Here is a 57,671-nt window from a genome sequence, read left to right on the forward strand (position 1 = left end):
TTCGCTGACGGCTGACGGCTACAGACCATGCTGTTATTTCTGTACAACTCCTAAGAGAAACCGGGTTTCTAGACCCAATCTGGAGGTTCAACGGCATCGTCTGATAGAGAAACCCGGTTTCTGTCCAGGCGATTCAATTCCTCCAAACGAAGGATCTCAAGGTAGAGACGACAGTCCTACAATTTGAGGAAATAACTTAGGCAAGTAACGAGGTATATCGATGAGTACTGGGGTTTCGACCAACGACGTTAAAAGTCGTCTAAATGGGTCGATCGTGGTTGGCGTGCTGCTGATCTTATTAGGAATCGCCGCGATCGCCTTTCCTTTTTTCAGCACACTCGCTGCCGAAAGCTGGATTGCGTGGATTATTCTCTTTAGCGGTGTTTCCAAACTGGTTTACACCTTTCAAACGCGACAGGAAGGCGGCTTCGTGTGGCAGCTTTTATTGAGCCTTCTCTACATTGGCACTGCTGTACTACTGCTGGTGTATCCACTGCAAGGCATCCTGACGCTCACACTGGCACTGGGTGCGTTTTTGCTGACAGAAGGTGTGTTTGAAATTGTGTATGCGTTTCAACGGCGCTCTCAACCAAACTGGATCTGGTCGCTGGCTAACGGCATCACGACGCTTGTTCTGGGCGGTTTAATCTGGTTTGAGTGGCCCTTCAATGGTCCTTTTGCGATCGGGCTGCTGGTTGGCATCAGCATTATCTTTACAGGTGTTTCCAGAATCTTTTTGGCGATCGCTGCCCGTTCTTCGCTCAATGCATCACAACCTGGTTAGTGATGGATGGCTAATACGCCTGTCTAAGTCTCAAGGAGCGCGTCTTTAAGAACCTGAGCCTCTCCCTCTGTAGGATGCTGAATAGCCGTTCCGTCGTCTAGGAAACGAGTGGTGTAATGCATCGACTCCCCTGCTTTAATGTGTTACGGCTAATGGCTAACACTGGTTACAGAGTTCTTATCGAATCCTCATTCCTAAGTCAGGCGATCGCTAAGGGTCAATGACGCAAACGTTAAGCCTGCACGGTGCCATCCGGCATAGTAGCCTCTTTCAGGTAAGCTCCGGCAAGATTTGTTTCCCGTAGGTTAGCACCTGCCAGGTTTGCCCGATGTAAATTGGCATCCTGAAAATTTGCCAGGGTCAAATTCGCCTTGCTCAAGTTCGCTCCCTGAAGGTTTGCCATGGTCAAATTTGCACCGTGCAGGCTGGCATGACTCAGGTCGCTCATGCTGAGGGTAGACTCTCGCAAGTCGGCTTCTCGTAAGTTTGCGCCGATTAGTTTTGCCTTGTAGAGGTTCACTCCGATGAGGGTGGCACCGACTAAATTGGCTTTCTCCAGTGTGGCACCGATGAGATTTGCCATGCAGAGGTTTGCCAGGCTCAGGTTTGCTTGCCGCAGGTTTCCCTCGTAAAGAGTTGCCCCAACTAAATTAGTCATGCTCAAGTTAGCCATACTCAGGTTGGTCATACTGAGGTTAGCCTCGCGCAAATTTGCCATACTAAAGTCCGCCTCGCGCAGGTCGGCTTTGTAGAGGCTTGCCTCGCGCAGGTTGGCTTTGTAGAGGAGCGCCGTGTAAAGCGTTGCGCCTTCCAGAATTGCTGTGCTCAGGTTTGCCTCACGCAGGTTTGCCATGCTCAAGTCAACATGGCTCAAATCGGCTTCGCGCAGGTCAGCTTTGTAAAGGTTCGCTTCGCGCAGGTTGGCTTTGTAAAGGATTGCCGTGTAAAAGGTCGCTCCTTCAAGCATCGCAACCCCAAGATCTGCCCCTTCCAGGTTTGCCATGCTCAGATCAACTTGCTGGAAGGCGACTTCTCTAAGGTCAGCCCTATAAAAATTGGCTTCTCGCAGGTTGGTGCCCTGTAGGTTTGCACCTTCAAGATTAGGAATCGTCTTCGGATTGTGCGACCACCACTCATTCCAGGTTGTTACACCCTGCTTGAGCAAAGCAAGGTGCCCCTCGTTTGCCATTTAGTTGATCCTCTAGGTGTGGCTTAAAGCGAATAGTCATAACCTCTACTTGCTTAGTGTGCCCAGTTACCTAGAGGTCAGTAGCAGTTTGGCAGTGCCGCTTAAAGCAACAAACGAGCAGCATCGCAATCTGCCTGAATCTGGGCTTTGAGAGCATCCAGAGAGGGAAACTTTTGTTCCGATCGCAAGAACGCTTCCAGGCTGACCGTGAGGGTCTGGTCGTATAAATCACCTGACCAATCAAATAGATGCACCTCGATCGTCTGCGTCGTACCGTTCACCGTGGGACGATAGCCAATATTCATCACGCCAGGTAGCTTAGGCACTACTGACAAATCGACCTCACTCCCTTGATCACAACAGTGAACGTGAACAGCGTAAGTGCCGGAACAAGGCAAAAATTTGTCTGGAGGAAGGTGCAAGTTTGCTGTTGGAAACCCGATCGTCCGCCCAAGCTGCTGCCCTTGAACGACTGTGCCAATCAGCCTATACGATCGCCCCAAGAGCTGGTTGGCACGCTGCATATCTCCTTGCTGTAGCGCCTGACGAATCGCAGAACTGCTAATGCGATCGGCTCCCAAATTTTTCAGCGGGGCGATGCTAACAGCAATGCCGTGTTTAGCCGCGATCGCCTGCAAGGTTTCTGCGGTGCCCGATCGCTGCCGCCCAAAACAAAAATCGGAGCCAATGCTCACTTTCGTTGCCCTGAGTTGCTTTAGAAGAACATTTTCAACAAATTGCTCTGGACTTAAGCTGGCAAGCGTTTGGTCAAAGGGCAATAAAACAAGCTGCTCTACTCCGATCGCGCTAAGCTGTGCCGCCTTTTCAGGTAAAGGTGTCAGCAAAAGGCGCGTTTGTCCGGTAAAAAACTCTTGCGGGTGAGGGTGAAACGTTACCACCGTTGCATGGCTGCGATCGTCTCGCCCGGTGTCTGAGTCCAAAAGAACAGGTGCAATGACCTGTCGATGCCCTTGATGCACACCATCAAAGTTTCCCAGGGCAACGGCAGTTGGAGTCAGAATAGTAGTTGGCGACGAAGTAACCCACACGCTTTACATCTTGACACACAAAGGGACGGCGAGATTAGTGGATGGAGAGATGGGTGAGAAGAGAGGAGGAGTGGGGGAAGCAGGGGGAGTGGGGGAAGCAGAGGAGCGGAGGAAGCAGAGGAAGTCTTACTCTCGCTGAGTCGAACTGAAGGGCGGTTTAAGTGTTGTATTGCTCCCGCTGCCTCCCAGTCTCCCCAGCACCTTATCTACACCGATACCCCAACTTCAGCCTCGATCGACATCGGGTCTAACCTGGCGGCTGGCGGCGAAATTTGGATCACTAAACCCTCCCGCGCCATCACGCTGTTAGGAAAAGCGGCGGCAACTTCAGCTCCTACTTGATCGAGAAAGTCGTCGCTGTGCAAGGGGTCGTGATGAAAGATCACCAGCGTTTTCACGTTAGCGGCTTTGGCAATCTTGACGGCTTCTTGCCAGGTCGAGTGCCCCCAACCGACTTTACTAGATTGCTTGGAGTAATATTCTTCGTCGGTATACGTCGCATCATAGATCAGCAGATCAGCCTGGTCAGCCAAGAACAAGACGTTCTCATCCAAATGGTCTGGAAAATGTTCTGTATCGGTCACATAAGCGGCTGCATGACCTCGCCAGCTAACCCGGTAGCCGACTGCCTGCCCTGGGTGATTCAGCAGGGCATTTTCGACCAGAACGTCGTTGATTTGCACCGATTGTCCGACTTCAATATCGTTAAATTTCAGGTCTGCGCCCATGATCTGTAGCGGCACCGGAAAATTTGGATGCAGCATTTGATCATTCAGACGCTGCTCCATCGTGGAACCATTGGGCGCGATCGCCCCATAAATATTAAAGCGATTACCCTTCGCAAACGCTGGCACAAAAAACGGAAAGCCCTGAATGTGATCCCAGTGGGAGTGCGTAAAAAACATGTGCGCTTCGAGTGGCATCTGGGACAACAGGGACTGACCCAACACTCGAATGCCCGTGCCGCCGTCAAAAATCAGGCGATCGCCCCCTACTCGCATTTCTACGCAAGGAGTGTTGCCCCCATAGCGAACCGTGGCGGAGCCTGGACTAGCAATACTTCCCCGAACGCCCCAGAAGGTGGCTGTGAACTGATTTTCTGTATTGGACATGGGTATTTCTTGCAAGATTCGATCGAGTTTCCAGAAACAGCGCTCTCGGTAACCAGAAAGCTAAACCTGGACGAATACAATGTTAAAAACGATACCTAATTTGCCCCTTCCAGGCAGCTTTATAAAAATCGTCGTCTATGTCAGTGATCGCGATCGCATTACTCAGTGATCTCTTCATCAAGGTTGTAGCGTTTGATCATCCCAAACGGTGCAACAGTAACAAATATCCTCTGTCTTTCATAGGGCTTTGAGTTACAGTACCCATTCAGCAACACATACGCACAGAATGGCTGGAAGTTTTTACCATACTGTGTCCTCGTAGTGAGCGCGGTCAAGCCTCCTTGCTGAATCACTGATGCGATGTCACACTCTGCTCCATTGCTTGTGAACTGCTAACGTTCTGCGTCTACTCAGCATACTCAACGGGAAGATCAAATTTCCAGTTCTTCAAGCTTGCCAGCCCAGAAGCAGCCGTCAAGTTGTACTGCAAGGGAGTCAGTGTGATGTAGTTTTGGCGAATCGCCTGGACATCCGTTAGGGTTTGCTCGGTTAGCTCAGAAGCATCATCTACCTCTTCTAGCAATTCACCAGCCAGCCAATAGTAGGTTTTGCCGCGTGGGTCAAGTCGCTTTTCAAACACGTCGATGTAGCGGCGAATGCCCTGACGAGTGGCTTTTACACCCGCGATCGCCCCTGCTTTCACTGCTGGTACATTCACGTTTAATAACAGCAGTTCTGGCAGCGGTTGTTTAGCTAATTGCGCCACCAGCGAGGCAGCAAACGCGGCGGCTGGCTGAAACTCGGATGACGCAGAACTGGCAAGACTAAACGCAATACCAGGAATGCCCTCAATGACACCCTCCATCGCGGCTGATACTGTGCCTGAGTAAAGCACGTCCGTACCGAGGTTAGACCCATGATTGATGCCAGAAAGCACCAGATCTGGAGGACTATCCAACAACGCCCACAGCGCTAGTTTAACGCAATCTGAAGGGGTGCCAGAGCAAGCCCAGGCTTTCACGCTGGGATGAAAGACAGACTCGACGATGTCAGCGCGAATCGGCTGATGCAGCGTGAGTCCGTGCCCGGTCGCCGATCGCTCTCGATCGGGGCACACAACTGTTACGTGATGTCCTGCTTCTGCTAAACGGTTCGCAAGAGAGCGAATACCCAGAGCGAAAATGCCGTCATCGTTGCTGATGAGTAGTTTCATTGGTCGGTTAGGGAGTGGGGAGTAGGGAGTGGGGAGTGGCTTCGACGTGAGCTCAGCCGAACGGGAGTGGGAAATTTTGGCAAGCGATCGCACATCTATACCCATTCAGCCTTTAAACTGAAGAGCAAAGACGGTCGCTTGAGCGCGGTTATTTGAGTCTCATCAAAACTAGCAATTCCACTTCAGATTCTTGCCAAACTGTAGGGTCTAGTGAGCTAACAGCCAGTGGTTATGAGCCTAACTAGACCAACAACTAAAACCTAACAACTAATAACTTCATCAGTATGACTGTTCAGCTTCAAGAACTTGCAGCACAATTAGAATCCATTCGGCAGGAAGCACAACAGGCTCTGGCAGCGACGGACTCGCTGGAGCAACTGGAGCAGCTTCGGGTGAAGTATTTGGGCAAGAAAGGACCGATTCCTCAAGTGCTAGGTGGGATGGGCAAGCTTGATGCCAGCGATCGCCCCCGCATTGGGGCATTGGCAAATGAGGTGAAAGAGGCAATTCAGAACGATCTCGATCGTCGTCGTACCACCTTGCAAACTGCCCAGATTCAAGCACAGCTTGAGGCGGAAACCCTGGATATTACCATGTCCGGTGTGTATCGTCCCCAGGGGCGCATTCACCCAATCAACGGCATGATGGATCGCGTCAATGACATCTTTGTCGGTTTGGGCTACACCATCGCCGAAGGTCCAGAAATGGAGACGGACTATTACAACTTTGAGGCGTTGAACTTTTTGCCCGATCATCCCGCGCGCGACATGCAGGACACGCTGTATTTGCCCGATGGCAACATCATGCGAACGCACACGTCTTCTGTACAGATTCGCTACATGGAAACCAACGATCCACCTGTGCGGATTGTGATGCCGGGGCGCTGCTATCGACGCGATACGGTGGATGCAACCCATTCTGCGGTCTTTCACCAGGTTGAGATCCTGGCAGTCGATGAAGGGCTGACCTTCACTGACTTAAAGGGCACCATCAAAGTATTTTTAGAGCAACTGTTTGGCGAAGTGCCGATCCGCTTTCGTCCCAGCTTCTTTCCGTTTACAGAGCCATCCGCCGAGGTGGATGTGCAATGGAAAGGACGCTGGCTAGAGATTATGGGCTGCGGTATGGTAGACCCCAATGTCTTAAAAGCCGTTGGTTATGACCCTGAAGTTTATACAGGCTTTGCGGCTGGTATGGGCGTTGAACGTCTGGCAATGGTGCTGCACCAAATTGATGACATTCGCCGCCTCTACACCAGCGATTTGCGCTTTTTGCAACAATTCTAGCTAGCTGCTTTAGGACGTATCTGCATCCGATCGATCATGGCTCGCAGCCGTTCTAACGGATAGTCAGACACGAAGCTATCCCACGGTCTTTTTTGCCCAGCGGCATTGTAGACATACAAGACCCCATTAATCATGCGGCTCGACACAATTAAATCTAGCGTTTTAGCCAAATGCAGGCACTGCGTCAATTCAAGCTGGGTCATAGTGTTTGATTAGGAAGCAACAGTGGCTCAGGAAACGTTTAATTACTGAGATCATCCTAAGCAGGTGTGATGCTAAATACCTGTGATTTCACACCAGACGATACGAAATTTATTAAAGGTCAGGAAATGTCAGGGCTGACGCAGAAACCGGGTTGCTTTACGAGACAGGTTACCAGCACCTCAGTTGCCTGCGAACGCGTTTTTCTCGGCGTTTCGTGAGGTGGCTGAGTTTAACTCAAGGAGCGATCGGTTTGGTTCACCTCTTGCCAAAGGGTTTCAACGTTAAAGAGTTCTATACAGTAGTAGGGTAGACATTGCCCACCCTACTATTTGTGGTCTGCTCAAGTGAAAGAAAGCCGCTGTAAGCAGCGTAGATGACCTCTCTAACCAGTTTTTGCCGCGCATGAGCCGCCGTCAGCAAACCTAAGCATCTCAAGCAAACGCTGGATCAACAGGCTGCTGCTGTGCCAACTCGGTTAAGCGTCGAATGCGTTCTTCTGTCGTCGGGTGAGTCCGAAAGAGTGCCTGTAGTCCTTGCGCTGACAGTGGATTCACAATCAGCAGCGGCGACATCGCTGGGTTGCCGTGCATGGGAATTTCATGACCGACGGCTTCCAGTTTTTCAAGGGCATGAGCCAGCGCGATCGGGTTGCCTGTAATGGTGGCAGAACCCTGATCAGCCGAAAATTCACGTGTCCGAGAAATGGCAAGCTGAATCAACATCGCAGACAGGGGAGCCAGAACGATGAGAAACAATAGCCCAAAGGGATTTGCGCCCCGACGATCGTCACGGGTGACGGGTCCATACAGCGCCCCCAAACTTAGCAACCGTCCCAGGTAGGTAATAGCTCCGGCAACCGTGCCAGCAACTGCCTGAGTCAATGTATCGCGGTTTTTGACATGGGTGAGTTCGTGAGCGATGACCCCTTCTAGCTCCTCACGATTTAGCAATTCAGTAATGCCTTCTGTCACCGCGATCGCGGCGTGTTGAGGGTCGCGCCCTGTGGCAAATGCATTGGGAGATTTGGTCGGCACCACAAAGAGCTTGGGCATGGGAATGCCAGCGCGATCGCTGAGACGAGCCACCATATCGTAGAGTTCGGGAGACTGTTCACGGGCGATCGGTTGCGCTTGATAGGCGGCTAAGGCGGCTTTGTCTGAATAGAACCAGGAACCAAAGCTAGTGATCGCCGCAATGCCTAGCCCCAGCAGCAGACCCGATTCATCACCGACGAGATAGTACCCAGCAAGGACAAAAATTCCACTCAGTAAACCCAGCAATCCAACCGTTTTAATTTCATTGATGCCAACCATACGCTTTCCTATCAAGAACGAATCGCTAACCAAAACATCAGCGCTCCATTAGCGTCTCAAATTCAGAGTTGCCTCGTCTCTATCTCGTGAATGAATTTTGCTCTGCGGTGAGTTTGAGTCTGTAATACCGTGATTCGCTAAACTTGAGGCTTCAGATCATTTGCCAACGATAGTAAGCTTTAGCTTAAGACGGTGAAGTAGCGGCTCACAATGAGTCACTGTTATACTACACATATACTACAAATAGCTTTGGCTCAACGAAGCCGATCGTTGATTCCTTAAGTTTCGTGCATCGCTCCCTAACCCTTAGTGCCCAACTCCATGACTGTGACAGAACCCGGCTCCTACAAAGACACTGTTAATCTTCCCAAAACCAACTTTGATATGCGTGCCAACGCCGTCAAACGAGAGCCGGAGCTACAGGCATTTTGGGAAGCAGAAAAGCTCTATGAGCATCTCTCGCAGGAAAACCCAGGCGACGTGTTTGTGCTGCACGACGGTCCGCCCTATGCCAACGGTTCGCTGCACATGGGGCACGCCCTCAACAAAGTGTTGAAAGATGTCATCAACAAGTACCACCTGCTGCGAGGACGGAAGGTGCGCTACGTGCCGGGATGGGATTGCCACGGGTTGCCGATCGAGCTAAAAGTGCTGCAAACCCTGAAAGCCGACGAGCGTAAAGCGCTCACACCGTTGAAACTGCGGCAAAAAGCGAAAGAGTTTGCCCTTAAAACCATTGACCAGCAGCGTCAAGACTGCAAGCGCTACGGTGTCTGGGGCGATTGGGAGCATCCCTACCTGACCCTGAAGCCGGAGTATGAAGCGGCTCAGATCGGTGTGTTTGGTCAGATGGTGCTGAAAGGCTACATCTATCGCGGTTTGAAGCCTGTCTACTGGAGTCCCAGTTCTAAGACGGCACTGGCAGAGGCAGAACTGGAGTATCCCGAAGGGCATACCTCGCGCAGCCTTTACGCCGCCTTTGAAGTCAAACAGCTATCGCCAGCCTTGATGATGGCGCTCGATTCCTTTATGGGTACGGGCGAATTGGGCGTTGCGATCTGGACGACGACTCCCTGGACGATTCCTGCCAACTTAGCCGTCAGCGTCAACCCAGAGCTGATCTATGCCGTGGTAGAAGTGGGAGAAAACGCGCCGGGTCGGTTCAAGTATCTCATCGTGGCGAAAGATCTGGTCGATCGCCTCTCCGAAGTGCTGGGCACCACGCTGACCGTACAGGCAACATTAGTCGGTAAAACGCTGGAGCACACAACCTATCAGCATCCTCTCTTTGACCGTCGCAGCGAAATCGTGATCGGTGGCGATTACGTCACGACAGAAGCAGGTACAGGGTTAGTCCACACGGCTCCCGGTCACGGTCAGGATGACTACCTGGTAGGACAACGTTACGGCTTGCCCATCCTGGCGCCGGTGGATGATGACGGCAACTTCACTGAAGAAGCGGGACAGTTTGCTGGTTTGAACGTTTTAGGTGACGGCAATACAGCGGTAATTGATGCGCTCCGAGAGGCACAATCCTTGCTGAAAGAAGAACCCTACGTCCACAAATATCCTTACGACTGGCGCACCAAAAAACCAACTATCTTTCGAGCCACCGAACAGTGGTTTGCCTCCGTTGAAGGGTTCCGCGATCGTGCCTTAGACGCGATCGCCGACGTGCGCTGGATTCCTGCCCAGGGCGAAAACCGCATCACACCAATGGTGGCAGAGCGATCAGACTGGTGTATCTCCCGTCAGCGCAGTTGGGGTGTACCCATCCCTGTGTTCTACGACGAAGCCACTGGAGAGCCGTTGCTTAATCAGGACACGATCGCGTTTGTGCAGGCGATCGTTGCCGAGAAAGGTTCCGATGCCTGGTGGGAGTTACCCGTCGAGGAACTATTGCCTGAAGCGTATCGCAACAACGGACACAGCTATCGCAAAGGCACCGATACGATGGACGTGTGGTTCGACTCCGGCTCCTCTTGGGCAGCAGTCCTAGAAGGCAGAGGGCAGGAGGCAGAAGGCAGAGGGCAGGAGGCTACACCCCTCTCTCTACCGCAAAGCGGAAGCAAGCTACAACCCTCTCACCTTTTCTACCCCGCCGATCTGTACCTGGAAGGTTCCGACCAACATCGCGGTTGGTTCCAATCGAGTTTGCTGACCAGTGTGGCAGTGAACGGGTGTGCACCTTATAAGACCGTTCTGACTCACGGCTTTGTGCTGGATGAGCAGGGTTACAAGATGAGTAAGTCTCTTGGTAACGTGGTTGATCCGATGATTGTGATCAACGGCGGCAAAAACCAGAAGGAAGAACCGCCCTATGGTGCCGATGTGCTGCGACTGTGGGTGTCGTCTGTGGATTACTCCTCAGATATGCGGCTGGGCAAAACTGTGTTGAAGCAGATGGCAGATGTGTACCGCAAGATCCGCAACACGGCGCGTTTTTTGCTGGGAAACCTGCATGATTTTGATCCAGCGAAACATGCGGTTCCCTATGACCAACTGCCGGAACTCGATCGCTACCTGCTCCATCGCATCACCGAAGTTTTCAGCGAAGTGACGGATGCCTTTGATAGCTTCCAATTCTTCCGCTTCTTCCAAACAGTGCTGAATTTCTGCGTCGTGGATCTCTCCAACTTCTATCTCGACAGCGCCAAGGATCGGCTCTACATCAGCGCAGTCGATTCGCCTCGTCGTCGCAGTTGCCAAACCGTGCTGGCGATCGCCCTCGAAAATCTGGCAAAAGCGATCGCGCCTGTCCTTTCCCACATGGCAGAAGACATCTGGCAAGCGCTGCCCTACTCCACGCCCCACAAATCTGTCTTCCAGGCAGGATGGGTCACGCTGGAGGATCAATGGCGCGCACCAGAGCTGGCGACAAAATGGCAAACCCTCGCCCAGAGCCGCGATGAGGTCAACAAAGTGCTGGAAAAAGCCCGCACTGACAAAGCGATCGGCTCTTCTCTAGAAGCCAAACTGCTGCTGTACACCACAGATGCTCAACTTAAGCAAACCCTGCAAGCGCTCAATCCTGCCGCTAGCTTGAGCGGTAATGGTGTAGATGAGTTGCGCTACCTGTTCCTCACCTCTCAAGTCGAACTGTTGGATTCTCCAGAAAGTTTAGATGGCTTGAAATATAGCGCTCAAACGAATGCGCTCCAAATTGGCGTGGTAGATGCAGATGGCAAAAAGTGCGATCGCTGCTGGAACTACTCCACCCACGTTGGCGAATCGGCAGACCATCCGTTATTGTGTGAGCGCTGCATTCCAGCGTTAGAAGGAACGTTTTGAGGGGGCGATCGAACACCCCCTTTGTAACTAACTAGCCTGCCTAGACGAGTTCTTCCTCTTTGTGCGTCTCAATGGTGCAGTCAGACGTAGGATGTGAGACACAAATCAATACATAACCAGCAGCGATCTGATCTTCACTAAGGTAGGACTGCTCTGATTGGTCAACCGAGCCTTCCACCAGCTTTCCAGTGCATGTGGAACACACCCCTTGACGACATGAAAAAGGTAGCTCCATGCCTTCGTTTTCAGCCGTTTCAAGAATGTACGCATCATCTGGAACGTCTACAGTTTGATCAATACCTTCTGCCTCGTTCGTAAGTTTGATCTTGTAAGCTGTCGCCATAGCGTAAACCTTCTAACTAACGTTTTGGGTGAGAAAAAGGGACGTTTAATCGATTGCCGAATCGGTCAGCAAACAGGCGAATGTAACAACATGAAAGGAAGCCAGCTTGGTGCGGTGAGTGCACAATGAATGCATTCATCGCAAAGAGTAACCCAAAGCTTGTAACGACTTCTCTATCAAGAGATAGTCCTCTAAAATCAAGCAGTCTACTTTAAGGTGGAGTTTGGACTCCAGCAACCAGTTTCGGAACGCTACCTGAATGCTCAAACAGCACATTCCTCCGAAGAGACCCGGCTTTTGCGTCAACCTTAACAAAAGAAACCCTCATCCCTGCACTCCTCTCAAAAGAAGGAGCGATCGGTATGAGGGCTGATCAGTAGAAAATAGTTGTTGGAACGCTGTACCGCTAGAAGCGAAAGACGGCACGATCGCCCCTTTCGGTCGGTCACCGATTAGGCATCATCCAGCGCCGCAATACCAGGTAATTCTTTGCCTTCGAGCAGTTCCAGGCTGGCACCACCGCCCGTTGAAATGTGGCTCATTTGCTCGGCAACACCGACTTTTTCGACGGCTGCGACCGAGTCTCCGCCCCCGATAATCGTTGTGGTACCCGTTTTGGTGAGGTCTGCGAGGGTACGCGCGATCGCCTCTGTGCCCACTGCAAACTTGTCGAACTCAAACACACCCATTGGTCCGTTCCAAATGACAGATTTGCAGGTGGAAAGAGCCTCTTGAAAAACCTTGACGGAATCGGGACCAATATCCAAGCCCATCCAGCCATCGGGAATGTTTTCGACGCTGACGGTTTGAGCGTTCGCATCGGCAGCAAAATTGTCAGCGATCACCACATCGGTCGGCAAGAGCAGATCAACGCCTTTGGCTTTAGCCTTTGCTTCGAGCGCTTTTGCCAGTTCCAATTTGTCTTCTTCTACCAGAGATTTACCGACGTTGAGACCACGCGCTTTGTAGAAGGTGAAGATCATGCCGCCACCGATCAGCAGCTTGTCTACTTTATCGAGCAGAGTTTCGATGACGGTGATCTTACTGGAAACTTTGGAGCCACCGACGATCGCCGCAAGGGGACGCTGAGGGTTTTCGATCGCGTCCTGTAAAAATTGCAGTTCTTTCTCAATCAACAAGCCTGCCACCGATGGTCTGAGGTAGTGAGTGACACCTTCCGTGGAAGCGTGGGCGCGATGTGCCGTACCAAAGGCATCGTTCACATACAAATCAGCCACCGATGCCAGTTGCTTAGCAAAGTCGGGATCGTTCTTTTCTTCACCCGGATGGAAGCGAACGTTTTCGAGCAGCAGTACATCGCCATTGCTCAGCCCACCGACTTTAGCAGCCACATCAGCACCGATCGAGTCATCCGTTTTGACTACAGGCTTACCCAGCAATTCAGATAAGCGCTTAGCAACGGGTGTCAGACGAAATTTATCGGAAACACGAGCCGCATAATCGTCACCTTTGGGACGACCAAAGTGGCTTGCCAAGATGACTTTTGCACCTTTGGATGTTAAAGCTTGAATCGTCGGTAAAGCAGCACGGATGCGCGTATCGTCGGTAATGTTGCCCTGATCATCTAAAGGAACGTTAAAATCTACCCGCACGAGGACGCGCTTACTGGACAAATCAGAGGATGATAAACTGGCTAAAGTCTTCTTCGGCACCGCAAAAATCTCCTAAATGAGTCTTTTTACCTATTGTACCGAAGTGTGTGTCCTCGGTAATGCTAACTATGTTTAAGACTGTGCTTTTTCCGATCGACCGTAGCCGCGAATCCCAACAAGCGGCTGAAACCGTTGCTGGCGTTGTCAAAATCCATCAAAGCCGCCTGATCCTGCTCTCGGTTGTGGAACCGCCCACCGAGGATGGTACGGCTGACGCGATGACTTCACCAGAGGCGATCGCTGAACTGTTGCTTAGTGCTAAGTCTCTTTTTTCGCAGCAGGGTATTGAGGCAGACGCGATCGAGCGTGAAGGCAAACCCGCTTTCACCATCTGTGACGTTGCCGACGAAGTAGATGCCGATTTGATCGTCATGGGCTGTCGTGGCTTAGGGCTGACTGATGAAGGCGTATCCGATAGCGTGACCAATCGCGTGATCAATCTGTCGCCTTGCCCTGTGCTGATTGTGCCGTAGATGAGGGAGCGATGGTTGCACACTTTCAGAAGTTGACACCGCAGGCATACCTGAATTGGGAGCAAGAGCAAGAACTCCGCTACGAGTACGTCAACGGCGATGTCTTCGCCATGACAGGCGGCACAATTTCTCATGGCACCATTGCGTTAAACCTGGCAACAGCACTGAAACCTCATCTTCGCGGTAGTGGTTGCCGCGTCTTTAATTCTGATGTCAAGGTTGGCATCACAGGGAATGGACCCTTTCACTACCCCGATCTCTCGGTAAGCTGTGATGAGCGCGATCGTCCAGCGACTCAATTCATCGAGCATCCTTGCCTTATTGTCGAAGTGCTTTCACCAGCAACCGAAGCGTACGATCGAGGTGGGAAATTTGCTCACTACCGCACCATCAAAACGCTGCAAGAATATGTTCTGGTCGATGCCGATCGCATTAGCGTTGAGTGTTTTCGACTGAATGCAGCAGATAAGTGGGAGTTGACGCACTATTTAGATGGTGATGAGCTTGAGCTAGCGAGCATTACGTTTCGATGCCCGATCGCGCTGTTGTATGAGGATGTGCAGTTTCAAAGCTGAATGCCAGCGTTAAGGTTAGTGCGAATCCCACCAGCAATGTCTACGTCTTCGGCAAAGAAAACCTTCTCAGTCAGCTACGATCGCTAGAGCGAATGTAATTCCTTCCTCAACGTTTGTGCTGTACTTCTCATGACAACGCCTCCGATTCAGTGGTATCCCGGTCACATTGCGAAAGCCGAAAAAGCGCTGATGGAGCAGCTTAAGCGGGTTGATGTTGTGCTGGAAGTGCGCGATGCGCGGATTCCGCTTTCAACGGAGCATCCCCAAGTGCAGCAGTGGTTAGGCACGAAAGGGCGCGTGCTGGTAATGAACCGTATTGATATGATCCCGGCTCAGGCGCGGCAGCAGTGGATCGAGTGGTTTCGATCGCAGGGCGAAGAACCCTACTTTACCGATGCCCAACATGGGAAAGGCATTGAAACCGTGTTACAGGCAGCGCAAATTGCAGGCACACAAATGAACCAGCGTCGGCGCGATCGAGGCATGTTGCCCCGTCCTGTTCGTGCTGTCGTCATCGGCTTCCCAAACGTCGGCAAATCAGCGCTCATTAACCGTTTGCTGAATCGTCGTGTAGTGGATAGCGCCCGTCGTGCAGGCATCACCAAGCAATTGCGGTGGGTCAGGATTTCCGATCAAATCGAACTGCTAGATGCGCCTGGTGTGCTGCCATCACGACTCACTGATCAGGATGCCGCACTTAAGCTGGCAATTTGCGATGACATTGGTGAAGCGGCTTACGATAATCAGCGGGTTGCCGCCTCACTGGTGGATTTGCTTAAAGATCTAGAAGTGGAGTCGGCACTGCGATCGCGTTACAGCCTGGATGCTCAATCGCTCACTGGCGAAAGCTACCTCCATGAACTGGCAACGCACCGTCATCAAGGTGATGTGGAACGCACCGCACGTCAGTTGTTGAATGATTTTCGTACCGGAGTACTGGGCGCGATCGCGCTAGAACACCCACCCGGTAGCTAGCTTCAGATCCCCGATTTCTTAAAGAAGTCGGGGATCTGAACAGGTTAAAAGCCCAAAAGATTAATGATGCTGAATACGCCGCCAATGGGCGATAGCACAGACCCTAACGTATCCGTTACAGCCGCAAGACCCGATCGCCGCACGACGATCGTGTCATTGTTTCGCATTGCGGGATTGCTCTTATCGTTCAAGCCCTGAGCAAAGTCAACGTCAACGTCGCGTCGTGCCACGGTTCCGTTCGGGTTCAGCCGGATAAACGTCACCTCACCTTTTTTAGCACGATTGTTAAAACCGCCTGCTGCCAGCACTGCCTGGTTTAGCGGCGTATTCGGCGGTACCTGCACTGGACCCGGTCGCACTACTTCACCAACAACATTGACCGTGATGCGATCGGGTGCAAAGCTGGCAGCCGCGATTTTCGTTGCTTCCGTATTGTCCAGAGCCGTTGCGGTGGGAATGACGATCGTATCGCCTTCCTGCAATGGCAAATCTTGACGCAAATCGCCAGCTTGCAGCAAACTCCAGAAGTCAACGTTGATGGTTTGCATTGGACCCGCCTGTGTGGTACGCCGAATCTCAACGCGCCGAATATCGGCTGCTTGGGTAATACCGCCTGCCGTTTGAATTGCCCGCGTCACCGTGGGAACCTTCAAATTAGCGTTGGTAGACAGCGGGTTAACAGGGGAACCGTTTGTCTGGTTCGTTGGATTGGTTTGGTCGGGAGTCAGAATGTAGGGTCCAGGACGATTCACCTCACCAACCACGGCAATGCGTAGCGGACGATCGCTGGGGGCTGCAAACGTCGCTGCTGCCAGTCGTTGCGCTTCCTCTAAATTAGTATTTGTAGCAGAAGGGATAAAAATACTGTCGCCATCTTGCAACCGCAAATCCTGCCGTAAGTTGCCTGCTTTTAAGAGTTGCCAGAGGTCAACCTTGATGAGGGCATCTGCGCCACCGTTGTAAGGGCGTGGGCGACGCACTTCAACCTGTCGCACATCTGCCGCCTGTGTGATGCCGCCAGCAAGCTGGATCAAACGCGTCACGCTGGGAACACCTGTATCTGAGGTAGCCGAAACAGCCTGCACGTTGTAGGTTCCCGGTCGATTGACTTCACCCGCGATCGCCAATCTTAGCGGTCGTGCTGCCAGAAGACCAATGGTCACGATTGGGCGCGTCAAATAGGGTTCGTACTTCGCCGCGATCGCGGTCGATGCCTGCTTGAGCGTTCGACCCTGCACAGAGACCGCACCTACTTGCGGCAGATTCACCGCTCCATTGGGTAATACCAAGTATTCCCCACTGTATTCGGGTACGTTGAAAAAATCGATGCGGACGCGATCGCCAGCGCCTAACAAATAACCATCCTCAGTCTGAGTCAATGAGGGATCAGGCGTAGGGTTGGCTGAGGGGATTACTGAGGGAACGGATGTTCGATCGACGACCTGAGCCATTCCAGCCAATGGCAAAAGCAGCAGTGCAAGTGCAGTAATGGGAACGCACCGAACGCTCGCACTGCTCAACTGCTGCAAAAGCCAGAGCGGTCGTACCAAAACCACGCGACGGTTGCTGAGAGGGTAGAACATGATTGCGATGACGTAGAAGTGCATCAAAAGTTCCCATGCTATTAAAGCGCGTTGAAGCGATCATGCTCAAAAAAGACAACGACAACTATTCCGGAAATCGCTTTGTCAAAAGTGATACTTAGGAATCTCTCTTGTTAGCTTTAGCACTCTAATGTTTTTCCTACGTAGGATATTAGCACTATCTAAGACTTTACTTGCAGCCCCGATCTCTTCCAGGCAGTGCTTAAAGCTCTTTAAATAGAGCTACAAAATAGTGCGTACTTTACGCAGTAGCGTATAAAATATCACTTGAGACAATTTAAAAACGTAGTTGTCGCTAAGAAAGCGCTTTGCTATTTTCGTTTTTTAGTATTGAATCGAACCGCAAAGCGTCGTTACTTTTACTAGAGTAGTATGACAAAAACAGCTATATTTCTCTGAGATGGTTTGACAATCTAAGCCTTTCGAGAGATGTTTTACTTTTACGCGCTCTCTACGCTTTGTTAAGTTTGGTACATGAACGTATGCAAAAGTCGATTGGGAACGATACGTCACCTTACTGAGGCTTGCCTGCGTAAATCGATACCTTAGCGATGCAGGCTGTTCTCAACGGGTGGTTCCCTGTAAGTGGATGAGCCGTGAAATATTAGTGCCCGATCGCCCCCAATCGAGTACATTCAACAAGTCTCTACGTTCCCTGATTCAAGCCTCAACTTATCACCCTTTAGTCATTAAGGGAGCTTTGAACACTACATCTAAAGTCGCTTGTCGTAAATGCTCTTGAGCGTTTTACTGGAGCCAGCGTTTGGATGTCCAGGTTCACAACTATAGCGTCACTATTTTGCTATGAAAATTGCCTTGGTGCATGACTATCTAACCCAACGAGGGGGCGCAGAGCGTGTTTTTGAACTGCTTTGCAAGCACTATCCCGATGCTGACATCTTTACATCGCTGTATGACTCAGAGCGCACGATCGAGCTTCATAATCGCGTTGTCCATACGACTGCGCTACAGCAGATTCCAGGAGCCAGCAAGTATTTTAGGCTGTTAGCGCCGTTGTATTTTCCAGCCTTTCGATCGCTCGATTTGCAAGACTATGATCTAATCATCAGCAGCAGCAGCAGTTTTGCTAAAGCCGTCCGTAAGCGACCCGATGCACGGCACATTTGCTTTTGCCATAACGTCACTCGCTTTCTCTGGGATACACGCAATTATCTACGGGAATACACCACGTTTAGAAAGATCTACCCATTGCTGGAAAAGATCTTTCAGCAAATGCGAAAAGTGGATCTAAACTACTCTCAAGAGCCGGATCTTTACATTGCAAACTCAAGCATTGTCGCAAAACGCATTCAAACAGTGTACGGTAAGCCCGCGATCGTCATTAACTATCCGATCGACAGCAGCAAATTTGTGTTCTCAAATCAGAAAGACGATTTTTATCTGACCTCTGCTCGGCTAATCAGCTATAAACGGACAGACATCATTATTGAAGCGTTTAACTGGTTGGGATTACCGCTTTTAGTGACAGGTGATGGTCCTGAACGGTCACGGTTAGAAGCACATGCCATGCCGAACATTCGCTTTTTAGGGCACGTTAGCGATGCCGATCGCACTCAATTAATGTCAAAAGCACGCGCCGTGATTGTGGCAGCTTTGGAAGACTATGGGCTTGTACCCGTTGAAGCAAACGTCAGCGGTACGCCAGTCATTGCCTATGGAGCAGGTGGCGTTTTAGATACGCAAATTCCTGGCAAAACCGGTGTTTTATTTAACCGTCAAACACCCGAAGCCATCCAGTCTGCATTGCTTGCTGCCAAGTCTATCAGGTGGAATTATCGCAACATTCGGGAACATGCACTCCAGCATTTTTCTGAAGACGCTTTTTTTGGACAAGTCGAACACGTTATCGGGGCAATTTGACAGAGTCGGTGCATCAACTTAGCTGATTTTTTATGTTTAAGGGTGGTCGTTGTGACGGTAGGTAATCTTGTTCATACGGCTGAAACTGATCCAGGTTATGGGCAGCTTGTAGAGGCATTATTTCGCCGTCGATTCTGGCTCCTGGGTATTTCTCTAAGTGTCTTAGTCGCAGTTACGATCTATACACTTTTGAAAAAACCGATCTACCAAAGCTCAATGCAGCTTTTGGTAGAGTCGAACTATCAAAGCAAAAAAGATGCTGGAGCCGGATCAGAAAATCAGTTTGCTGACAGTAATGTGGAAGTTGATTACTCGACACAGCTCACTCAGATGCGTAGTTCTCAATTGCTGCAAAAAGCCGTTGTTTTACTACAGGCAGAGTATCCCAAACTAGAGGCAGCAGAACTTCAGAAAGCGCTAATTTTGACGCAAGTTGAAGAAGATAAGGTAAAAACCAAAATTTTTCAGGCGGTTTATACCAGCGATGATCCTGAGAAAACGCAGAAAGTGCTGATGGCGATTCAGCAGGTTTATAAGGACTACAACCGGGAGCAGCAAACGCTGCGGCTGACGCGCGGCTTAGCGTTTGTCAATGAGCAGCTCCCGCTAGTAGAAAAGCAGGTCGATCGCGCCGAAGATGCCATGGAGCGCTTTCGCAAAAGTCAAAATCTGGTTGACCCAGAGGTGCAATCACGCGCCTTGATTGATGCTCTCAGCAATCTTCAGAAAGAGCAGCAGAGTAACCAGGCGCAAATGCGAGAAGTGCAGGGTCGCTACCAAACGCTGCAACAACAATTGGCGCTTTCACCACAGCAGGCACTCATCGCCGCGCGGTTGAGCCAATCGTCGCGGTATCAAAGCTTGCTGAATGAAATTCAAAAGAGCGAACTGGCGATCGCGCAGCAGCGCTTGCGATTCAAAGCAGCCAGTCCGTATGTGCAGCAGGCACTCGACCAGCGGCAGCGCCAACGCGATCTGCTGGCTACTGAGGTACGGCGAATTCTGGGCAGCAATGCCGCACAGGTCGATATCCAGGGGGATTCTGGTCTTAGCGTTGGGCAGTTGAGCGCGACCGATCTTACGCTGGCAAGTTCACTGGTCGATGCTCAGGTCAACCTGGTTGCCTTACAGGGTCGTGCCCAAAGTTTAAATGAAGCAGAGCGATCGCTCCAGCAACAGCTCCGACGCTTCCCCAGCTTATTAGCAGAATACGGTCGTCTCCAGCCCAACGTGCAGATTGGACGCAACACGCTCCAACAACTGCTGAAAGCACGGCAAGATATTGCCCTGGAAATCGCTCGCGGCGGCTTTGACTGGCAGGTGGTTGAGGAACCCAAGCTAGGTAAGCAAATTGGTCCTAACCTGAAACAGAACATTCTGCTCGGAGCTGTGGCTGGCTTGATGCTGGGCAGTGTAGCTGCCTTTATCCGCGACACGATGGACGATGCAGTGCATACCCCAGACGACTTAAAGCAGGTCGCCCTACCGCTCTTAGGCATGGTGCCAGCCTTATCTTACGAGGAGGGTTTAGCCGCACTGGTACCCTTCCGTGAAGCAGGCGCTCCAGCCCCACCGATGATGCAGGTCGTCCACTGGCAGCCCTTTCGTGAATCCCTAGACTTGATTTACAAGAATATCCAGTTGCTGCCGAGTGCGGCTGGATTGCGTTCCCTGGTTGTCACCTCGGCGTTGGCAGGCGAAGGTAAATCGACGATCGCCCTCGGTTTAGCCATTAGCGCGGCACGTCTGCATCAACGAGTGCTGTTAGTGGATGCCGATCTGCGTCGCCCTAGTTTGCACCAACAGCTTGACCTGCCTAACGATTACGGGCTGTCAACCTTACTCACGCGGCAAACACCGTTCCGGTCTCACGGCGATCTTCAACCGTTACACCACTATACGGACATTCCCCTGTCGATTCTCACCTCTGGACCAATGCCCGCTGATCCTGCCCAACTTTTGAGCGCTGAACGCATGGGTGACTTGATGCAGGCTCTGGAGCAAGCCTACGATCTCATCATCATTGATGCGCCCCCGGTTTTAGGCATTGTCGATGCACTGCTGACAGCATCGTTTTGCAGCAGCATGGTGCTGGTAGGGCGCATCGGTCACGTGACGCGTGCCGAACTGGTACAAGCAACCGCACTGCTGAGCAAGCTGAATGTCATCGGCGTGATTGCTAACGGGTCTGACCTGACGGCAAATCGCTACTTTTCCTATGAACGCAAATATGAGCGCAAAGGACAATTAGCCACCCTGTAGATAGACATCCCGTAGATGAACACCCTGTAGATTGACACTAAGCGCTTGCTGCATCGGGCAACCCAACGGCTAAGTTAAACGGCAAATCTACCCTTTCAAGACCCCCACGCTTATGTCTACCCTTTCCCTTTCAAACCAAGCCGCTGTAGGAAAAACTTCGCGCGATCGCGCGTCCCATTACACGCTTACCTGGCGACAAAAGCAGCTCTTACTCACGCTATCACCCACGCAAACAACGCCACCGCTGTCTGCGTTAGAAAGCGAACAAATGCTGGCAGATTGCTTGGAGCGATCGCCCGTTCATCTGGTCAAGCTAACCCCTGACATTGGCGAAGCTGGATTGGCGCTCTGGGCAGATGCCTGCGCCAAAGTCAACAAACCCGCCTACCTGAGCGTACCCAGTATTGCTGCCCTACCCAAAAAGCAAAATCGCTTGAGATGGTGGCTAAAGCGACTGGTCGATTGGAGCGCTGCTGCCCTACTCATGCTAGTGGTCGGTCCCCTGATTCTGGGGCTAAGCTTTTTAATGCTCCTCCAGTCGCCGGGTCCCATCTTCTTTAGCCAGTGGCGCGTCGGTGAGCGGGGCAAGCTGTTTCGGATTCTCAAATTCCGCACGATGGTGACTGGCGCAGAACTCTACCACCATCAGGTGATGGGGCAGCAGGCAGGCTTGCATAAGTGCGAAAACGATCCTCGCGTGACACCGATCGGTCGCTGGATGCGGAAATATAGCCTGGATGAGCTACCCCAACTGCTGAACGTGCTGCGTGGCGAGATGAGCTTAGTCGGTCCACGCCCCTGGGCACTCTACGATGCGGTACGGCTGAGTCCGTGTGTGAGGCAACGGCTGAATGCGCTACCCGGCATCACGGGCATCTGGCAGGTAACGGGTCGATCGCACCTCCGCGATTTGGACGCAGTGAACCGAGTTGACTTACGCTACCTGGGCAATTGGTCGCTTCGTCAAGACTTCAAAATTCTCCTGCTGACAGTGCCCAAGGTACTTTCAGGGTTTGGTGCCTTCTAGCTCAAGCGAGAGCGCTTGCTGACGCTACAGCTTGCATTGACAATAAGAGCTACGGCACCCTTTCTACCAACGATTCATGCTGCTAAGACTTCCTGCACCGCTCCGACGATCGCTTAAAAGCGCGCTGAAAGCGACTAGCTTCTGGCAAGAAAACTACACCATTCTGCGAGAGTTTAAGCACTTTCCCTTGATAGCAGTAGCAGCGGTTCTGTGCGCGGTTGGGGCTGCCTTTTTTGAAGGGTTTAGCTTTGGCTTTCTGCTGGCGTTTCTGCAAAGCCTGGTAAATCCTTCTGCGCCACCCTTTCAGACAGGAGTGGGCTGGTTTGATCAAGGGATTTTGGGTATTAACGAACCCTCACTCAATCGCCTCTATCGCGTCTCAGCGCTGATTTTGGCAGCAACCTGGATTCGATCGACGTTTAACTATTTGACGCAGATTTACACCGATTTGACTCAGCAAAAACTGGTCGATCGCCTGCGGAAACAAATCTTCGAGCAGTTGCAGGCATTGAGCCTCAGTTATTTCTCCAAAACCCACTCTGGAGAATTGCTCAACACGCTCACCAGTGAAATTGGCAGACTGCAATCTGCCTTTGGGTTACTTTCATTCATTTTAATCCGGAGTCTGACGCTGGGCGTTTATGTGTTCCTCATGTTCCGGCTCTCGTGGCAGCTATCGATTGTCTCGTTAGCGCTGTTTGGACTCCTGGCAGTAGCGTTGAACAGCCTGATTGCGCGGATACGCCTCGCTAGTTCTGGCGTATCGATTTCTAACGGACGGTTTACGTCTGTGGCGATGGAGTTTATCAACGGTATTCGCACTGTGCAGGCGTTTGCCACCCAAGACTTTGAGCGCAGACGGTTCTATCAAGCCAGTGCTGATGTGGTGGCTGCGTCGATGAAAGCTACGCGGGGATTTGCGCTGGTGCGCCCTCTAGCAGAAGGTTTGGCAACCACCGTCTTAGTTGGCATGATTATTCTGGCGCTGACTGTCTTTGTTAGCAACGGTATTATGCAAACCGCATCACTGCTGACGTTTCTTTTCATTCTGTTTCGTCTGGTGCCCGCGCTGCACGAAATTAACGGTAGTCGAGCAGCCATGAGCAGCTATTGGGGATCACTCAATAACATCCGGGAACTACTCACAACTCACAACAAGCCTTACCTAAAGGATGGACAGCGGCAGTTTGCGGGACTACGTAGCGCGATCGCGTTTGAGTCGGTTGACTTTGGCTATGACCCACAGCAGCCAGTTCTCAATGCAATCAATTTGACGATCAAGCAGGGCGAAATGACGGCGCTGGTGGGTGCGTCAGGGGCAGGCAAAACAACGCTGGTTGATTTGATTCCCCGCTTCTATGATCCAACATGCGGCAGCATTCTCATCGATGGGGTAGATATTCGGGAGTTTCAAATCAATTCCCTACGGCGACGTTTTGCGATCGTCAGCCAGGACACCTTTATCTTCAACACGAACGTACGCGACAACATTGCCTATGGCAGTGAAGGAGCCACAGAGTCAGAGATTATTGAAGTGGCTAAATTAGCCAACGCTCTGGAGTTCATCCAGGAAATGCCAGAGGGGTTTGATACGCGCCTGGGCGATCGTGGAGTACGGCTTTCAGGGGGACAGCGGCAGCGAATCGCGATCGCGCGTGCCATTCTCCGCGATCCTGATATCCTCATTCTAGATGAAGCGACCAGCGCCCTGGATTCGATTTCCGAACGGCTCATTCAGGCATCGCTCGAAAAGTTGGCTGAAGGGCGTACTGTGATTGCGATCGCTCACCGTCTCTCGACCATCATTCGCGCTGACAAAGTGGTGGTGATGGAGCAAGGACGCGTGGTTGAAGAAGGGTCATATCAGGCGCTGCTTGACCAGCGCGGCAAGCTCTGGAACTATCACCAAATGCAGTATGAAGTGGGCGATCGGGATGATACGGCGACGATCGTAGGAGCTACTGCCGAATAGTTCTATTAGCGAAGCTTGCAATTGATCAACCGTTCAACGTTTTACACCTCACATCAGCGTCCATGAAAGTGCTGCTGCTCAACAATTATCCAATGGATCATGCCTGGGAACTTTGGCAAAACGGCGAGTATCCTGGACAGCATCTTTGGGGCGCAACACATTTGGAGAAGCATGGTATTGAAGTTGAAATAGTGCCCCATCAAGCGTCCGGTTTGTTAAATAAAATTGGACGCAGAATCGGTTTAGGCGATTATCTTGATCAACAGCTTCGTATTCTATTTCGCCATACCGACTATGACATTGTTTATTCTGCCTGTCAGACCAATACGTTCTTGCTAGCGTTATTACGATCGCTCAAACTCTTTCACAAACCGCTGGTCGCCCTCATTCATCATCCCTTCACCAACCCACCCAAAGATTCACTTTTTCTCAACGGTCACGATCGGTTACTTTGCCTCAGCAAAAAAGTAATGGAACCGTTTGTACAAGAGTCCGCTATCTACAAAAAGATGGACTTCATTGCGTGGGGAGCAGACTTACCATTTTATGATGCAGCCTTGCAAGATATAGTCCCTACTGCTAATCTGCCCGTAATCGTGAGTGCTGGTAAAACCGAACGTGACCACGACACCTTGGTTAGAGCCTGTCTTAGTATTGACTGCACACTCAATCTTTACTGTTCTGCAACCACAGCGCCGACCCTGATCAATCTACCCGATCGCATTACCATTCATGCCAGCAATTCAGCACACAATGCCGTTTCGTACCAAGAAATTTTAACTGCTTATCGCCATGCTTTTGCGATCGCTATTCCACTCACAAAAACCCATAATTTAGCGGGTCTTACCAGCCTACTAGACGCAATGGCAGTGGGAAAACCAGTCATCATGACACGAAACAAACAGATTGATTTAGACATCGAAAAAGAGGGCATTGGCTTTTGGGTAGAACCTGGCGATGTACAAGGTTGGCAACAGGCGATCGCCTATCTTCTAGCACACCCAGAGGAAGCATCGTCAATGGGCGATCGAGGTCGCCGCTTATGCGAAGAGAAATACAACCTAGACACCTTTACAGACACTCTGGCGAAGACGCTGCATCAAGTACATGGTTATTAGTTATTAAGTATTAAAGGAGATAAGAAGTCGAAGTCAGGAATTTGAAGGCTAAAGGCTGAACTCAGAACTTTTTATCCTTCATACTTTATCCGTTATCCCTTCTCTAGCCCCTCACCCTGCCCCCAATTTGTAGGAGAGACTGTGCATACAAGCGATACAAACTTAAGCTCAGTGAAGGTTTCACCCAGTCAGGCTGGTAGCAGCGTCTCTGGAGCCTTACCACCACTGACGATCGCCATTCCGACCTACAACCGCTCTCAGTCAGTGACCGCACTGGTTAAACAGCTCATGCCCCAACTGCTCCCAGGCGATGAGCTTTTGGTTGTGAATGATGGGTCACACGACAGCACCGTTGAGGTACTGCATGGCTTTCCTGAAGTAAAGCTGGTGTCCAATCCTTCCAACTGCGGCATGGTAAAAACCTGGAATCGCTGCCTGACTGCTGCCTCGCAGGACTGGATCTGTGTCATTCATGACGATGATAGCGTTTCACCGAAGGCATTACAGACGATTCGACGCGCCTGCACGTTAGTCGGTGAACCAGCGCTCATTGCCCACCGATCGCTGGATGCACACCTTGATCATTCGTTTCGCTACCGCTTGGCAGAACCAGGCACCTGGGCAGTGCTGAACACAACCACTACACCGTCTGGAGTCACGCTGCATCGTTCAATCGTTGAGACGATCGGCACCTTCAATGAACAATTCTCCTACTCCTGCGATCTAGAATACTTTGCACGGATTTGTGCTCATTATCCCTCATTAGTCATTGAAAACCCTGAGATTTTGTACTACAACCAGCACGACCAAAATTATCAGTATAAAACATGGCGAAAAGCCGATTTCTGGCAGCAGCTAGAAGCGATTGAACGAACGATTCTCAACTATGCCAGTTTAGGTGGAGATGTAGAAAGGTACTTTCGCGATCGTATGTCTAACTATGCTCAGCACATGCTTAAAAATGCTGCACAAGCAGAGGATAAAATGCTGCTGCGTCACGTCGGATCAGTCCTTTCAAAGCAGCATTATTTAGGTCGCAGAGTGCGTCTTGCTGCTGGCATCGCCACCATCTTCAATACGTATGTAGAACTCTAATATCGATGAAAAGATGTTAAGTATTATTACCCCAGTTTATAACAGTGAACGGTTTATCGCTGCCTGCATTGAAGCTGTTGTGGAGCAGCATTGTGCTGACCTTGAACACATTATTATTGATGGCAATTCGGCTGATCGAACGGTACAAATTATTCGACAGTACGCCGATCGCTATCCTCATATCCGCTGGCGTTCAGAACCCGACAGGGGGCAATCAGACGCGATGAATAAGGGTATTGCCATGGCAAGAGGAACGGTTATGGGTGTGCTTAACGTCGATGATGCCTACGAACCCAACGTTCTAAATAAGGTGGTCGATCGCTTTCAGACCTTACCAGAACCCACGCTCTTAGTAGGTAACTGCAACATTTGGGATGATGCTGGCAGACTTGTTGAAGTCAATAAACCAAGCAAGTTAGAGCTATTCGACTTAGTTATGGGAGTCAATATGCATCCCTATCCCTGTAATCCTGCTGCCTATTTCTATCACACATCGCTGCACCAAAAAATTGGCTACTACTTGCTTGATGATCATTATTCAATGGATTTAGACTTTATTTTGAAAGCCGTACAGTCAGCAACCGTTGTTTATGTCGATCAAACGTGGGGCAACTACCGCCGCCTGGAAGGAACTAAAACAGTAAATGATATGCAAAAGGGACACATGAACCAACGAGTTTCCCTTTTGCTTAAGCGCTATCGCAAAGACCTACCGTTATTACAGCAAATGCAGCTATCTTTACGCGATCGTTGGGCAACAGTAACCTACTTTCTTAAGCGACCGCAAGCGTTACCAGATGCCATCAAAACAAAACTATTCAAGCTTTCGCCAGAAGCAAGATAACCGCTGGTTCAGCTTATTTTCGCCTTATTCACAGTGCTCTACACGCATTCGAGCTTTTTATGAATCCCAAAATTAGCGTTTTAATTCGGACGAAAAATGAAGCCAAAGATATTGTCAAGACGCTTGATCTTGTGATGGATCAAGTGTTGATACCAGATGAAATTATCGTTGTGGATTCAGGCTCGACGGATGGCACGATCGCACTGGTGGAGCAATATTCCGCTGTCAAACTAATTACAATGCGTCCTGAAGACTTCACCTTTGGACGATCGCTCAACATTGGCTTTGCTGCTACGCAAGCAGACATTGTGGTTGCGCTAAGTGCTCATGCGTTTCCCTGTGATCGCAATTGGTTACAGCATCTGATACAGCCCTTTGCTGATCCTCATGTTGCGGGAGTTTACGGCAAGCAAGCGCCACATGCTGACGCGTATCCTCCTGTGGAGCGGGATTACCGCAGCTTTTATAGCGATGAGCCGCGAGAACAAACTAACCCTAATGAACCGGGCGATCGAGCATTTTCCAACGCCAACGCTGCCATTCGCCGTCAGTGCTGGGAAAAACGACCGTTCGACGAAACGCTGTCTGGATGCGAAGACGTGGCATGGGCATGGGCAATACTCGCGCTGGGCGAAAAAATCATCTACGCGCCAGAGGCGGCGGTCTATCATTCCCACAACGAACCGCTGCGTCAGGTTTACAAGCGCACCTATCGAGAAACGCTGGCGCTACAGGTTCTGTATGGCTACGATATGGGTTTGCGTGATGCCTGGAAAAGCTGGCAGCAGTCTGTTCTGGCAGATTGGCAGTTCATTCTGCAACAGCACAAAGATCGTCAATGGCTACTGCGATCGCCCCTGTATCGCCTGTTTTGGACAGTTGGCTATCTCCGCCCCAGCCTACCAGCAGCACTGTGGAAGCCCTTCTCTAAGCAGTGGAAGCGGCAGTGGGCAAGGGCAGCGGCACCCAAAGAGGCAGGATCATGAGACTCTTAATCATTGCATCAGCCACTGTTTGTGGGGGAGCAGAAGCGTATGCACTCACGATCGCGACGGCTGCTGCCCAGGCAGGATGGGACACTCACGCTGCGTTTCCTCAAAGCGAAGAAAACGTCTCGCTGCGGCAGGCACTTGCGGCTAATCAAGTCTTCTACCACCGTTTGGAGATTACCGAGCCGCTCAGCCGAGGCATCCAGGCAATGGGTGACGCTTTTTTACGCTTCAAACGCACGCGATCGCTGCTACTCACCCTCAAACCAGATGTGGTGCTCATCAACCTACCCTGGGCAGACCACTGCTTGGGTAGCCTGCTCGCCTGCGGACAGTTGCAGATCCCAACCGCTGTGATGTTCCATCTGATTCCACCGGAGAAAATTCCGCTAAGCCGATCGCGCCTGCGTGCTTATGCCTGGGTGCGCACCAGACAGCAGCAATGGCTCACCAACTCCAGGGCAAACTGCGATTTGCTTGCCGATTTGTTCCAGATGCCTGTCAGCGCCTTACGTTACATCTACAACGGCATCCAATTGCCGACACTAGTTGACCCCACAACACGAGCCACTCTACGCCAAGCGGTACGCCAGGAATTAGGCATCTCTGCAAGTAGCAAGGTACTGTTAACTGCGAGTCGGCTGGTCCCGCAAAAAGGGTATACCAACCTACTTGCCGTCATACCAACGTTACTTGAGGACTATCCTGATATTCGCTTCGTGTGGGCTGGAGAGGGCGAACAGCGGCAGGAATTGCACGATCGCCTGCAAGCAGCCGCGATCGCCGACAAGGTGCTGTTGCTTGGGCACCGCTCCGATCTGCCCCGTTTGCTGCAAGCCGCCGATTTATTCGTGTTTCCCACTCGGTTTGAAGGGCATCCCTTTGCGCTACTAGAAGCGATGGCTTATGGTTTGTCGATCGTCACCACCAATGCCAGCAGTATTCCTGAGGTAATGGCACACCAGGTGCATGGGCTGCTGTGCCGTGCAGGAGAGAGCGACGAATTGCTGCATTCAATCCGTTGGGCGCTACAACACCCCGACCAAATGCAGCGAATGGCACAGCAGGCACAGCAGCAGGTGCAAAAGTTTGACCAAGCAATGATGATTGATCAAACCTTGGGTCTGTTGCAAACACTTCCCTTAACGATGCAGAAAAGGGCATTGCTGAATCCTGGGATGAAGCTATCCAATCCACCCTCACCCTAGCCCTCTCCCAAAAGGAGAGGGAACAAGAGTTCTGGCTCCCTTCTCCCTGGGGAGAAGGGTTGGGGATGAGGGTAATTCATCCCGCCATTCAGCAACGTCCAGAAAAGCAGTCATCGCAGAATAGACTCCAAACCACTCAACCAGTCGTTTGAAAATTGAGTTTCTTGGCTTAGCGATTTAAATTGAGCTTTGAGCACGTTCAGCAATAGTTGGCTGACCATTTAATCGTTTCTAAAGTGATATTAGCTAACAACTAGCCACTAAAATTCATGTTTACATAGTGCTTAAATTCATCCGCTGATCAATTCTAAGCACTACTATCCATGCATAACCTTTTTCGCGCCGACCCCAAAAGCCTTGAGAGCGTGCACCCAGTCAAAGTTTGCTTACTCGATCCAGGCATTGCAGATCACCATAAAACGCTCAGTGCTAATTTGGGCGATCTGATTATTCAGCAAGCTGTCTTACGCGAGATCACACATCTTTTTGGCGAACAACACATCGTTAATATTTCTACCCATGTGCCATTAGAAGAAGAACACTTCCAGCTTATTCAAGCAAGTTCCGTTATTTTGGTTGGTGGCACAAACTTATTGTCGTCACGCATGAATCACTATAACCAATGGAAGATCTTTTTTCGAGATGCGCTGCGTCTACAAAAGCGGGTCATTTTGATGGGTGTAAGCTGGTGGCAGTATCAGGGTAGACCCAACTTTTATACTCTAGCTCTACTGCATCTGGCGCTGTCATCAAGCAGACTTCACTCCGTTAGAGACCCCTACACAGAGTTAAAGCTACGCTCAATGGGCTTCTGGAATGTAGTGAATACAGGTTGCCCGACAATGTGGACGCTGGCTAACTTAAAGCCTGACGATATTCCACAGACGAAGGCAGAAAATGTGCTCCTAATGCTAACAGATTATGCCCGCAATGGTGAACTCGATCGCAATCTGTTGAAGCTTGCAATCAAACATTATAAGACCGTTTTTTTTTGGCCTCAAGGAGCAGGGGATCTTGACTATGTGAAAAGCTTCAGTCTTCCTGTTACCTTACTCGATCGATCGCTAATAGCCTTAGAAGATTTGCTTACGATGGAACCATCATTGGACTATATTGGCACCAGATTGCACGGTGGTATTCGCTGTCTTTTAGCGAAACGACGCTCACTTATTCTCAAAATTGACCACCGCGCTACCGAAATTGCGCGAGCAACAGGATTACCATCAGCCGATCGCCATGACTTTCAATCGATAGAAGCATGGATCAAAGCGCCCTTCGTCACTAGAATCACTATTGATACTGCTGCGATTGAACGATGGCGCTCCCAATTTCGATCGATCACCGCCTAAGCAACATTCACTCGTTGGTTAGACGCAAAAACGTGAGTTCAATGATTGAGTCATTCATAGCGAACGTAGCCTACCATTAGCGTTAATTGTGCGATCGTCTTGTTCATCTGCCTGATTCTTTGCCCATGCGAATACTCTTTGTGTCGACTCACTTTCCCAGTGACCTGCGGCTTGATGTGCAGGGCACTTATAAACGGATGGCAATGTTTCTGGAAGCGTTAAAGTCGCTGCTTCAACAGAAGCCTGCCGCAAGCGCACAGTTGGATATGTTGTTTTACGTCTCGCCTGAAACAGACACGTCCCCAAGCGCGATCGCCGCAACTGAAAAGGCATTCTCAGATCACTGGAACATACCCATTAACCTCTTCTTGTGCCCAGAGTTCGTACATGCAAAGCCGCTATCTAAATGGCAACAGCAGGCACCGGGAATGCTGAACTTCTTTCAACAGCGCGATCTGGTTCGCACCAGCCAACCAGAGCAAGTTCAGGCGTTTGAAGACTGTTTGAATCGTCAGCCTGATGCCATATTTATCCATCGGCTGCGATCGATATGTCCCGCGCTGCTGACGCGCCAGTCGCTACCACCCATTTTCTTTGACCTGGATGATATCGAACACATCGCCTTTCTGCGAGACATTCGGCAACCGCCCACGCGACTGATTACGTCTCTCTATTACCTGCAACTGCCAGTGCTTTGGTGGGGCGAGCGGCAGGCAATCCGGTTAGCACGGCAAACCTACGTCTGTTCACAACAGGATCAGGAGTATTTGACCAATCAAGGTCTAGCCGATGTGATTTCGATTCCGAATGCGGTCACTCTGCCACAGCCACAGCCACTCACTGCTGAGCCAACGCTCTTGCTACTTGGTGCCTATCACTATTACCCCAACATCAACGCGGCTAATTTTTTGATTGAGAACGTGTTCCCACTCATCCGTCAGCAGATGCCAGAGGCTCGTTTGATTATTGCTGGCAAGCAGCCTGAGAACATTCGCAGTTACGGCAGCGGTATTGCAGGGGTAGAATTTACAGGCTTTGTAGATGATTTGGAGGCGCTGTACCGCCGATCGCGGGTAGTCTGCTGTCCCATTCTGTCGGGCGGCGGTACGCGAGTAAAGCTGGTAGAAGCCGCTGCTTACGGCAAGCCAATGGTGTCGACTCGCATCGGTGCAGAAGGACTGGTCTTTAAGGATGGTCAGGATTTTTTGCAGCGCGACGAGCCACAAGCCTTTGCTGCCGCCTGCTTGAAGCTCTTACAAAACGATGACTTGTGCGATCGCCTGGGTGCCTCTGCACGGATGACTGCTGTTAAACAGTATGATCGCGCTAATATTGTGCATTTCATTCGGCGCTCAATGCAACATGGTTTAGGACTCAAAGAAAAACAGACGCTACTTTCTACAAACCTCAATTAAGCAATTTCATGTACTCGCGTGAAGCTATGGAAATTCTGCAACTATGTCCCAAACTGCCACCTGCGATCGACGGGATTGGCGATTATGCGTTTACGTTGGCAAAGGGACTATTGCAACACAATATCCACACTCACTTCATGACGTTTCAGTCAGAAAATGAAGCAGAAAGCGACGATTGTTTTCCCAGTATTCCCTTGTCGGTTGATAGCCCACAAGCGTTTGTTGAGGCGATTCCAGCACAGATTCAAGCCGTTGTCTTGCACTATTCAGACTATCCTTACGATCCTACGTACGGCGCACCTTTTTGGTTGGTGAAAGCGCTGGAAGCAATGCAAAGAGAGCGATCGCTACCATTGATTATAGTATTTCACGAATTCCCATCGTTCTATTTATTGAAGAAAACGTTTTATCTCTTCCCCTGGCAGCAGCACGTTGCCTGGAAGCTTGCGAAACTAGCTCAGCTGATCGTCACCAATAACGCCGCTACCAAAACAGTTTTAGCGAACCGTTTGCAGTCACCTATAACCAATCTACCTGTTTTTTCTAACATCGGTGAGCTAGCGAAAACAACACCGCTAACGCAACGACAAAAGCGTTTGATCGTCTTTGGCACACGAGGACGACGTGCCAGAATATATCAACGATCGCAGTCAATGCTCATCAATAGCTGTCGGCTTCTGGGCATTGAAGCAATCTGTGATGTGGGTCTCTCTTTATCATTGGGGCAGTCTGAAATTGCGGGTATTCCTTTTATACAAAAAGGTGAGCAACCTGCCAATGTCATTAGCCAATTACTATCTGAATCGTTTGCAGGCATTGTTTATTCAACTGACAATAGTCGTCTGGCGAAATCAGGCGTTTTTGCGACTTATTGCGCTCATGGACTGGTACCGATCGTCACGCAAGATACATCCCCCTTACTGGATGGACTGCAAGCGAACGAGCATTTTTTGTTCGCTGGACTGCAAACGCAAAACTTGGCGATCGAACAATTACAAGCGATCGCAAAGGCAGCCCATCAATGGTATAACCCTCACAATCAGATGAATACAGTAAGGGATATTGCGTCTCAGCTCCTAACCGCTATTAGCCGCTAAAAAGATCACAATGCAAAGCGATCGTAGGCAGCAATCTCACTCGCATCGACTTCAAAAGCTCCGGTTTCGAGATCGTTCACGCAGTGTTGCGCTAGCAAATCGCCACGATCTTGCCGTGATTACCTGCTTCGACTTGAGGACGCACCTAAGTTTCATAAATCTCATCACCGACGTCGAGCAAATTCTTCCTTTCCGTAGCGGGGTCGTCGAACAGCCATCGGCTTGACCTCGTTTCCACGTTGTCTCTATAGTTTAACCTTGAGCAATGTGGTTAGCGATCGCTGAAGCAACGGAGGTGAGCAAACAAAAAGTTGTTGGGTTTCCTGAGTCAACCTAATCTACAAGATCAGCGATCGTTATCTCGTCAAACCTTGCAAGGCATTTCCAATAATTGGAGATATACCAGAAAAAACAAGAGCTAAAGTAATAACTAGAATTCCTACATAAAGACCAAAATAGTTACGAAAAACTCTTTTCAAAAAATCGATGAAGCCATTTTGACTTTCAAAAAGATCAAGATCATCGCACCTTATATCGAACAATGAGCGGGCAGCTTCTCGAAAAGCGTTGTCGTAATGTAAAAATCCAAAGAGTATAAGTAAGAATACAGATGCAAATATCAAATAGCCCAATCCCGTCAAGGCTTGAGCTTCAGGCATAAGGTTATGTTTTCCAATTGAATGTTCAAATGAAACGACAATAGCTAAACACAAAAATAAGTTTGTGTATCGACCAATCTTGTCGATAAAATCTTCGCAGAATCGCTTAAATTCTCGCTCAATCTCTTTGCAATATTTCTGGTTTCTTCGAGAATTCGGAGATTGTTCGACAAACTTCTTAAGCTCACGTTTGAGTGCTCTCCGGCAATCATTTAAACTAACAAGATCCTTTACTGCTGCATAAAGGCTGACTGAGATAGTTAAACCAGCAACAATGATAAAGTTGACAAAAGAATAAGGCAAATAGCACAGATAGGGTAACTTATAAACCTCAAAACCCTTGGTGTCCTTTAGAGTAACTTCATCTTTGAGAGTGTTTTCTGGATCATTTGCCAGACCCTCCGGCCCAGAATGGAGATGGTAATCTACTAGAACAGTAACATTCAAAATAGTAACTGCAATTATAAAAATTCTTATTAAATACACAATTCTACTATAGTTACTTAAAGTCCTAGATAGTCCGAGAACTTCAAGAGATTCTGTTTGGAAAACCACACTAATTAAATAGCTTGTACAAGCCAGATAAATGATGCTACGAGCAGCTTCAATAATCAAACCATCAGCCCACGGAAGATTAAATCTGTCCTGCCAAGCTCGACTAGAGGAAAAATGATAGGAAAAAGCAAGGGAGATTATGCAGATGATAAATAAAACAAACGCAATCCAAATTATCTTCCACACATATGTTGCTGAAAACTCTTCCTCCCCTCTGGCATTAAAACTTGGTTCGCTCTCTAAATGCGCAGTCTCTGGTTCATCAAGAAGCAGTTCACTTGGCATATCTACCCAAACTTCTCTCAAGGCATTTATAGAAACTGCCGCTCCTTTTTCACTCCTATCGCTTTGACCTTCCTGGTGAGTTACGACAGCCATGACACGGTTACTTAATTGCTCAATCACTGGTGCTCCACTATAGCCGGGGCGTAGATAATTTTCCTCGTCGAGACCAAGTTCCCAAGCATCAACACTACTTCTTAACTTTAGAGATCTTATTTCGCTTTGTTGTCCTATAACTCCCGTAATTTGCTTCATTCTAGGGTTATTTCTGCCATACAAGTAGAAACCAATAACAACGAAGAACTGTCCTTCCTGACAGAACTGGCTCAACTTTAATGTCGGTCGGTCTGACAAGCCTTCAACTTGCAAGACAGTTAAATCAAAATCCTGCTCGTCGCCCTGAGCAATTATCTCAGCAGCTAGACCGTCAGCCATCACATTTTCTGAGCCACCTACATCCCTTACTACGTGGGAACAAGTTAATACATAGGTTCTAAGCCCATCCTGATGAATAACAAAGCCTGTACCAGTAACTCCTTGTTTTCTAGTGTCTCCGCTAGTTATTAAAACAATTGAATCATCTAAGCTTGTGCTCACTTATTTAAGCTCTCCTTTGGGGTCAACACAAGTTTTACAACTAAGTTAGCATTCGCTTTTGCTTTCGTTATGTAGATGTTGCCCTCTCCTTCAAACCCAAAGTTAATTTCTATTTCTGCTTTCTCAATTTGCATTTCCTGATTAACTTCCCTCCAAACTTCGGCAATAGGACGACAAATTTTAACTAAGACTGGCTTGATTTTATCAACGGTTGAGCTAACTTGGTCAGCAAAGTGACTAGAAATTTGTCTGGCTTGATCTTCTGGTACTTCTACCTCTACCAAAATGTCATTCTCTAACTCGATTAATTTGGTTGCCATACTCTTTTACTAGACTTTTACAGGTTTACTACGACTACTCAGACTACTGAGTCACAACATATCCCTTAACCAAGATTTTCGCTAAATGCCGAACCTGCAATTTGAGCTACATGGAATTGCTTCTTGAGTTCCATCTGAACTAATAAGTGTTAATCTCACCACTCTTCCTCCTATTGTGCCTCCGCCAAAAGGATTTCTCCTGACATCAGCTAAATCAATGTGGATGTAGGACAACTCTTTACGAACTCCATTAATATTGGTGTAGGCTTTAGCTTGACATCTTCCATTAGACCCAGAGGCGGTTAGTGCAATCATCCTTTGAATGCCTCTGTTCTGAAAACCATTCAAAATAAGATTAGTGTTATTTCCCGAAACTGACTGACTTGCTATGCCATAAGCAGGTTCCTCGATTGACAGGAGTTCTTCAGTTTTCCCATTAGCCATGCGCCAGTAAGCGTAGACTGGTCGAGAATTAGTTGGCAAACACTTTTGATTTAGCTGAACACCATAGTGTGCCTGGTTGCGATTGTCACTTTTAGATACATAAAAAAGGCTGGAGACATCTTTTGCTACAGAAGATGAGGCAATAGAAAGTACCACCGATGTCGTCAACCAAAATACCGAATATCTAATGCTGCATCTAAGCATGGTTCTCTCTTATTGGGTTGGATGGTTGAACAGATCCTTCCAGCCTAAGATCCTCGTTGGATGATGAGGCTGGAAACTCACAGTCTAAATTCCTAGTTAGATGATTGAACTGCGACTTATCTGCATGTTAACCTTTCGCGAAGGGTAAAGCTGAAAGCTTTAGATTATCTTTTGGTGCAGTGAGATCTTTACTTAGCCTTATCACCTTTTAGGAACTACAAGCCTGATCGCTTCCCCATATAACTAAATTGAGCAATCGCACGTTAAAAACCCTTGCAACCTGTACCCATTTCTCGATCTTCGATAAGCGTTTGTTGCTTTCTGGTTTGCGTTTCTTGAATTTGTATAAGTATTGCTTAATTTAAGTCAGCGTTTCTTGCTTTCAGGTTTGTGTTCTTTAGTTTCAGGTTTGTGTTCCTTGATCTTGGGTATGCGATCGTCCATTTCAGCAACCCAAAAGCGATTAATCAATAGATTTACGGACACATTAGAGCCTCAAGCGATCAAAAATCCGTAATTATTCTGGCGATAAATATGTTCGCTGTGGTTTGCTGGTGGGCATTCTGGCGTTATCTACCTTACCCATAATGAGGACTATTTATGGCACGCTTAAAGCGCAGTTCTGCCAGTGTCGATAAAGCCGAGCGTCGGATTGCAGGTTTAAAGTCCATCAATCCAGCGCTGGATTTAGGCAAAGGGCTAACCGTTGAGGCATTCACTGAACTGATTGAAACCACTCGCCAACGGGTTGCTGACTACAACACAACGCTATCGCTGTTAGATGCAGACCGTGCCGCCATGCTAGAAGCCGAAAAGACGTTAATGGCATTGTCGGAGAAAATGTTGCTGGGTGTTGCCTTTGAGTATGGCAAAGACAGCGCTGAATATGAAATGGCAGGAGGCGTTCGCAAAAGCCAGCGGAAGCGACCCGTGCGTAAAGCAAGCGAGAAAGTTGCCAGTTAAGCCGATCGCCTGCACATGGAAGAGGGCGATCACACAGGTTGATGTGTGATCGCTCTTGGCGACAAAGCTTTTGGCACAATTCACCTTAACCACAACAATCAGCAAGCGGATGCCCATGATTTGATTCCGGTTGACCGTTGGTTGAGTAGTGCGATCGGCTGCTCTAAGCTTTTCGCCTGCATACCTTCTGCAAACGCGCCGCTGAAACAGCAGTCCAGGATCAGCACCTGACGACGCGATCGACTACGACTCATGCAAGACTGAATGAAACTGGCAGGAACAGCAGTAGCTGTGAAGATTTGCCCGGATTGCCGCAGTTGGGTTGTGCGCGTTGCGAGGTGAAGGCAGCCATCATCATCGCGGACACCGTGACTAGAAATGTAAAGCAAAATCAAATCTTCTTTACGGCGATCTTCGAGAAACAACGTCTCAATTGCCAGTTGCATTGCCGTTGGGCTGGGATTTGAGAGCAAGCTTACAGCATCGAAATTGCCCCTATGAGGATTTTGTAAAACGCGCTTCATTGCCCTAACATCTCTCTGAGCACCAGGCAAGGGAGGTAATCCAGCTTCGTATTCACTAACCTCAATCAGCAGTGCAAGTTTCGACATAAGTTAGGATTAAACGTCTTGCGTTGCAAGAAACGGTGCCAGCTCGATTTTAAGGGATACAACTGAGAAGACGGGTATTCTTTGAAATTCAAGTTCCCATTAGTGTTCTACATTTCGATGAAGATGCCATGATGCAGTTGAGCCAGAAGCCCTTGTTCAATCCAGTCGATGCCATGCAGTCGAGACAGCTTTCGATCGTCATCATTGCTAAGAACGAAGAAGAATGCATTGCCAATGCCATCCGATCGTGCCAGTCATTTGCTGACGAAATTGTGGTGGTTGATAGCGGCAGTGAAGATGCCACCGTGCAAATCGCTCACGATCTGGGCTGTCAGGTGTATCACAATCCCTGGTCGGGCTACTCGAACCAGCGTAATTTTGGCGCTGACAAGGCACAGCATGATTGGATTCTCTTTATTGATGCGGATGAGGTGATTGACGATCGCCTAGCAACCGCGTTGCTGGAATGGAAACAGGCAAACACGATCGCAGCCAATGCCTTTTCTGCCGTTCGCATCGGCGATTTTTGGGACAAATGGCTCGATACGCGACCGGAGTATCACACTCGCCTCTACAACAAAACCGTTTTTCGGATTAAGGACGTTTTGGTACACGAAGGACCGGATGTGAAGGATGCTCCCGTTGTGAAATTACCCGGCGTGATCTGGCACTACGGCTTCCGCGACATCAGCGATTTAGTGGTTCGCTTCAACCGTTACACTGATCTGGATGCACAGCAGGCTCATCGCAATGGCACTCGGTTTAGCTTGCTGCGACTGCTGTTCAAACCATCCGCAAAATTCGTGCAGCAGTATCTCTGGTACGGCATGTTTCGTCAGGGCATGGCTGGTTTTACCCTCTCTGGGTTATGGAGTTTCTATATCTTTTTGAAGGAAGTCAAATTGTATGAGATTGATTGGAAGGAGGGGCGATCGGGGAGGGAGTAGAGTTTTGAGTTAAACCAGTTTTTAGTTTTTGGTTATTAGCTGTTAGTGCATGAGCCTTTCCCGATCACTGACTCCCTTCATTGCTCTCCCCTACTTCTCTCACTTCTTTTGCCTTTTTCTAACAACCAACAACTAACAACCAACAACTCTTTCAGCCTTTCCCATGCAACCCGACGCTGCTACTCCCACCCCTCGTCCCCAGTTTGGTCTACAGCCAACATTGGCATGGACTGCCATGTTGGGGTTGGTATTCTTCTCGCTGCTCTGTATCCTTGCACGTGCAGGTGGCTTGTTGCGGTTGGCGTATCCAGCGGGAGCATTGCTGGTTGGCTTGTTTTTGTTCCGGCGCTATCCGGTACTCTACGTGGGTTTTGCCTGGTGGCTCGCGTTTTTGTCTCCGTTTGTGCGTCGCTTAATCGATTTTCAGAGCGGATGGGTTGACCCCAGCCCTGTGCTGCTGGCACCGTTTCTGGTGATGATGCTGACGGCGCTGACGTTTGTAAAGTATCTGCCTCGCTACCTGCGGCAGGATGGCTTGCCGTTTATTTTGTCGGCAGCAGGAGTGCTCTACGGCTTGCTAGTGGGGCTGATTAAGTATCCACCGACAGCCGTTGTAGTCCCGTTGTTGAACTGGTTAGCACCCATTCTGTTTGGCTTTCATCTGTTCGTTAACTGGCGGAGCTACCCTGCATACCGCCAGAATTTAGAACGCGTGTTTTTGTGGGGTGTACTGGTATCTGGCGCATACGGGGTGATGCAGTATCTTGTCGCACCGGAGTGGGATCGCTTTTGGCTGATCAATTCTAAGGCGATCGCCTTTGGCACTCCTGAACCATTGGGAATGCGCGTCTTCAGCACCATGAATTCACCAGGTCCGTTCGCCACCGTCATGATGGCAGGACTGCTGTTGCTGTTTAGCAGTCAGAGTACGCTCCGGTTTGCAGCGGTGGGAGTGGGCTACCTGTCGTTCTTGCTGTCGCTGGTGCGATCGTCCTGGTTGGGCTGGGCTGTAGGCGTGGTAATGTACATTCCATCGCTGAAGCCGCGCTTGCAAATGCGGTTAATTGTGACGATTCTGGTGATGGCAATTTGTGTCATTCCGTTGGTGAATATGCAGCCATTTTCAGGGGCGATCGCGGCACGTCTGCAAACCTTTTCCAACACGCAGAACGACGTGAGCTACAACCAGCGACTTGAAGGCTACGGTCAAATTCTGGGCGATGCATTGGCAGAAGTTCCGGGTAACGGACTGGGTTTTGTGCTGGCAAACGATAGCCTGGGCAGCAATGACAGCGGCATTTTATCCATCTTATTTAACTTGGGCTGGTTCGGCACTATACCGTATTTGGGCGGCATGATTCTCCTTTTTTTCAGCCTGTTTCGGGGAACAGAGGGACGATCGGACGCGTTTATGAGTGCATCACGCGCTATCAGCCTGGGGGTGTTTGCCCAAATCGGGTTGGGTAGTTCAACGCTGGCACTATCAGGTGTGGTGATGTGGAGTTTTGCAGGCATCGCACTGGCAGCCCAACGCTTTTACCGCTATCAACATCTGTTGGCGCTCGAAGCTGAAAGCGCGTGATGGCAGTGTGTTGAGGGCAATGTGTTGATGGCAGGGTATGAGGTGTATTGGCTCGTGAAACCGTTTGTAAATGATGGAGCAATGACTGCGACGCAGCGAATGAACGGCGATCGTGCACTGCCTTCGGATGCTGTACAGAAAACCGTTAAGCCGCGCTTAGAAGGCATTCAAATCTGTCGAGGCATCGCTGCGCTGCTAGTGCTGCTGTTTCACGCCACCCAGCTCAGTCAAGAAAAGCTTGGTCAACCATTTTTAGGCAATTTGTTTGCGTTTGGTGGCGCTGGAGTTGACTTTTTCTTTGTGCTGAGTGGTTTCATTATTTTCTTTGTGCATCAGGCAGATGTGGGAAAACGCGATCGCCTCAAGCCGTTCATCCTCAAACGTCTGATTCGGATTTATCCGCTCTACTGGCTAATCACATTAGCAATACTGCCCATCTATTTTTTAGAGCCTCAGCTTGGTTACGGCTATGAACGTGATTTAGCCGTCATTATTAAATCGTTACTGTTGGTACCACAGCAGCATTTTCCAATCTTAATTGTAGGCTGGTCGTTAAGCCATGAGATGCTCTTTTATGGCTTGTTCGCACTTGCAATAGTACTACCGCTCAGACGGTTTAGTTACCTACTGCTGGGATGGTTTATCGGTACAATAGCTGTCCTTTTGAGTAGCCTTTCAGATAGCTTCAACTTAGATAATTACTTTCTGTTTAAGTTTGTTTTTAGTGCTCACAATTTCGAGTTTCTGTTTGGCTGTCTGGCTGCTGATCTGATTCGCAAAAATCGCTTCAACACACAAAAAACGGGTTTTCTATTTTTAGGAACGTCACTATTCTTATTATTTGGTATTGCTCAGGCTCAGCGATCGCTCATACTAAACCCCGTTTTTGCCTACGGTTTACCATCAATGCTCATTGTCCTGGGTTCGGCTTCGTTCGACGTACAGCGATCGTGCCATCAAACGAGGTCATCACTAGCACGGCTATTTACTTCTTTAGGTGATGCCTCTTATTCAATTTATTTGACACACTACCTTTGTTTATCAGTTTTTTTGAAGCTAATCGTTGCAACTAATCTCATCAGCAGTATTGGGTATACAGCTACGATCAGTTTGTTACTGGCAACCACATTAGGCGTGGGATATTTAACCTATGCGTGGATCGAAGTGCCTATGGCTAATGGTTTAAGGCGTACAGTTGTGAACCCACAAGCAATTGCTACAAAACCTCTCAATTCAACCTCTGCAACCAGAGCAATGAAGATTCTTTTTCTTGATCAAAGTGGCGAACTGGCAGGCGCAGAGTTGTGTCTTCTAGATATTGTGCAGCCGTATCGCGATCGTTGTCTGGTTTGCCTCTTCACAGATGGTCCCTTTCAAGCAACGCTAAAAAAACGTGGGGTGCCAGTACAAGTATTAGCAACGAAGCCAATGCGGGTACGTAAAGAAAGCGGCTTAGTGCAAGGGTTGCAAAGCCTCGGTCAACTGCTGCCATTAGCGCTACAGGTGGCGCGTCTGAGCCGCAACTATGACCTAATTTATGCCAATACTCAGAAGGCGTTAGTCGTTGGGGCACTGGCAAGCGTGTTGAGCCGTCGTCCGCTGGTTTACCATTTGCACGATATTTTGTCGATCGACCACTTCAGCCCTACCAATCGTCGTCTTGCTGTCACGTTAGCCAACCGCTGTGCCAGTCAGGTCATTGCGACATCAAAGGCAAGCCTCGATGCCTTCATCAGCGCTGGTGGGCAGGCAGATCTAGCGGCTGTCGTCTACAACGGTTTCGAGCCAAACTTATACAAAGTAAACACGAATGCGACCCAGTTACGGCAACAGATGGGATTGGTCGATCGCTTTGTCGTGGGTCATTTCAGTCGCCTGTCGCCCTGGAAAGGACAGCATATTTTGCTGGAAGCGCTCGTTCACTGTCCTGAAGATGTTGCAGTTCTCTTTGTCGGCGATGCTCTGTTTGGTGAACAAGACTACGTGCAAACTCTCAAGGCGCAAGTAGAAAAACTGGGACTGCGCGATCGAGTCCATTTTCTAGGCTTCCGCTCTGATGTGGTGCCGTTAATGCAAGCCTGCAATCTAGTGGCTCACACCTCCACTGCACCTGAACCGTTTGGGCGCGTCATTGCAGAAGCGATGCTCTGTGGGCGACCCGTGATTGCCTCTGCCTCTGGTGGCGCTGTGGAACTGATAGAATCCAGTGTCACTGGCTGGCTTGTACCACCTGGAGACGTAAAAGCACTCGCTGCTGCGATCGCCCATTGCCAAGCAAACCCAGCGGCAACACAGGCGATCGCCAAAGCCGCCCAAGTTGAAGCGATCGATCGCTTTGATTTAAAGCAAATTCGCCAACAGATTGATCAACTGCTGCAAGTAGTTGTTAGTTGTTAAAAGAAGGCAGAAGGCAGAAGGGAGCGGTCAGCGGTCAGCGGTCAGCGGTCAGGATCAACTCGAAATCACTCCTCACCCCCTCACTCCTCACCCCCTCACTCCTCACACCTCACTTCCGCGAAGAAGCAGAAGCCAGAAGTCAGGAAAAAACAACTCAAACCTCCTCTATCTTCCACTCACCTCACCTCCCATGCCCTCCACTCCTCAATCCACCACTCTTAGCGTCTTCCTCCCTGCCCTTGAAGGCGGTGGTGCCGAACGAGCTATGCTGCACCTGGCAGAAGGTCTAGCAGCACGTGGTTTTAAAGTCGATTTGGTGCTGGCAGAAACGAAAGGAGCCTACCTGGACACAGTGCCGCCTTCGATTCGGATTGTGGACTTGAAGGCACGATCGCCGCTGTTGGTATCGAAGACACTGGCATTACGTCGCTATTTGCAACAGGAGCAGCCGTCCGTACTGTTTTCGGCGTTGGATATTCTCAGCTCTGCAACGTGGGCACGACGGTTGGCAGGATCATCCACTCGCATTGTGATGTGTGTGCAAACGAACCTATCGCAGCAATTTCGTGATCATCAGCCCAACACGATCGGGCGTATCAGACCCAAATTGGTGCGCCTGTTTTATCCGTGGGCAGATGCGATCGTTGCGGCTTCTAGAGGCGTAGCAGATGATGTGGCGCAGATTACGGGCATTCCAGCGGACACGATTCGGGTCATTTATAATCCCGTTGTTACGCCAGCGGTATTGGAAAAAATGCAGCAGCCTGTGAATCATCCCTGGTTTGCAACCGGAGAACCGCCTGTCATTCTGGGCGTAGGGCGTTTGGTCAGCCAGAAGGACTTTCCCACTTTGGTAGAGGCATTTGCGATCGTGCGCCAACAGCGATCGGCACGGTTGATGATTTTAGGCGAAGGTGAAGATCGAGCAAAGCTAGAGGCACAGATCCGCGAGTTGGGCTTGCAAGACGATGTAGCACTACCAGGCTTTGCAGAAAATCCCTATGCCTATATGGCTCAAGCTAATGTCTTTGCCTTGTCCTCAATTTTTGAAGGCTTTGGCAATGTGGTTGCCGAGGCAATGGCAGCAGGCACCGCGATCGTCTCCACCGATTGCCCCAGTGGACCCGCTGAGATTCTGGATGGCGGCAAATATGGCAAGCTGGTGCCTGTGAATGATCCAGCAGCACTGGCAGACGGCATTTTAGCGACCTTGCAAGCGCCGATCGCCCCTGAGATTCTCCGCCAACGCGCCCAGGAGTTTTCGGTTGATCGCGTCGTTGATCAATATATCGATATGTTGGCAAATCTAACGCCCCAAAAGGCGCTTCGGGTCAGCTAACCATCATGCGAATTCTGCACCTCCTCAACCACATTCAAGAAATTGGCAACGGCATTGTGAACGTGGCGGTTGATTTGGCGTGCTTGCAGGCAGAAGCCGGACATACCGTAGTCGTTGCGTCTGGGGGAGGGGAGTACGATCGCCTGTTGACCCGTTACGGCGTGACGCATGTGACTCTGGATCAACGTCGCCAACCGCTCAATTTGCTCCGGGCTGCGAGACAGTATCGATCGCTGGTGCAAACCATGCAGCCAGACATTGTTCACGCTCACATGATGACAGGCATGGTACTGGCGTGGGCACTCCGGGGACGCTCACCGTATGGGCTGGTGTCTACTGTCCACAACGAATTTCAGCGCAGCGCCATTTTGATGGGGTTAGCCGATCGCGTACTTGCTGTCAGTCAATCCGTTGCTAACTCAATGGCACAGCGAGGCATTCCTCAGTCAAAGCTGCGCGTGGTTTGCAACGGCACCTTGGGCAGTCCGCGTGAACAGCTATCGGAGTTGCCGCCTGTCGTACTTCAGCGTCCTGCGATCGCCACCCTTGCTGGCATGTATCACCGCAAGGGCATTGCAGACTTGATTACGGCGTTTGAATCACTGGCAACCGAGTTTCCTAATGTGCATCTCTATTTGATTGGGAATGGTCCCGATCGCGCTGAGTTTGAAGCACAGGCACAAAAGACAGCCATTGTCGATCGTATTCACTTTGAAGGCTATCAGGCAGAACCGAAGCGCTATCTAACCGCCACCGACATTTTTGTCCTCGCATCCCGTCAAGAACCCTTTGGACTGGTACTTTCAGAAGCACGGGAAGCAGGGTGCGCGATCGTCGCCAGCAACGTGGATGGCATTCCCGAAGCGCTAGATGGTGGCAAGGCTGGGTTACTGGTGCCAGCGGCAGAGCCTACAGCATTGGCAGACGCGATCGCACCCCTGCTGCGTGATCCTGAGTTGTTAAAGGAGTGGAAAAGGCGATCGCACCAGAATCTCGATTGGCTCAAGGTTACGCGAGTCTATGACGAAACACAGGCGGTATACGCCGAATTAGTGACGTAGGGGGAGCAAAGGAGGCAGTGGAAGCTTTGGAGTTTGGAGTTTGGAGTTAAGGCTGCTTCCCCTGCCCCCCCTTGCTACCTCTGCTTCCTCTGCCCTCTGCCTCCTGCCCTCTGCCCTCTGCCTCCTGCCCTCTGCCCTCCTACGTCCAATAAAGAATCTTCGCCTGCGGAAAGCGTCGGGCAATTTCTTGCTCAAAGAAGCGGCGCAGCGTTTTCATCATCTCGGCAGGATAAACATATTTCGTGCCGCCGAACTTGTTGCGCTTCACGCTGCGAGTCGATTCATCCAAATCAAGTGTCGTCTTGGGATACCAGCTCAGCAACACATCTTTAGAACCGGGGGTAAAGCGATGGGAGATCAGCTCAACGGTAAGATCGCAATCAAAGTCGATCGCCGCCTCGATCGCATCAAACAGCTCACTGTAATGAGTCTGCCAAGCGTCGATCGGCATAATGGGCGCGATCACCAGTCCAATCGGGTAGCCACCACCACCCTGCGATCGTGGTAATGCCAATCGTCGCAGTGCTTGCAAACGCTTAGCAACCGATGCCGTCCCGCCCTCAAGCCGCTGGGCGATCGGAGCAGCATTCACACTCACCCGGCAGCGTGTGCGCCCATTATGTGGTAAGTCAAGCAGGCGATCGACCCCATCAAACTTTGACACCCAACGGAGATGCGCGTCGGGACGAGTACCAAAGTAGCGAATGCATTCAGCAAGGCTACCTGTGAGGTGCTCGATGCCGAGCGGATCGGTGTAGCAACTAACCTCATACGATGTCACCTGACCGGGACGTTCATACGCTGCTAGATTCTCTAGAATTTGCGGCAGATTCGCATACGCCCGAATCACAGGTGGACCTTGCAAACTGCCTGCCAGATAACAATACTGACAGTGAGCCGGACAGCCTTCTGCCAGATGAAACTGCCAGTCGGCGGACGGTGGAATGGGGCTGAGCTTAAAATGGCTGGGTGGGGCGACCACCACCGCAAGGGTACGCTTGGCGATCGCATACGTCTCGCGGTCATCCTCACCCCGTAAACCTGTCAAGCGATCGCGTGGCAACGCTTCCACAGGCAGATCGAGCGCCTGTACCCGTGATAAAATCTGCTGTCCCCAAGGTAGCTCCAACGCTGAAGGCGTAAACAAAACGCGCTCAGGCATCCATAAACGCGTAGGAGCATCAGGAACGGTATGAAGTGAGGTCGATCCTGAAGAAGATAATGGCTCAGAAATGGTTGTAGGCACAATCAATAGCGCTTGTGAAGGTACCTCTATAGTAGTGGCAGTACGATCGCGCCAATCATCCCAACTGAACGGATCTCACTCCATGCGATCAGAGGATAACCCAACCATCTAAAGATTTTCAGTCAAGCTGTTGCTTGTTGATAGAAAAGGGCAACCTGAATAGCAGCCAGAATTTAAAGCTTACTTAAAGTTTCTATGAAGACAACGATCAGGAATTTTCATTGAGGAGGAAGTAAAGCAAGTCGCTTAGTCAGTCGAACGTTTAGTGACTAAATCACACTAAATTCTGCTCTCAGTTGACTCGAAAGGGTTGCGGCTGCTAGCTTTCAGCGCTCTCAACTGTCATTAGAAGGTTTCATGTTTCACCCGTTCTCGCATCAGAAAAGATCATCAAATCCATGACGTTTTGCAACCGCAACCGTCGTTATCTACACATAAAACAGCTCCGTTTAGACAACGAAGCAACTACTACAGTTTAGTAAATTTGACTCAGGGGTTGAGATTTATGAAAACTCATGGTAGATATTAATCGCGGCTGTTGCAGATCGTGGCTCTGTCGTAGACATGTATTCCAGTTAACGCTTTTAACGCTTTACATTGCTATTGTTGGTCAGCGTCCCTTTGCCGATGTCTTTATAAATCAAATGCGTGTGTTCCCGACAAACAGCTCGTTCCGTAGTAGCACTCAAGGCAAGTGGCAGTTCTGAGTATTGGCTCGGCAGGCTACTGATTTCTGAGGCTCATTAACGCAAAGTTCGTTTATTAGGGAAACTACCAGTGTCAGATTCAAACGTCGCAGTTGCAACGAGCAGCTCTGATCTGAGTACAAATATCAGCACCAATGCAGTTGCTACTTCCGCCCTGACTACTCAAACGGGCAGCTTAACGGCTAGTAACGCCCTTGCCTCTAGTAGCATCCCTCCAAGCGCTTCAGCCGCACCGATCGCTACTGCCACTAACCAGTCTGGGCTGCGGGCGCAGTACTACCAGGGCAAAGATTTCACGAATCTCAAATGGTCGCAAATTGACCCGACCGTGAATTTTGTGTGGGGCACCAATGCCCCCAATTGGATCGTGCCAGCAGACAATTTTGCGGTTCGCTGGACGGGACAGGTGCAGGCTAAAACCTCTGAAACCTACACGTTCTACACCCGATCGGATGATGGGATTAGGCTATGGGTTAACGGGCAACTGCTCATCAATAACTGGACTGATCACGATGTGATTGAAAACAGCGGCTCGATCGCCCTTGTTGCCGGTCAGTCGTATGACATCAAGCTGGAGTATTACGACAGCACAGGCGGTGCCACATCGCAGTTGTTATGGTCTAGCCCCACTCAGGCTAAAGAAATTATTCCAGCCAGTCAGTTGTTTCAGGGCATCAGCACCCTTGCGTTTGCCACAGGTGAACCAGCCAAAAGCGCTAACTCGTTTGTAGATTCGATCGGCATCAACACTCATATCCGCTACTACGACACAGCGTATGGCAACTATCCATTCATCAAGCAAACCTTGCTCGACTTGGGCGTACGTCATATTCGCGATGGTGGTAGCGACCCAACCTGGATTCAGCGCATCAATGAGTTGGGTAGTCTAGGCATCAAGTCTACGTTGGTACTTGACCCTAACATTGGTATTGGTCCCGATGCCTCTTACGACACCAAACCCCCTGGTTACACCGTCGCTAACTTCGTCAAACTCGTCTCGGCTGGAGTAGAAGCCGTAGAAATCCTGAATGAATTCGACCTCTTCTACAACCTGTTTAGCTACAGCCGTAACGGTCAACCCGTCACAGGGAACGGTTGGATCAGCTACCTGCGCGACTTTACACGAGATGTTTACATAGCGCTCAAGTCAGATCCCGCGACCGCAAGCATTCCCATCATTGGTCCATCCTTTGTCTATTCCACCTCTAGCAGCGCGATCGGCGACCTGAGCCAGTGGGTAGACTACGGCAGTTTCCACCCCTACAACAACCCCAAGAATCCGGGTGACGGTAGCCTTGCGAAAGACTATGCGCTGCGATCGCAGGCTTTTGGCACCAAGCCATTAATTGCCACTGAGGTTGGCTACTCGACTGGTAGCGCAGCATCCGATCGACCCGTCACAGAAGCCGTACAGGGTAAGTATATTCCCCGGCTCTTTTTAGAAAGCTTCAATCAAGGCGTTCCCCGCACCTTCTCGTATGAGCTGATTGATCAGAAAGCTGACCCAAACAACAGCGAAAACAACTATGGACTGATCCGCAGCGATGGCACACCCAAGCCTGCGTATACAGCACTGAAAAACTTGATTGGCTTACTCAATGATCCACAGCCTGCAACAACGGCAACCAGCACGACGACAGCAGCGATCGTCACGCCAACTCCATTAGGGGCACTCAACTACTCCATCGGTGGCACAACCCAAAACGTTCATCACACGCTGCTGGAAAAGAGAAACGGCGACTTTTACCTTGTCCTTTGGCTTGAAGTTCCCAGCACGGATCAAACCGTTGGTCAAACTGTGACGTTAAACTTCAACACCGCGTTGGGGCAGGCAACCACGTATGCACCCAATCAATCGATCGCCCCGATCACAGCCTATACGTCACCCACTCAGCTGACGCTCAGCGTTACAGATGCCCCCCTGGTTGTAAAACTCTCAACACCAGCCACCACAGCCGCTCTTCCCACTTCTACTCTTTGATACCCTTAACGTACTGAGCAATGAGCTGCGCCAGCAGCTTTAAGTCGATCGGTTTAGAAATGTATGCGACCGTTCCAGCCTCCAAGCACAGGTCACGATCGCCCGACATCGCCATTGCCGTTTGCGCAATGATGGGAATAGAGCAATAGCGATCGTCTGCTTTAAGCTGATGCGTCAGCGCTATCCCGTCTTCACCGGGTAGATGAATATCCATCAGTATTAAGGCTGGCAATGCCCGCGCCAACGCCTGCCGCATCTCAATGCCATCCTTCACCCAGGTAACTTCGTACCCCAACTTGCTGAGATACGTCAGCATCAGTTTGGCGTTGTAGGTGTTGTCTTCCACTAGCAAAAGATGGTTCGAGCGCGTCGGTATATTAACGGTAGGTAGAGGAGGCTGTTTGTCAGATGCCGAGCGGACGTGCGGATTAGCTGGCAAACGTGCAGACTTAGTTGTTTGAGTCATTGAGCGGGGATGGTCACGAGCAGGAAGCGTTTCGCCGACATACGGTGCTGCTTGAACCGTCTCAACTGCTTCAAGCTCACCAGCCTTGACGTTTACCTCAGCGTCGTTCTCAGTGATTGGTATCAGGGGCAGCACGATCGTAAAGCGTGAACCCTGACCCAACTGAGAATGGATCTCAACCCGACCACCATGAAGCTCTGCCAGTTTTTGCGTGAGCGCTAACCCTAAGCCTGTGCCCTCGTCACGCTTAGCGGCAGCATTCGCAATCTGTGAGTAAGGGCGAAAAAGCAACTGCTGCTGGTCTTCTGAGATGCCTGTACCCGTGTCCCACACGGTGAAATGAAGATCATCGGCTACTGTAACCTGTAGCCCCACGCTACCCTGGCGCGTAAATTTGAGCGCATTCGACAGCAAATTGAACAGCATTTGCTTTAGCCGTAGCGGATCGGCAACAAGTGTATCCACCTGGGGCGCAATCTCTAGCGTCAGTGACAGCCCTTTATCGTTTGCTTTTTCTTTCACCAGGGCGATCGCGGTTTGGCAGACCGACTTAATGGCAACGATTTCCCAGTGCAGATCAAGCTGATTTGCCTCAATTTTTGAGAGATCTAAAATGTCGTTAATCAGCGCTAACAAATGCTGACCACTGCTTAAAATGATGTTGAGGTACTCCTGATGCTTCAGGCTGCTGGGGTTGAAGCCCTGTTCACGCATCAGGTGCGTAAAGCCCAGAATCGAGCTAAGAGGCGTGCGGATCTCATGGCTCGTGTTTGCCAAAAATTCGCTCTTCAGGTGGTTTGCTTGTTGCAGTTCGTGATTGTGAGCGGCTAACGCTTCTCGTTGCTGTGCTTGCGCTTGAATTTGCTCAACCTGGCACAGGGCTGCAAGGTACCGATCGAGACTTTGCTCAATGAGACGAGCCTTTAAGGAGGCGAGTGGATCCAGCACATTCAGCGTGTCTGGCTGGAAATCAGCCGCAATCGGACTCAGCAACAGCCAGCCCAAAATAACCTGACCGTTATGTATCTGCCAGGCACAGGCAGGGAATTGGGTTCGCCAGCACTGCAAATCACGATCGCTTAACGATTGCCCCAAAGTAAACGGCATTAAAGGCATCGCCGAGGCAAGACACGACTCTCCTGGTGCAGGTTTGGCGTGTCCTGAGGCGATCACGTAAACCGTAAAGACTGATTCGAGCGAGTGCGCAGTCGGTTCACCACGATCGCTCACAGCCTCTATGCTTGGCAGGACAACGGCGCAACTTTGATTCAGACCCAGACTTAATTCCTCTGCCAAAATTTGCGCTGGCGGCACTGAAACGTGACTCACTGTAGCGTCTCGATCGACAGCTGCAAGATACTCCGAAACGCAGGCATTCAGCCGCTGACCCAGGCGATTCAGGCATCGTTCACTTTGCAGCTCCATCACTAACTGCTGTATTGCCGCTTTCGACGCGTCTGGTACAGATGGAGTCGCCCAGGCAGCAGTGGTCTCTGGCGATACGTCTGGCGGCACTTCTGGCACCAGGCACTCAGCGTTCGTACTGATCGTCGCCATCGGTGTATTAGCTTGTTCAAATTCATTTGAATACTGATGCATGGCTTTCTCAACCAATCTGTGGCGATCGGAGCGGGTCAGACTCGACAAACAGCGCGATCATCTCGATACATCGCAACGCGATCATTTCGATTAGTAGAGAGGCAACGCATATAGACCCTAAACGTCAGAGCGTCTGACAGACGATCAGATGATTAGCCAGGAAGCATAAACTAATGAGCCGTTAGAATCAGTTAGTCTACGATGAGCGCGGCACCTGCAAGATGATCGATTTGCTTCGATCGTAGCAAGCTCTTAGTAAAATTAAGTACAGGACTCCGTGAAATTACCACATAGATTTACCTCTCCAGCTTCAACTTCTGATCAAACTGCCTCAATGAATCAGGCAAACTAGGCGCAGAGTATTGCCTTGCAGGTCTTACTATGATGAATAAGCGATCGTCCTGGTACAAATGAACCTGGCACTGAGTGAACGAAGAAACGCCCATGTCTCTGCCCAAACTTTCTAAACGAGTCTCGACAGCGCTCATCAATGCCCTCAGTGCAGGCGTTGTGCCGCGCGTCGGGCTGGAACATATCGCCGTTGGGCGTGAACGAGAAGTCTTAGCTCTCATGCAAGACCTGGATACTATTGCCGAGGGGGGGAGTGCGTTTCGGTTTGTCGTCGGTCGGTACGGGGCGGGTAAAAGCTTTACCCTACAGTTGCTGCGTAACTATGCCATGGAACAAGGCTTTGTCGTCGCTGATGCTGACCTCACGCCGGAACGTCGTCTGGCAGGCAGCAATGGTTCTAGCGTTGCCACCTATCGTGAATTGATGCACAACCTGGCAACAAAGAGCCGTCCTGATGGCGGCGCACTCACCATCATTTTGGAGCGTTGGATTGCAGGCATCCAGACTCAGGTTGCCCAAGAAACCGGAAAAAAACCAAATGACGATGGTTTTGACAGTCAGGTAGAAGCCAAAATTCGTGAAGTCGTGAAAGAGGTCGCCGATCTGGTTAACGGTTTTGAGTTTGCCAACGTCATCATTACTTACTGGTCTGGCTATCGCACGGATGATGACAGTAAGAAAACAGCCGCATTACGCTGGTTGCGAGGTGAATTTGCGACTAAAACGGAAGCGCGCGCAGCACTCGGTGTACGGGTGATTATCGACGATGAAACCTGGTACGACTACATCAAACTCTTTGCGCGCTTCGTCGCTGACATTGGCTACAAAGGCTTGCTCATCTTCCTGGACGAAGCGATTCACCTTTATAAAATCAATACGACGATCGCCCGTCAAAATAATTACGACAAATTGCTGGCAATATTCAACGATGCCATGCAAGGTAGAGTTAGCCACCTAGGTACCATAATCGGCGGTACGCCCCAGTTATTAGAAGACCCACGGCGTGGGCTTTATAGCGATCCTGCGTGGCAACGTCGCACCGCCAAAAGCCGCTTTGTCACCGTTGGCGCGGAAGATGTTTCGGGACCTGCCATCTGGCTGGAACCGCTCACCAAGGAGGATATTTTGGGGCTACTACAGCGCCTATTGGACATTCATGCGACTCATCACAACAGCAAGCCACGCCTGACCCAACGGGAGCTTCAAGACTTTTTAGGGGCAGTTACCAGCCGTGTAGGTGCAGAAGCGCTATTAACCCCTGGCGAAGTAGTGCGCGATTTTATGGGTGTATTAAGCGTTTTGCAGCAGAATCCTAAAATGACGCTTAACCAAGTCACGCAAGGCTCGACTTTTCAACCATCGAAGGCGCACAAAGACGAGTCGATCGATGAAACCAATGAATTCGCTGAGTTTACAGTGTGAGAGTGGGTCAAACTAAAAACGGTGAGAGCGTTGCGCAGACATCGTGCCTGCTGCAACAGCCCACTATCGTAACGATTGCCGTCTTCGCTGATCCAAACTTCGAAATGAAGCAAAATAGTCGAGTACAGCCATAAGCTATAGGGACAAAGTCATGAGCTACAGCTCTGCCTTAGAAGCCAGAACCTGATCGCTAGACGCTTCGCCCCTACGCATTTCGCTACACAGTTGTCTAAGCAGCCCGGCGGGTGATCAAGCCCCACAGGAAGATAGCCACGATCGCGCCGATGATTGCCACAACGATGCCGCCAATGCTGAAACCTGGAGCAGCAAGAGCAAACGTTCCTGTCGTCAGCAAGGTAAACAACGTACCACCAATGAAGGCACCCACAACGCCTAAAACGAGCGTTGCAAGAAGACCACCACCCTGAGTACCAGGATAGATAGCCTTTGCGATCGCACCTGCAATCAAGCCTAAAACGATCCACGCAATAATGTTCATAATTCGACTCTCCTAAAAACCTAAGAACAACGGTTTAGCAAGCAGTGATTGCTACTGCCAAAAGCACACTCAATGTAGAGTATACCGCTCACTCAACCCAAATTTTGTGGGAACTAGAAAAATTAGTCTTTTGATGTCATTTTGCCTTAAAAGGCTAACTCTATTGGCAGGAGACTAATATACATCAAGAGTGATGTTATACAGCTTACATCGTGAGCAAAATCTTTCTTAAAGCAGATGCTAATTTTAATTAAACCTGAAATAGGCGAGAAACGTAAACGCTAGAAGTCAGGCTTCTAGTGGGTGAATATAACGATTATTTTCGTGGTTTGACACACCGCGATCGCGGTTTAAACCTGTGTTTCACAACACAAACTTAACGATTTCAGAAACCGTTTGCAGTGAATATGACCGCTCCTTATTACCGTCTCGCTCCCTTTATCCAGGAATACATTTATAGCCAAGGCTGGGCAGATTTACGTCCGGTGCAGATAGAAGCCTGTCGCGTAATCTTTGAAACCGACACGCACCTACTCATTGCGGCGGGGACTGCATCGGGCAAAACCGAAGCCGCCTTTCTGCCAGTGCTGACCCTCTTGTACGAGCAACCGCCAACCAGCGTCGGCGCACTCTACATTGGTCCGATTAAAGCGCTCATTAATGATCAATTCGATCGCCTTTCAGACCTGCTCAAGCAAGCCGATATTCCCGTTTGGGCATGGCATGGCGATGTAGTGCAAAGCCGCAAAAACCAGTTACTCAAGCAGCCCAAAGGCATTCTCCAAATCACGCCCGAATCGTTGGAAAGCCTGCTAATCAATAAACACACCGAACTCGATCGGCTATTTGGAGACCTCCGCTTTGTCATTATTGACGAAATTCATGCCTTTATCGGCTCCGATCGCGGTGCTCAGATTCTGTGTCAGTTGTCCAGGCTTGCTCAGTTAACGCAAAACCAGCCGCGACGCATTGGGCTATCAGCCACGCTGGGCGACTATGGCATGGCAGAAGACTGGTTGCGATCGGGGACAAACCGTACCGTGACAACGCCCCACCTGCCAGCAGCATCGCGTACCATTCAACTGGCGCTAGAGCACTTCTACACCTCCAGCCTTGTCGTGCGGGCAAGAGGCGACATACGGGACAAAGCCTTCAGCCCCTACCAGCGCCATTTGTTCGACCAGAGCCAGTCTCGCAAGTGCCTGATCTTTGCCAACGGACGGTCTGAAACAGAGACTGTCATTGCCTCACTGCGGCAAATTGCTGCTGCCAAAGGGTTTCCCGACATTTATCACGTTCACCACGGCAGCATTGCCGCCCCGCTTCGGGAAGCCGCCGAAAACGCGATGCGCGACTCGACCAGTCCAACGGTAACGGCAGCAACCGTCACGTTTGAGATGGGCATCGATTTGGGGCAACTCGATCGCGTGATTCAGCTCGAAGCACCGCCATCGGTCGCCAGCTTTCTGCAACGGTTAGGGCGATCGGGTCGGCGAGGCACTCCAGCCGATATGCGGTTTGTCTGTGCTGAAGACCGACCCACAGGCGGCGAATCGCTCCCAGAGCTGATTCCCTGGCAGTTGCTCCAGTGCATTGCAGTCATTCAGCTCTATCTAGAAGAAAAGTGGATCGAGCCGATCGCCCCCTTGCACTATCCGTTTAGCCTGCTTTATCAGCAAACCATGAGTACGCTGGTTGCTCTAGGCGAACTGTCTCCCGCTGCCCTCGCACAGCACATCCTCACACTGCCGCCGTTTCGCGCCATCTCCCAAGACGATTTTCGCCAGGTCTTGCGCCACTGGATCGAGCTAGACCACATTCAGCGCACCAAGGAAAACGGACTCATTGTAGGGATGACGGCAGAACGCATTGTGAAAAACTTTAAGTTCTACGCCATTTTTCCCGACAGCGAAGAATACGCGGTTTGGAGCGACGGAGTAGCGCTTGGGACTGTGGTTGTGCCGCCTGCCGTGGGCGATCGCCTCTCGCTGGCTGGACGCATCTGGGAAGTGACCGAAGTCAATAACCGTCGAAAGGTGCTTCAGGTCAAACCCGCGATCGGCACCTCTACTGTTTCCTGGCGCGGCAGCAGCGGCAACATTCATACCCGCGTCCTTCAGCGAATGCGACAGGCACTACTAGAAGAGACTGCATACCCTTATCTCCAACCCGGTGCCAAAGCGCGACTAGCCACTGCTCGTAAACTCGCTCAAAAAGAAGGCTTAGAGAGTAGCTACCTCTTTCCCCTAGAAGGCAACGCTTGCTGTATTCTGCCCTGGGCAGGCACGATCGCAGTCCGCACGTTAGAACGCTTCCTCCGTCTCCCTTGTCGAGAAGCACTGAAAATTAAAGGCGTTTCAGGACGATCGCCCTACTTTCTCGTTGTCAATATGGGCAAGTGCAGCACCGTTAGCCTGTATCACGAAATTAAATCTCTGGGCGATCGTCGCATGAGTGCAGACGATTTACTAGGCGAGGACGAAGCACCCAAACTGCAAAAATACGACGAGTTCATACCTACCGATTTACTGCGTCGAGCCTTTGCAGTTGACCATCTCGACATCGCAGCGTTGGGCAGCATCGTCAGCCATTGGTAATGAACGATAAAGCGGTTTCATTTTGAACAAAAACTGGACCATGTTTGCCCTACGGCAGCGTCGTGCAGGACAAACTTATTTGTGCGATCGCAACACTTGGTCAGCCGTTAACACGAGTGCTTCAAATTGGGACTGAACGATCGCTGCACCCGTATACTCTTCTGCTTCATAAAATCCAGCAACCAGTGTGAGAACGCTTACTTTCGCTTGCTGTGGGTCAACAATCCAGTACTCAGAGATTCCTCTAGCGGCATATTCAGAGCGTTTGTAGCGGTAGTCTCGTTCTTCATTTGCTTTGCCAGGAGACACCACTTCAACCACTAGCACAGGCGGCGGCATCTCGCGTGTGATGGTTCCGCGTCGATCGCCTAACATTACCGCTAGCTCTTCTGATAGCACCATTAGGTCAGGGAGCCGGACTTGTGCCTGTACGCCAGTGACTTCAATTTCGGTATCTTTATGGCAAATGTGATCGCTGGGTATAAGTTTCGCTAATTCAAGCGCCAGAAAAAACGAGATCTGCGAATTCAAACGACTTTCTGGAGGCATCTCAGCCAGTTCTCCTGCGACCAGTTCATAGTGAGTGTCTGTACCATCGTCGTGGTTCAGGTATGCCTCAAAGGTGAGTCGTTGCCCGATCGCCGCTTTCGTCATAACAATCTCTCTTGGCTTGTCTTACAGCCATTGTAATAGAGTGGTTTCAACGGCATTGTATCTAACTTCTATAGCGATCCTATTTGAATGATGAGGATCACACTGGTACGAGCGATCAGCCGTCAGTAAAAAAGCTGATCGCTGACGGCTGACCGCTAAATGATTAAGTCTTGCTCACAAATGATTTAGGACTGCTATATGTGAAGCATAACTAGCGAAAAAAAAGGAAGCGAATTCAGCGCTTTCCGAAAGACATCGGTTATTCTTTGTGTCCTAAAGTATCGTCTCTTCTGGCAAGACTATGACAGCCGCTACACAACCGCCCCGCTCCTATGATGTGATTGGCTTTGGTGATGAAGTGCCCGGTGTACTGGCGCTAGTCAGTGCTGCCAGAGAATATCGTCGCCGCACAGGTAAAGCACCGCGATCGCTACTGATGTTCAAGGGCAATTCTCAGGAGGGCGTTGGCGGACATCTGGTGCGCGGAGGCTTGGCGTACCTCGATCGCTGCACACTATCAGCTGACATTCGTCAAGCTTACGGATTGCCGACCTTTGGTGCCCCGTCTGCAATCTATCAAGAGTTTTTGCAGCGATCGGGCGTGTTGCAAATTGGGCTTGATCCGCGCAAAGCCGATGCGGCGCTGCGTGCCATGTTGAGTGAGATCGGTGCTGACATTATTAGCCGCGTACAAATTCAGTCGGTGCTCAAAGACGGTAAGAACCTGAAAGGCATTCAACTTGCAACGGGCAATACGTTTCTGGGCAAGCAGTTTATCGACTCTAGCGTCAATGCCGAGCTGGCTCAAATGGCTGGCGTGAAGAAGCTACAGGGCTTTGCTACGTTT

General features: G+C 50.3%; 45 protein-coding genes and 2 pseudogenes (1 of these 47 running past the window's edge). 29 read left to right on the plus strand and 18 right to left on the minus strand.

The annotated features are described in order from the left end of the window. Positions 1–220: 220 nt before the first annotated feature. Positions 221–784: an HdeD family acid-resistance protein gene (locus AC5JO6_RS06690; RefSeq protein ID WP_496080275.1), complete on the plus strand. Its 564-nt coding sequence runs from the start codon at positions 221–223 to the stop codon at positions 782–784. A gap of 232 nt (positions 785–1,016) precedes the next feature. Here AC5JO6_RS06690 and AC5JO6_RS06695 read toward each other — a convergent pair whose 3' ends face one another. From AC5JO6_RS06695 to surE, 4 genes are all read right to left on the minus strand, one after another. Next, positions 1,017–1,973 (minus strand): pentapeptide repeat-containing protein, encoded by a 957-nt coding sequence (locus tag AC5JO6_RS06695; protein WP_496080276.1) that lies wholly within the window; start codon positions 1,971–1,973, stop codon positions 1,017–1,019. Positions 1,974–2,074: 101 nt separating this feature from the next. Next, positions 2,075–3,022, minus strand: a complete 948-nt coding sequence (locus tag AC5JO6_RS06700; RefSeq protein ID WP_496080277.1) for a bifunctional riboflavin kinase/FAD synthetase — start codon at positions 3,020–3,022, stop codon at positions 2,075–2,077. A gap of 206 nt (positions 3,023–3,228) precedes the next feature. After that, on the minus strand, positions 3,229–4,134 hold the full coding sequence (locus AC5JO6_RS06705; RefSeq protein WP_496080278.1) for an MBL fold metallo-hydrolase: 906 nt from the start codon (positions 4,132–4,134) through the stop codon (positions 3,229–3,231). Positions 4,135–4,540: 406 nt separating this feature from the next. Continuing rightward, positions 4,541–5,347: a 5'/3'-nucleotidase SurE gene (gene surE, locus AC5JO6_RS06710; RefSeq protein ID WP_496080350.1), complete on the minus strand. Its 807-nt coding sequence runs from the start codon at positions 5,345–5,347 to the stop codon at positions 4,541–4,543. 284 nt (positions 5,348–5,631) lie between these two features. On the opposite strand from surE, the gene pheS reads away from it, so the two are divergent. Beyond that, entirely contained in the window at positions 5,632–6,633 is a 1,002-nt protein-coding gene (gene pheS, locus AC5JO6_RS06715) for a phenylalanine--tRNA ligase subunit alpha (protein WP_496080279.1), read from the plus strand. Here the strand turns inward: pheS and AC5JO6_RS06720 are convergent. Together AC5JO6_RS06720 and AC5JO6_RS06725 are read right to left on the minus strand one after the other, a co-directional pair. Further along, entirely contained in the window at positions 6,630–6,836 is a 207-nt protein-coding gene (locus tag AC5JO6_RS06720; RefSeq protein WP_496080280.1) for a hypothetical protein, read from the minus strand. The two genes, pheS and AC5JO6_RS06720, sit on opposite strands and share 4 nt — an antisense overlap. A gap of 432 nt (positions 6,837–7,268) precedes the next feature. Continuing rightward, the gene (locus AC5JO6_RS06725; protein WP_496080281.1) at positions 7,269–8,150 is read right to left on the minus strand and encodes a zinc metalloprotease HtpX; all 882 of its coding nucleotides are present in this window, start codon (positions 8,148–8,150) and stop codon (positions 7,269–7,271) included. A gap of 327 nt (positions 8,151–8,477) precedes the next feature. Here AC5JO6_RS06725 and ileS point away from each other — a divergent pair, with 327 nt between their 5' ends. After that, positions 8,478–11,441: an isoleucine--tRNA ligase gene (gene ileS / locus AC5JO6_RS06730; RefSeq protein WP_496080351.1), complete on the plus strand. Its 2,964-nt coding sequence runs from the start codon at positions 8,478–8,480 to the stop codon at positions 11,439–11,441. 40 nt (positions 11,442–11,481) lie between these two features. Here the strand turns inward: ileS and AC5JO6_RS06735 are convergent, their stop codons facing one another. Together AC5JO6_RS06735 and AC5JO6_RS06740 are read right to left on the minus strand one after the other, a co-directional pair. Beyond that, positions 11,482–11,784 carry a 2Fe-2S iron-sulfur cluster-binding protein gene (locus AC5JO6_RS06735; protein ID WP_496080282.1) on the minus strand — a complete coding sequence of 101 codons (303 nt, stop codon included), beginning with the start codon at positions 11,782–11,784 and terminating at the stop codon, positions 11,482–11,484. A 452-nt stretch (positions 11,785–12,236) separates the two neighbouring features. Continuing rightward, entirely contained in the window at positions 12,237–13,457 is a 1,221-nt protein-coding gene (locus tag AC5JO6_RS06740) for a phosphoglycerate kinase (RefSeq protein WP_496080283.1), read from the minus strand. A 68-nt stretch (positions 13,458–13,525) separates the two neighbouring features. Between AC5JO6_RS06740 and AC5JO6_RS06745 the strand changes: the two genes are divergently transcribed. The 3 genes from AC5JO6_RS06745 (at position 13,526) to ylqF (ending at position 15,480) form a co-directional block, all read left to right on the plus strand. Further along, entirely contained in the window at positions 13,526–13,930 is a 405-nt protein-coding gene (locus AC5JO6_RS06745) for a universal stress protein (protein WP_496080284.1), read from the plus strand. An 11-nt stretch (positions 13,931–13,941) separates the two neighbouring features. Beyond that, positions 13,942–14,505, plus strand: coding sequence for a Uma2 family endonuclease (locus AC5JO6_RS06750; protein ID WP_496080285.1), 564 nt, complete (start codon positions 13,942–13,944; stop codon positions 14,503–14,505). A gap of 129 nt (positions 14,506–14,634) precedes the next feature. Then, positions 14,635–15,480, plus strand: coding sequence for a ribosome biogenesis GTPase YlqF (gene ylqF / locus AC5JO6_RS06755; RefSeq protein ID WP_496080286.1), 846 nt, complete (start codon positions 14,635–14,637; stop codon positions 15,478–15,480). Positions 15,481–15,524: 44 nt separating this feature from the next. Here the strand turns inward: ylqF and AC5JO6_RS06760 are convergent, their stop codons facing one another. After that, positions 15,525–17,063, minus strand: coding sequence for a polysaccharide biosynthesis/export family protein (locus AC5JO6_RS06760; protein WP_496080287.1), 1,539 nt, complete (start codon positions 17,061–17,063; stop codon positions 15,525–15,527). 825 nt (positions 17,064–17,888) lie between these two features. Here AC5JO6_RS06760 and AC5JO6_RS06765 point away from each other — a divergent pair. The 12 genes from AC5JO6_RS06765 (at position 17,889) to AC5JO6_RS06820 (ending at position 33,341) form a co-directional block, all read left to right on the plus strand. Further along, entirely contained in the window at positions 17,889–18,965 is a 1,077-nt protein-coding gene (locus AC5JO6_RS06765) for a glycosyltransferase (protein ID WP_496080288.1), read from the plus strand. A gap of 51 nt (positions 18,966–19,016) precedes the next feature. Continuing rightward, a complete protein-coding gene (locus tag AC5JO6_RS06770; RefSeq protein ID WP_496080289.1) occupies positions 19,017–21,227 on the plus strand; it encodes a GumC family protein in 2,211 nt (736 codons plus the stop codon). 112 nt (positions 21,228–21,339) lie between these two features. Continuing rightward, positions 21,340–22,254, plus strand: coding sequence for a heterocyst development glycosyltransferase HepC (gene hepC / locus AC5JO6_RS06775; RefSeq protein WP_496080290.1), 915 nt, complete (start codon positions 21,340–21,342; stop codon positions 22,252–22,254). 76 nt (positions 22,255–22,330) lie between these two features. Further along, on the plus strand, positions 22,331–24,226 hold the full coding sequence (hepA, locus tag AC5JO6_RS06780; protein ID WP_496080291.1) for a heterocyst formation ABC transporter subunit HepA: 1,896 nt from the start codon (positions 22,331–22,333) through the stop codon (positions 24,224–24,226). A 62-nt stretch (positions 24,227–24,288) separates the two neighbouring features. After that, the gene (locus AC5JO6_RS06785) at positions 24,289–25,344 is read left to right on the plus strand and encodes a glycosyltransferase (protein ID WP_496080292.1); all 1,056 of its coding nucleotides are present in this window, start codon (positions 24,289–24,291) and stop codon (positions 25,342–25,344) included. A 141-nt stretch (positions 25,345–25,485) separates the two neighbouring features. Continuing rightward, positions 25,486–26,439, plus strand: coding sequence for a glycosyltransferase family 2 protein (locus AC5JO6_RS06790; RefSeq protein ID WP_496080293.1), 954 nt, complete (start codon positions 25,486–25,488; stop codon positions 26,437–26,439). Between the two features lie 13 nt (positions 26,440–26,452). Then, positions 26,453–27,283, plus strand: a complete 831-nt coding sequence (locus AC5JO6_RS06795) for a glycosyltransferase family 2 protein (protein WP_496080294.1) — start codon at positions 26,453–26,455, stop codon at positions 27,281–27,283. 59 nt (positions 27,284–27,342) lie between these two features. Beyond that, positions 27,343–28,269 carry a glycosyltransferase family 2 protein gene (locus AC5JO6_RS06800; protein ID WP_496080295.1) on the plus strand — a complete coding sequence of 309 codons (927 nt, stop codon included), beginning with the start codon at positions 27,343–27,345 and terminating at the stop codon, positions 28,267–28,269. Further along, positions 28,266–29,480, plus strand: a complete 1,215-nt coding sequence (locus AC5JO6_RS06805) for a glycosyltransferase (protein ID WP_496080296.1) — start codon at positions 28,266–28,268, stop codon at positions 29,478–29,480. The genes AC5JO6_RS06800 and AC5JO6_RS06805 overlap by 4 nt, the downstream gene beginning before the upstream one ends. Before the next feature lie 323 nt (positions 29,481–29,803). Further along, complete coding sequence (locus AC5JO6_RS06810; protein ID WP_496080297.1) at positions 29,804–30,829, plus strand: polysaccharide pyruvyl transferase family protein; 1,026 nt, start codon at positions 29,804–29,806, stop codon at positions 30,827–30,829. Between the two features lie 140 nt (positions 30,830–30,969). After that, positions 30,970–32,244: a glycosyltransferase gene (locus AC5JO6_RS06815; RefSeq protein WP_496080298.1), complete on the plus strand. Its 1,275-nt coding sequence runs from the start codon at positions 30,970–30,972 to the stop codon at positions 32,242–32,244. Between the two features lie 26 nt (positions 32,245–32,270). Then, positions 32,271–33,341: a glycosyltransferase family protein gene (locus tag AC5JO6_RS06820; protein ID WP_496080299.1), complete on the plus strand. Its 1,071-nt coding sequence runs from the start codon at positions 32,271–32,273 to the stop codon at positions 33,339–33,341. A 17-nt stretch (positions 33,342–33,358) separates the two neighbouring features. Here AC5JO6_RS06820 and AC5JO6_RS06825 read toward each other — a convergent pair. The 4 genes and pseudogenes from AC5JO6_RS06825 to AC5JO6_RS06840 all read right to left on the minus strand — a co-directional run. Next, positions 33,359–33,559, minus strand: a pseudogene (locus AC5JO6_RS06825) (hypothetical protein); the annotation flags it as partial. A 138-nt stretch (positions 33,560–33,697) separates the two neighbouring features. Next, positions 33,698–35,434 carry a S1 family peptidase gene (locus tag AC5JO6_RS06830; protein WP_496080300.1) on the minus strand — a complete coding sequence of 579 codons (1,737 nt, stop codon included), beginning with the start codon at positions 35,432–35,434 and terminating at the stop codon, positions 33,698–33,700. Next, the gene (locus tag AC5JO6_RS06835) at positions 35,431–35,754 is read right to left on the minus strand and encodes a CU044_2847 family protein (protein WP_496080301.1); all 324 of its coding nucleotides are present in this window, start codon (positions 35,752–35,754) and stop codon (positions 35,431–35,433) included. Before AC5JO6_RS06835 ends, AC5JO6_RS06830 begins: the two co-directional genes overlap by 4 nt. Positions 35,755–35,835: 81 nt before the next feature. Next, complete coding sequence (locus AC5JO6_RS06840; RefSeq protein ID WP_496080302.1) at positions 35,836–36,354, minus strand: DUF4833 domain-containing protein; 519 nt, start codon at positions 36,352–36,354, stop codon at positions 35,836–35,838. A 648-nt stretch (positions 36,355–37,002) separates the two neighbouring features. On the opposite strand from AC5JO6_RS06840, the gene AC5JO6_RS06845 reads away from it, so the two are divergent. Further along, the gene (locus AC5JO6_RS06845; protein WP_496080303.1) at positions 37,003–37,365 is read left to right on the plus strand and encodes a hypothetical protein; all 363 of its coding nucleotides are present in this window, start codon (positions 37,003–37,005) and stop codon (positions 37,363–37,365) included. A gap of 98 nt (positions 37,366–37,463) precedes the next feature. On the opposite strand, the gene AC5JO6_RS06850 is transcribed toward AC5JO6_RS06845, so the two are convergent. After that, a complete protein-coding gene (locus tag AC5JO6_RS06850; RefSeq protein WP_496080304.1) occupies positions 37,464–37,976 on the minus strand; it encodes a caspase family protein in 513 nt (170 codons plus the stop codon). Positions 37,977–38,104: 128 nt separating this feature from the next. Between AC5JO6_RS06850 and AC5JO6_RS06855 the strand changes: the two genes are divergently transcribed. From AC5JO6_RS06855 to AC5JO6_RS06880, 6 genes and pseudogenes are all read left to right on the plus strand, one after another. Then, on the plus strand, positions 38,105–38,923 hold the full coding sequence (locus tag AC5JO6_RS06855) for a glycosyltransferase family 2 protein (RefSeq protein ID WP_496080305.1): 819 nt from the start codon (positions 38,105–38,107) through the stop codon (positions 38,921–38,923). A gap of 163 nt (positions 38,924–39,086) precedes the next feature. Beyond that, positions 39,087–40,505 carry an O-antigen ligase domain-containing protein gene (locus AC5JO6_RS06860; RefSeq protein ID WP_496080306.1) on the plus strand — a complete coding sequence of 473 codons (1,419 nt, stop codon included), beginning with the start codon at positions 39,087–39,089 and terminating at the stop codon, positions 40,503–40,505. A 99-nt stretch (positions 40,506–40,604) separates the two neighbouring features. Further along, positions 40,605–41,645: pseudogene (locus tag AC5JO6_RS06865) on the plus strand (acyltransferase family protein); the annotation flags it as partial. A gap of 114 nt (positions 41,646–41,759) precedes the next feature. Further along, on the plus strand, positions 41,760–42,902 hold the full coding sequence (locus AC5JO6_RS06870) for a glycosyltransferase (RefSeq protein ID WP_496080352.1): 1,143 nt from the start codon (positions 41,760–41,762) through the stop codon (positions 42,900–42,902). 190 nt (positions 42,903–43,092) lie between these two features. Further along, positions 43,093–44,241, plus strand: coding sequence for a glycosyltransferase (locus tag AC5JO6_RS06875; protein ID WP_496080353.1), 1,149 nt, complete (start codon positions 43,093–43,095; stop codon positions 44,239–44,241). A gap of 5 nt (positions 44,242–44,246) precedes the next feature. Next, complete coding sequence (locus AC5JO6_RS06880) at positions 44,247–45,302, plus strand: glycosyltransferase family 4 protein (RefSeq protein WP_496080307.1); 1,056 nt, start codon at positions 44,247–44,249, stop codon at positions 45,300–45,302. A gap of 139 nt (positions 45,303–45,441) precedes the next feature. On the opposite strand, the gene AC5JO6_RS06885 is transcribed toward AC5JO6_RS06880, so the two are convergent. Further along, entirely contained in the window at positions 45,442–46,464 is a 1,023-nt protein-coding gene (locus AC5JO6_RS06885; protein WP_496080354.1) for a spore photoproduct lyase family protein, read from the minus strand. Between the two features lie 861 nt (positions 46,465–47,325). On the opposite strand from AC5JO6_RS06885, the gene AC5JO6_RS06890 reads away from it, so the two are divergent. Next, positions 47,326–49,236, plus strand: coding sequence for a PA14 domain-containing protein (locus AC5JO6_RS06890; protein ID WP_496080308.1), 1,911 nt, complete (start codon positions 47,326–47,328; stop codon positions 49,234–49,236). Here the strand turns inward: AC5JO6_RS06890 and AC5JO6_RS06895 are convergent. Further along, a complete protein-coding gene (locus tag AC5JO6_RS06895) occupies positions 49,226–51,301 on the minus strand; it encodes an ATP-binding protein (RefSeq protein WP_496080309.1) in 2,076 nt (691 codons plus the stop codon). The two genes, AC5JO6_RS06890 and AC5JO6_RS06895, sit on opposite strands and share 11 nt — an antisense overlap. A 444-nt stretch (positions 51,302–51,745) precedes the next feature. Here AC5JO6_RS06895 and AC5JO6_RS06900 point away from each other — a divergent pair, with 444 nt between their 5' ends. Next, positions 51,746–53,074 carry an ATP-binding protein gene (locus AC5JO6_RS06900; RefSeq protein ID WP_496080310.1) on the plus strand — a complete coding sequence of 443 codons (1,329 nt, stop codon included), beginning with the start codon at positions 51,746–51,748 and terminating at the stop codon, positions 53,072–53,074. Positions 53,075–53,303: 229 nt separating this feature from the next. Here AC5JO6_RS06900 and AC5JO6_RS06905 read toward each other — a convergent pair whose 3' ends face one another. Further along, entirely contained in the window at positions 53,304–53,573 is a 270-nt protein-coding gene (locus AC5JO6_RS06905) for a GlsB/YeaQ/YmgE family stress response membrane protein (RefSeq protein WP_496080311.1), read from the minus strand. 407 nt (positions 53,574–53,980) lie between these two features. Between AC5JO6_RS06905 and AC5JO6_RS06910 the strand changes: the two genes are divergently transcribed. Then, on the plus strand, positions 53,981–56,170 hold the full coding sequence (locus AC5JO6_RS06910; RefSeq protein WP_496080312.1) for a DEAD/DEAH box helicase: 2,190 nt from the start codon (positions 53,981–53,983) through the stop codon (positions 56,168–56,170). Positions 56,171–56,245: 75 nt separating this feature from the next. Here AC5JO6_RS06910 and AC5JO6_RS06915 read toward each other — a convergent pair whose 3' ends face one another. After that, positions 56,246–56,824 carry a Uma2 family endonuclease gene (locus AC5JO6_RS06915; RefSeq protein ID WP_496080313.1) on the minus strand — a complete coding sequence of 193 codons (579 nt, stop codon included), beginning with the start codon at positions 56,822–56,824 and terminating at the stop codon, positions 56,246–56,248. A 301-nt stretch (positions 56,825–57,125) separates the two neighbouring features. Here AC5JO6_RS06915 and AC5JO6_RS06920 point away from each other — a divergent pair, with 301 nt between their 5' ends. After that, positions 57,126–57,671, plus strand: the 5' portion of a protein-coding gene (locus AC5JO6_RS06920; RefSeq protein ID WP_496080314.1) for an FAD-dependent oxidoreductase. Its footprint extends 1,032 nt past the window's final position; 546 of the gene's 1,578 nt are visible here — the first part of the coding sequence; it begins with the start codon at positions 57,126–57,128; the stop codon falls past the right edge of the window.

This window comes from Tildeniella sp. (assembly GCF_059505325.1).

What these genes read in the sequence shown, in the direction of transcription:
- AC5JO6_RS06880 (WP_496080307.1), top strand. Translation starts at nt 44,247, where the DNA reads ATGCGAATTCTGCACCTCCTCAACCACATTCAAGAAATTGGCAACGGC.
- AC5JO6_RS06760 (WP_496080287.1), bottom strand. Translation starts at nt 17,063, where the DNA reads ATGTTCTACCCTCTCAGCAACCGTCGCGTGGTTTTGGTACGACCGCTC.
- AC5JO6_RS06855 (WP_496080305.1), top strand. Translation starts at nt 38,105, where the DNA reads ATGATGCAGTTGAGCCAGAAGCCCTTGTTCAATCCAGTCGATGCCATG.
- AC5JO6_RS06875 (WP_496080353.1), top strand. Translation starts at nt 43,093, where the DNA reads ATGCCCTCCACTCCTCAATCCACCACTCTTAGCGTCTTCCTCCCTGCC.
- AC5JO6_RS06690 (WP_496080275.1), top strand. Translation starts at nt 221, where the DNA reads ATGAGTACTGGGGTTTCGACCAACGACGTTAAAAGTCGTCTAAATGGG.
- hepC (WP_496080290.1), top strand. Translation starts at nt 21,340, where the DNA reads ATGTCTACCCTTTCCCTTTCAAACCAAGCCGCTGTAGGAAAAACTTCG.
- AC5JO6_RS06745 (WP_496080284.1), top strand. Translation starts at nt 13,526, where the DNA reads ATGTTTAAGACTGTGCTTTTTCCGATCGACCGTAGCCGCGAATCCCAA.
- AC5JO6_RS06810 (WP_496080297.1), top strand. Translation starts at nt 29,804, where the DNA reads ATGCATAACCTTTTTCGCGCCGACCCCAAAAGCCTTGAGAGCGTGCAC.
- pheS (WP_496080279.1), top strand. Translation starts at nt 5,632, where the DNA reads ATGACTGTTCAGCTTCAAGAACTTGCAGCACAATTAGAATCCATTCGG.
- AC5JO6_RS06735 (WP_496080282.1), bottom strand. Translation starts at nt 11,784, where the DNA reads ATGGCGACAGCTTACAAGATCAAACTTACGAACGAGGCAGAAGGTATT.
- surE (WP_496080350.1), bottom strand. Translation starts at nt 5,347, where the DNA reads ATGAAACTACTCATCAGCAACGATGACGGCATTTTCGCTCTGGGTATT.
- AC5JO6_RS06800 (WP_496080295.1), top strand. Translation starts at nt 27,343, where the DNA reads ATGAATCCCAAAATTAGCGTTTTAATTCGGACGAAAAATGAAGCCAAA.
- hepA (WP_496080291.1), top strand. Translation starts at nt 22,331, where the DNA reads ATGCTGCTAAGACTTCCTGCACCGCTCCGACGATCGCTTAAAAGCGCG.
- AC5JO6_RS06910 (WP_496080312.1), top strand. Translation starts at nt 53,981, where the DNA reads ATGACCGCTCCTTATTACCGTCTCGCTCCCTTTATCCAGGAATACATT.
- AC5JO6_RS06905 (WP_496080311.1), bottom strand. Translation starts at nt 53,573, where the DNA reads ATGAACATTATTGCGTGGATCGTTTTAGGCTTGATTGCAGGTGCGATC.
- AC5JO6_RS06725 (WP_496080281.1), bottom strand. Translation starts at nt 8,150, where the DNA reads ATGGTTGGCATCAATGAAATTAAAACGGTTGGATTGCTGGGTTTACTG.
- AC5JO6_RS06850 (WP_496080304.1), bottom strand. Translation starts at nt 37,976, where the DNA reads ATGTCGAAACTTGCACTGCTGATTGAGGTTAGTGAATACGAAGCTGGA.
- AC5JO6_RS06900 (WP_496080310.1), top strand. Translation starts at nt 51,746, where the DNA reads ATGTCTCTGCCCAAACTTTCTAAACGAGTCTCGACAGCGCTCATCAAT.
- AC5JO6_RS06860 (WP_496080306.1), top strand. Translation starts at nt 39,087, where the DNA reads ATGCAACCCGACGCTGCTACTCCCACCCCTCGTCCCCAGTTTGGTCTA.
- AC5JO6_RS06845 (WP_496080303.1), top strand. Translation starts at nt 37,003, where the DNA reads ATGGCACGCTTAAAGCGCAGTTCTGCCAGTGTCGATAAAGCCGAGCGT.
- AC5JO6_RS06835 (WP_496080301.1), bottom strand. Translation starts at nt 35,754, where the DNA reads ATGGCAACCAAATTAATCGAGTTAGAGAATGACATTTTGGTAGAGGTA.
- AC5JO6_RS06885 (WP_496080354.1), bottom strand. Translation starts at nt 46,464, where the DNA reads ATGCCTGAGCGCGTTTTGTTTACGCCTTCAGCGTTGGAGCTACCTTGG.
- AC5JO6_RS06750 (WP_496080285.1), top strand. Translation starts at nt 13,942, where the DNA reads ATGGTTGCACACTTTCAGAAGTTGACACCGCAGGCATACCTGAATTGG.
- AC5JO6_RS06795 (WP_496080294.1), top strand. Translation starts at nt 26,453, where the DNA reads ATGTTAAGTATTATTACCCCAGTTTATAACAGTGAACGGTTTATCGCT.
- AC5JO6_RS06695 (WP_496080276.1), bottom strand. Translation starts at nt 1,973, where the DNA reads ATGGCAAACGAGGGGCACCTTGCTTTGCTCAAGCAGGGTGTAACAACC.
- AC5JO6_RS06805 (WP_496080296.1), top strand. Translation starts at nt 28,266, where the DNA reads ATGAGACTCTTAATCATTGCATCAGCCACTGTTTGTGGGGGAGCAGAA.
- ylqF (WP_496080286.1), top strand. Translation starts at nt 14,635, where the DNA reads ATGACAACGCCTCCGATTCAGTGGTATCCCGGTCACATTGCGAAAGCC.
- AC5JO6_RS06720 (WP_496080280.1), bottom strand. Translation starts at nt 6,836, where the DNA reads ATGACCCAGCTTGAATTGACGCAGTGCCTGCATTTGGCTAAAACGCTA.
- AC5JO6_RS06765 (WP_496080288.1), top strand. Translation starts at nt 17,889, where the DNA reads ATGAAAATTGCCTTGGTGCATGACTATCTAACCCAACGAGGGGGCGCA.
- AC5JO6_RS06785 (WP_496080292.1), top strand. Translation starts at nt 24,289, where the DNA reads ATGAAAGTGCTGCTGCTCAACAATTATCCAATGGATCATGCCTGGGAA.
- AC5JO6_RS06705 (WP_496080278.1), bottom strand. Translation starts at nt 4,134, where the DNA reads ATGTCCAATACAGAAAATCAGTTCACAGCCACCTTCTGGGGCGTTCGG.
- AC5JO6_RS06895 (WP_496080309.1), bottom strand. Translation starts at nt 51,301, where the DNA reads ATGCATCAGTATTCAAATGAATTTGAACAAGCTAATACACCGATGGCG.
- AC5JO6_RS06915 (WP_496080313.1), bottom strand. Translation starts at nt 56,824, where the DNA reads ATGACGAAAGCGGCGATCGGGCAACGACTCACCTTTGAGGCATACCTG.
- AC5JO6_RS06820 (WP_496080299.1), top strand. Translation starts at nt 32,271, where the DNA reads ATGGAAATTCTGCAACTATGTCCCAAACTGCCACCTGCGATCGACGGG.
- AC5JO6_RS06870 (WP_496080352.1), top strand. Translation starts at nt 41,760, where the DNA reads ATGAAGATTCTTTTTCTTGATCAAAGTGGCGAACTGGCAGGCGCAGAG.